At 44.6% G+C, this 57,671-nt stretch carries 39 protein-coding genes, 1 pseudogene and 2 CRISPR repeat arrays; of the genes and pseudogenes, 36 read left to right on the top strand and 4 right to left on the bottom strand.

Annotated elements, in window-relative coordinates:
• Nucleotides 1–114 precede the first annotated feature (114 nt).
• The 6 genes from B3K42_RS03820 (at nucleotide 115) to B3K42_RS03795 (ending at nucleotide 6,285) form a co-directional block, all read left to right on the top strand.
• The gene (locus B3K42_RS03820) at nucleotides 115–384 is read left to right on the top strand and encodes a hypothetical protein (protein WP_292596965.1); all 270 of its coding nucleotides are present in this window, start codon (nucleotides 115–117) and stop codon (nucleotides 382–384) included.
• A 44-nt stretch (nucleotides 385–428) separates the two neighbouring features.
• On the top strand, nucleotides 429–830 hold the full coding sequence (locus B3K42_RS03815; protein ID WP_292596963.1) for a CBS domain-containing protein: 402 nt from the start codon (nucleotides 429–431) through the stop codon (nucleotides 828–830).
• 770 nt (nucleotides 831–1,600) lie between these two features.
• Complete coding sequence (locus tag B3K42_RS03810; protein ID WP_292596961.1) at nucleotides 1,601–2,296, top strand: Crp/Fnr family transcriptional regulator; 696 nt, start codon at nucleotides 1,601–1,603, stop codon at nucleotides 2,294–2,296.
• A 7-nt stretch (nucleotides 2,297–2,303) separates the two neighbouring features.
• Nucleotides 2,304–2,744, top strand: a complete 441-nt coding sequence (locus B3K42_RS03805; protein WP_292596959.1) for a DMT family transporter — start codon at nucleotides 2,304–2,306, stop codon at nucleotides 2,742–2,744.
• A 790-nt stretch (nucleotides 2,745–3,534) separates the two neighbouring features.
• Nucleotides 3,535–4,863: an ATP-binding protein gene (locus B3K42_RS03800; protein WP_292596957.1), complete on the top strand. Its 1,329-nt coding sequence runs from the start codon at nucleotides 3,535–3,537 to the stop codon at nucleotides 4,861–4,863.
• A 330-nt stretch (nucleotides 4,864–5,193) separates the two neighbouring features.
• Nucleotides 5,194–6,285 carry a Fic family protein gene (locus tag B3K42_RS03795; RefSeq protein WP_292596955.1) on the top strand — a complete coding sequence of 364 codons (1,092 nt, stop codon included), beginning with the start codon at nucleotides 5,194–5,196 and terminating at the stop codon, nucleotides 6,283–6,285.
• Nucleotides 6,286–6,858: 573 nt separating this feature from the next.
• Here B3K42_RS03795 and B3K42_RS03790 read toward each other — a convergent pair.
• Nucleotides 6,859–7,416 carry a hypothetical protein gene (locus B3K42_RS03790; protein ID WP_292596953.1) on the bottom strand — a complete coding sequence of 186 codons (558 nt, stop codon included), beginning with the start codon at nucleotides 7,414–7,416 and terminating at the stop codon, nucleotides 6,859–6,861.
• A 978-nt stretch (nucleotides 7,417–8,394) separates the two neighbouring features.
• Between B3K42_RS03790 and B3K42_RS03785 the strand changes: the two genes are divergently transcribed.
• The 7 genes from B3K42_RS03785 to B3K42_RS13730 all read left to right on the top strand — a co-directional run bounded on the left by B3K42_RS03785 (nucleotide 8,395) and on the right by B3K42_RS13730 (nucleotide 16,711).
• Complete coding sequence (locus tag B3K42_RS03785; protein ID WP_292596951.1) at nucleotides 8,395–9,378, top strand: LacI family DNA-binding transcriptional regulator; 984 nt, start codon at nucleotides 8,395–8,397, stop codon at nucleotides 9,376–9,378.
• Nucleotides 9,375–11,186, top strand: coding sequence for an amylo-alpha-1,6-glucosidase (locus tag B3K42_RS03780; protein WP_292596949.1), 1,812 nt, complete (start codon nucleotides 9,375–9,377; stop codon nucleotides 11,184–11,186). Before B3K42_RS03785 ends, B3K42_RS03780 begins: the two co-directional genes overlap by 4 nt.
• Nucleotides 11,187–11,201: 15 nt before the next feature.
• The gene (locus tag B3K42_RS03775; RefSeq protein WP_292596947.1) at nucleotides 11,202–12,416 is read left to right on the top strand and encodes an extracellular solute-binding protein; all 1,215 of its coding nucleotides are present in this window, start codon (nucleotides 11,202–11,204) and stop codon (nucleotides 12,414–12,416) included.
• 57 nt (nucleotides 12,417–12,473) lie between these two features.
• Nucleotides 12,474–13,640: a carbohydrate ABC transporter permease gene (locus tag B3K42_RS03770; protein ID WP_292596945.1), complete on the top strand. Its 1,167-nt coding sequence runs from the start codon at nucleotides 12,474–12,476 to the stop codon at nucleotides 13,638–13,640.
• A gap of 12 nt (nucleotides 13,641–13,652) precedes the next feature.
• A complete protein-coding gene (locus B3K42_RS03765; RefSeq protein WP_292596943.1) occupies nucleotides 13,653–14,537 on the top strand; it encodes a carbohydrate ABC transporter permease in 885 nt (294 codons plus the stop codon).
• Nucleotides 14,537–16,141, top strand: a complete 1,605-nt coding sequence (locus tag B3K42_RS03760; protein ID WP_292596941.1) for a glycogen debranching protein — start codon at nucleotides 14,537–14,539, stop codon at nucleotides 16,139–16,141. Before B3K42_RS03765 ends, B3K42_RS03760 begins: the two co-directional genes overlap by 1 nt.
• 249 nt (nucleotides 16,142–16,390) lie before the next feature.
• The gene (locus tag B3K42_RS13730; RefSeq protein WP_349680952.1) at nucleotides 16,391–16,711 is read left to right on the top strand and encodes a putative immunity protein; all 321 of its coding nucleotides are present in this window, start codon (nucleotides 16,391–16,393) and stop codon (nucleotides 16,709–16,711) included.
• Between the two features lie 482 nt (nucleotides 16,712–17,193).
• Here B3K42_RS13730 and B3K42_RS03755 read toward each other — a convergent pair whose 3' ends face one another.
• Together B3K42_RS03755 and B3K42_RS03750 are read right to left on the bottom strand one after the other, a co-directional pair.
• Nucleotides 17,194–18,240 carry a nucleotidyl transferase AbiEii/AbiGii toxin family protein gene (locus B3K42_RS03755; RefSeq protein WP_292596939.1) on the bottom strand — a complete coding sequence of 349 codons (1,047 nt, stop codon included), beginning with the start codon at nucleotides 18,238–18,240 and terminating at the stop codon, nucleotides 17,194–17,196.
• Complete coding sequence (locus B3K42_RS03750) at nucleotides 18,237–18,971, bottom strand: DUF6577 family protein (protein ID WP_292596937.1); 735 nt, start codon at nucleotides 18,969–18,971, stop codon at nucleotides 18,237–18,239. Before B3K42_RS03750 ends, B3K42_RS03755 begins: the two co-directional genes overlap by 4 nt.
• Before the next feature lie 854 nt (nucleotides 18,972–19,825).
• On the opposite strand from B3K42_RS03750, the gene B3K42_RS03745 reads away from it, so the two are divergent.
• The 23 genes from B3K42_RS03745 to B3K42_RS03635 all read left to right on the top strand — a co-directional run bounded on the left by B3K42_RS03745 (nucleotide 19,826) and on the right by B3K42_RS03635 (nucleotide 57,474).
• On the top strand, nucleotides 19,826–20,092 hold the full coding sequence (locus B3K42_RS03745) for a DUF4258 domain-containing protein (RefSeq protein ID WP_292596935.1): 267 nt from the start codon (nucleotides 19,826–19,828) through the stop codon (nucleotides 20,090–20,092).
• Nucleotides 20,093–20,102: 10 nt separating this feature from the next.
• The gene (locus B3K42_RS03740) at nucleotides 20,103–22,019 is read left to right on the top strand and encodes a type I restriction-modification system subunit M/S (RefSeq protein WP_292596933.1); all 1,917 of its coding nucleotides are present in this window, start codon (nucleotides 20,103–20,105) and stop codon (nucleotides 22,017–22,019) included.
• Between the two features lie 315 nt (nucleotides 22,020–22,334).
• Complete coding sequence (locus B3K42_RS03735; RefSeq protein WP_292596931.1) at nucleotides 22,335–22,871, top strand: hypothetical protein; 537 nt, start codon at nucleotides 22,335–22,337, stop codon at nucleotides 22,869–22,871.
• 731 nt (nucleotides 22,872–23,602) lie between these two features.
• Nucleotides 23,603–23,755 carry a hypothetical protein gene (locus tag B3K42_RS03730; protein ID WP_183084243.1) on the top strand — a complete coding sequence of 51 codons (153 nt, stop codon included), beginning with the start codon at nucleotides 23,603–23,605 and terminating at the stop codon, nucleotides 23,753–23,755.
• Nucleotides 23,756–24,122: 367 nt separating this feature from the next.
• The gene (cas6, locus tag B3K42_RS03725) at nucleotides 24,123–24,857 is read left to right on the top strand and encodes a CRISPR-associated endoribonuclease Cas6 (protein ID WP_292596928.1); all 735 of its coding nucleotides are present in this window, start codon (nucleotides 24,123–24,125) and stop codon (nucleotides 24,855–24,857) included.
• Between the two features lie 6 nt (nucleotides 24,858–24,863).
• On the top strand, nucleotides 24,864–26,654 hold the full coding sequence (locus B3K42_RS03720) for a TM1802 family CRISPR-associated protein (protein WP_292596926.1): 1,791 nt from the start codon (nucleotides 24,864–24,866) through the stop codon (nucleotides 26,652–26,654).
• A gap of 2 nt (nucleotides 26,655–26,656) precedes the next feature.
• Nucleotides 26,657–27,607: a type I-B CRISPR-associated protein Cas7/Csh2 gene (gene cas7b / locus B3K42_RS03715; protein WP_110990916.1), complete on the top strand. Its 951-nt coding sequence runs from the start codon at nucleotides 26,657–26,659 to the stop codon at nucleotides 27,605–27,607.
• Between the two features lie 11 nt (nucleotides 27,608–27,618).
• On the top strand, nucleotides 27,619–28,323 hold the full coding sequence (cas5b, locus tag B3K42_RS03710; RefSeq protein ID WP_110990915.1) for a type I-B CRISPR-associated protein Cas5b: 705 nt from the start codon (nucleotides 27,619–27,621) through the stop codon (nucleotides 28,321–28,323).
• Entirely contained in the window at nucleotides 28,316–30,652 is a 2,337-nt protein-coding gene (gene cas3, locus B3K42_RS03705; protein WP_110990914.1) for a CRISPR-associated helicase Cas3', read from the top strand. The genes cas5b and cas3 overlap by 8 nt, the downstream gene beginning before the upstream one ends.
• The gene (cas4, locus tag B3K42_RS03700; RefSeq protein WP_110990913.1) at nucleotides 30,649–31,146 is read left to right on the top strand and encodes a CRISPR-associated protein Cas4; all 498 of its coding nucleotides are present in this window, start codon (nucleotides 30,649–30,651) and stop codon (nucleotides 31,144–31,146) included. The genes cas3 and cas4 overlap by 4 nt, the downstream gene beginning before the upstream one ends.
• Before the next feature lie 4 nt (nucleotides 31,147–31,150).
• Nucleotides 31,151–32,140: a type I-B CRISPR-associated endonuclease Cas1b gene (cas1b, locus tag B3K42_RS03695; RefSeq protein ID WP_110990912.1), complete on the top strand. Its 990-nt coding sequence runs from the start codon at nucleotides 31,151–31,153 to the stop codon at nucleotides 32,138–32,140.
• Between the two features lie 3 nt (nucleotides 32,141–32,143).
• Nucleotides 32,144–32,413, top strand: a complete 270-nt coding sequence (gene cas2 / locus B3K42_RS03690; protein WP_110990911.1) for a CRISPR-associated endonuclease Cas2 — start codon at nucleotides 32,144–32,146, stop codon at nucleotides 32,411–32,413.
• Nucleotides 32,414–32,580: 167 nt separating this feature from the next.
• A CRISPR array of direct repeats spans nucleotides 32,581–40,231; the repeat unit is 30 nt; unit sequence GCTTCCAGACTACCTATGAGGAATTGAAAC.
• A 254-nt stretch (nucleotides 40,232–40,485) separates the two neighbouring features.
• Nucleotides 40,486–40,746 carry a hypothetical protein gene (locus B3K42_RS03685; RefSeq protein WP_292596920.1) on the top strand — a complete coding sequence of 87 codons (261 nt, stop codon included), beginning with the start codon at nucleotides 40,486–40,488 and terminating at the stop codon, nucleotides 40,744–40,746.
• Between the two features lie 2 nt (nucleotides 40,747–40,748).
• The gene (locus B3K42_RS03680; protein WP_110990908.1) at nucleotides 40,749–41,366 is read left to right on the top strand and encodes a hypothetical protein; all 618 of its coding nucleotides are present in this window, start codon (nucleotides 40,749–40,751) and stop codon (nucleotides 41,364–41,366) included.
• Nucleotides 41,367–41,445: 79 nt separating this feature from the next.
• Nucleotides 41,446–42,219 (top strand): recombinase RecT, encoded by a 774-nt coding sequence (locus B3K42_RS03675; RefSeq protein WP_110990907.1) that lies wholly within the window; start codon nucleotides 41,446–41,448, stop codon nucleotides 42,217–42,219.
• A 402-nt stretch (nucleotides 42,220–42,621) separates the two neighbouring features.
• Nucleotides 42,622–42,939, top strand: a complete 318-nt coding sequence (cas6, locus tag B3K42_RS03670; protein WP_110990906.1) for a CRISPR-associated endoribonuclease Cas6 — start codon at nucleotides 42,622–42,624, stop codon at nucleotides 42,937–42,939.
• A 162-nt stretch (nucleotides 42,940–43,101) separates the two neighbouring features.
• Nucleotides 43,102–44,160 carry a type III-B CRISPR module RAMP protein Cmr1 gene (gene cmr1 / locus B3K42_RS03665; RefSeq protein ID WP_110990905.1) on the top strand — a complete coding sequence of 353 codons (1,059 nt, stop codon included), beginning with the start codon at nucleotides 43,102–43,104 and terminating at the stop codon, nucleotides 44,158–44,160.
• Nucleotides 44,150–45,391, top strand: a complete 1,242-nt coding sequence (locus B3K42_RS03660; RefSeq protein WP_110990904.1) for an RAMP superfamily CRISPR-associated protein — start codon at nucleotides 44,150–44,152, stop codon at nucleotides 45,389–45,391. Before cmr1 ends, B3K42_RS03660 begins: the two co-directional genes overlap by 11 nt.
• Nucleotides 45,384–48,359: a CRISPR-associated protein Csx11 gene (locus B3K42_RS03655; protein ID WP_181419106.1), complete on the top strand. Its 2,976-nt coding sequence runs from the start codon at nucleotides 45,384–45,386 to the stop codon at nucleotides 48,357–48,359. The genes B3K42_RS03660 and B3K42_RS03655 overlap by 8 nt, the downstream gene beginning before the upstream one ends.
• Nucleotides 48,356–49,285 carry a type III-B CRISPR module RAMP protein Cmr4 gene (cmr4, locus tag B3K42_RS03650; RefSeq protein WP_110990902.1) on the top strand — a complete coding sequence of 310 codons (930 nt, stop codon included), beginning with the start codon at nucleotides 48,356–48,358 and terminating at the stop codon, nucleotides 49,283–49,285. The genes B3K42_RS03655 and cmr4 overlap by 4 nt, the downstream gene beginning before the upstream one ends.
• Entirely contained in the window at nucleotides 49,285–49,677 is a 393-nt protein-coding gene (locus B3K42_RS03645) for a hypothetical protein (RefSeq protein WP_110990901.1), read from the top strand. The genes cmr4 and B3K42_RS03645 overlap by 1 nt, the downstream gene beginning before the upstream one ends.
• Nucleotides 49,677–50,501: an RAMP superfamily CRISPR-associated protein gene (locus tag B3K42_RS03640; protein ID WP_110990900.1), complete on the top strand. Its 825-nt coding sequence runs from the start codon at nucleotides 49,677–49,679 to the stop codon at nucleotides 50,499–50,501. Before B3K42_RS03645 ends, B3K42_RS03640 begins: the two co-directional genes overlap by 1 nt.
• A 174-nt stretch (nucleotides 50,502–50,675) precedes the next feature.
• Nucleotides 50,676–56,085: a CRISPR direct-repeat array (repeat unit 30 nt; unit sequence GCTTCCAGACTACCTATGAGGAATTGAAAC).
• Nucleotides 56,086–57,183: 1,098 nt separating this feature from the next.
• Complete coding sequence (locus B3K42_RS03635) at nucleotides 57,184–57,474, top strand: hypothetical protein (protein WP_258367371.1); 291 nt, start codon at nucleotides 57,184–57,186, stop codon at nucleotides 57,472–57,474.
• A gap of 68 nt (nucleotides 57,475–57,542) precedes the next feature.
• Here the strand turns inward: B3K42_RS03635 and B3K42_RS13725 are convergent.
• Nucleotides 57,543–57,671, bottom strand: a pseudogene (locus tag B3K42_RS13725) (group II intron reverse transcriptase/maturase); the annotation flags it as partial.

Below are 57,671 nucleotides of genomic sequence, written 5' to 3'. Positions count from 1 at the left end.
TGATATACTCTATTTAAGCAGAGAGTCGTCTCTCCAGTTCTTACCTGGTTTTGGTACTACTACTACTTATTCGTTCTCTGCAACTGTAAGCTAAGTTTCAGTCAGGAGGTCGATATGGATAATTCAGAGAGATTTATGCAGGCCTTCAGATCGATAGAGGGATATCTGAGGAAGATAAACGAAGATTACCGTGTTGACGGCTTCGCAAGATCCTTGAGAGATGCATCAAAGAGCGACAAAACTCTGCGCAACTACCTCGACATACTACTCGAGTACGCCGAGCTTAGAAACGCAATTGTCCACACCCTAACAAGCGATGGTAAACCCATCGCAGAACCGCATAAGGAAGTCGTGAGAATATTGAACACATTGCCGAAATGTTGAACGCTCCACCCAGGGTGTCTAAGATATCCAAATCAGAAAAAGTCGTGACAATCGACCTCAATGATACGCTAGACAAAGCCCTGAAGATCATAGGAGAGAAGTCATTCTCACAGATTCCTGTCTATGAGGGAAGGCAATTCAGAGGAATTCTCACTGCTTATGAGATCGCCAGGTGGATGGCCTTTGTTGGCGAAGAAGAGAGGGCTTACATAAAAGAAATGCCGATTCGAGACGTGATGGACTATGCGGAAGAAGATAAGGCAGTCAAATTTGTTAGCAGAAAAGCGACCCTCTTCGAAATCGCAGCTTCATTCGGCGTGTTCAGTGCCCTGGGCAAGAGGCTTGAGGCGATACTTGTAACGGAAAACGGCAGAAGAAGCGAGACTCCCCTGCAGATAATTACCATCTGGGATTTACCGACCATATCCGCTGCTCTCCAAGAGTAACAGTCAGCAAGCTTCACTTGGCGACGTCTTTACCGTAATCTGGAAACTTGTTGTTGATTCCCCCTTTCCTTCCGACACTTATCACGATGGTCTCTCTCCTGCGGGGAGCGAGAGAGTCCACTCGTAATTGCTTCCAACAGTCGTACTGGGACCACTCACAACAGAAAAAGTAAGGGGTCTCAGTCGGGATCGGCACAGTATGTCGAAAGCGAGAAACTCACAGGATCACCAAGCCTCATAATAAGATTCGGGATCGTTTCCCAGACAGGAATCTTGTTGAAGAAGGGACATCCCGTCAGCACAATAATCAAAGGCAGAAGTAAGAGCGGCGATATTTGCGTTTCATTTTCCCACCTCCATGAAAGACATGCGGGAATCATCGTGCAAAAAACGGCACACTTCTTACATCACTTATTGATTCTGGGTTAAGCAAGAGTGATTATAATGCACTGTAAAGTGTGTGGGTCGAAAAGCACACCGATACAGGCAGCAAAATCAATTCTGCGACATTTCGATGCATCTCCAGACCCAAGCATTTTCCACTGCAGAGAACATTACTCTTCGAATGTAATGCTAATCTAAGATCCCTTTGATGTCTCCTGCATCCAGTACCGAACTTGCATTTGATAGCGGAGTCTCAACAAGCAACAAGCTGACCATGCTCTCGAGATAAGCAATGTCCTTCCAGCATCCGAACATTGTCTTAATGGACATCTGTCCTATTCATTTAACTTGCACTGGTAATATACTGTTATCCGGGAGGGTTATTCATGAAAGAAATAAGAGACAGGAAGCGAATATCGGAATACTTGTCGAGATTCAAACTGGCCGGGTTTTTCGAGGAGGATGTCAGTCAACTTTTCGCCTTGCATAGCTTCGGTAGAGGCGAAGACATTTTCACCGTAGACGAGCGACCTGAGTATCTGTACTTTCTTGTGAAAGGCAAGGTTAAAATCTCAATTCTCTTGAGAAATGGCAACAGGGTATTGCTTAGGTTCTGCGTTCCCCTTTCTTTGCTCGGAGACCTGGAAATAGCCAATGACTTCGCCGTCAAGACTTCGGTTTCAGCAGTCTCGGAATCTGAACTCCTGGCTCTGAGGCTTTCTCAGGTAAGAGAGAATCTGATGAGTAATCCTGCCATCCTGAGATTGATCATTCGTGAACTGTCTTTCAAGCTTTATCACAATGACGTCGTGAAGACGTTGACTTCCTCCGCACCACTAAAGACGAGAATTGCATCTTATCTCCTGCTGATGACCTCAGATGAAAGGAATGAAAGAATGTTGGATGAACTGGAAACTGAAAGTCAAGCTGAGATCGCCGAGCTTTTGGGGGCTAGCTACCGCCATGTGAACAGGGTTTTAAACGAACTAGACAGAGAAGGAATATTGAGAGTCAGTAGATCACAGATAAGGATAATCGACTTCGACAAACTCAAGAATCTGGCTTCGGATCTGTACGGGTGAATGAAAAATGATTAAGGGTATTCTCTTTTCCGTGACTGCAGGCATAGTAATCGCCATGCAGAGCGTTTTCAGCGCGAGACTTAGCGAAAAGGTCGGCTTTTTTGGCTCGAATTTCTTCATACACGGTACCGGTTTTCTCCTTGCTTCATTTCTTTTACTGCTTTTCGGAAGAGGCGAACTGAGTATCGAATCGCTAAAGGGACTGAATCCAATCTATGCAACTTCAGGGTTCATTGGTGTTCTTATCATCTTCAGCATTGCGCAAGGCGTATCTGCACTTGGCGCCAGCAGAGGAATTGTGATAATTGTTGTAACGCAGATAGTCTTCGCATTAATCATCAACATTTCTGGGTTATTCGGTGAAACCCCTCTTCATCTGACTCCGGCGAAAATCACAGGTCTTCTTCTCATGCTTTTCGGCGTCCTGATCTATCAGCTTGCGAAGTGAGTGCGTTGAAATGCAACTATTTCCGAAAGCCCAACCCCATCATTCCGAGCTCCGACAAGCCGTCCGGGTTTTTTGGGAAACCGGGGTCGGGGGTAGAGAAAAGATTGACAGCGGGTCTGGGGTCTTGGGTCTAGAGTCTGGCGAACAAAAGCGGCTCTGAACAATTCAGGATTATCAGCGCCAGTGAAGCCGCCATCCCAAGCTTGACTTGGGATTTGCTCTTTTGAAAGACCGTGGTTGGATTTAGCGGGTTCGTTGTAGGAAGAGCAAAGGAACTGGTTCGCCGTTGAGCGGTTCGCAGTTTGCCGAGGAAACCTGTTCTTCGTTCCAGAGCAAGGATCTGTTACTCGTTCCTGAACACTCCTGGATGCAAGATGTTCTTGCCCCACTGGGCCTCGCAGGCTATAACGAAGGACTGGACTTATCTTGCATCCCCTGCCTCTCTTATTCTAACAAACAACGAAGGACTGCTCTTCACAGCGTTCAGCGGTTTTTTGGAGCATGACGGACTGTGGCATTTTCAGAATAACCATACCCTGTAGTCCCGTGGAGCCTGCACTGATGAGCCTGCCCCAATGAGCCTGCCCTGAAAATCTCCTGTTCAGGGGTTCTATTTGGGGATCTTGTTCAGGGTCATCCCGAACTTGTTTCGGGATCTAGGCTTTCGAAGGGGCCTTAAATTTCTTATTATAAGATCTCTTCAGAAATAAAGTGAAATAGTGTTCTATATACTGGTCACTTATGCTAAAATGTGTTTGTTATAAAGGTCAATTATTGATAGGAGGTTGATATGACAGACCAACAGATGTTTTCAGTCCTCGCAAGATGGAATTACTGGGAAGATCGTTCTTTGCCGGAACTTGTTTACAGAAGAGAGATCGGTGAAATTGAAGAATTTCTCGACAGTAATTTCGTGCAGATTGTAAAAGGACCTAGAAGGTCAGGCAAATCATCTCTTCTTAAGCTTGTGTACAGAAAGCTCCTAGAATCTGTTGATAAACTCTCCTTTCTGTTCTTGAACCTTGAAGATGTCTCTCTCTCTATGGAAGAGAAAACGCCGGTCCTTCTTGAAAAACTCTACAGGCTTTACAGGCAGAGAGTCAATCCCGATGGAAAGACCTACATGTTTGTCGATGAGATCCAGCATATACGAGGCTGGGAGCAATGGATAGAGACTTACAGGGAGTCCGGAGAGGTCAAATTCATTGTGACCGGCTCATCTTCAAAGCTCTCTTCCAAAGAGCTTGGAACGCTGTTGACAGGAAGGCACATAGATCTGACTCTGTTGCCCTTTTCGTTCGCAGACTTTGTGCGATCGAAGGGAATTGAAGTCTCCTCGCTTTCAATTGAACTCAAAAGTGATCTCATCAAGAATCTGCTGTTCAGTTATTTGGATTCCGGAGGCTTTCCTGAGATTCTCTTGAACTTCCCTGAAGAAAATGGGACAAAGATTCTCGAGGCATATTTCGACGACATCATATACAGGGACATCGTAGAGCGTTGGAATATCAGAGACGCTCTGCTTACAAAGAGAATCGCGCTCTATGCTCTGAAGAACAGCGGAAATCTCTTGAGCTACAGAAAAATACAGAAGGCTCTCGAACAGACCTCGGGAAAGACTTCAACCAGCACAATTTCGGAGAACATGTCGCACCTATCGGAAGCATACATATTGTTTGAAGTAGAGCTTCATACGAATTCCGTCAAGAAGGCCCTAATCAACCCAAGAAAAGTATATTCCGTCGACACTGGCCTGAGAAAAGCCGTTGTCAAGCCGCTCACTGATGACTATGGAAGAGATGGAGAGAACATTGTCTTTCTAGAGCTCTTGAGGCGGGGCTATAAGGTGACTTTCTGGAAGACTGACAAAACCGAAGTTGATTTCGTCGCCTCTGGAAGAACTGGCGATCTGGTCATTAATGTCACAATGTCAAATCTTGATGATCCCGCTTTGAGAGAACGTGAACTCCGGGGATTACTCGAATTCGAGGGCGACAGATCCCGCAGGATACTTCTCAACAGCGACATTGAAGACACGCTGAAGATTCACGACAAGACCATTGAGCTGATCCCTCTCTGGAAATGGCTTCTTATTGAGGATTTCCTCCCAAGCAGATAATCTACACTATTTCTGACAAGTTTTCGTAAACGCAAAGGGCTTCATCTGAACTCAACGATCTGCTGGGTTTTCAGACAGATTCATTTAGAAAGATGCCTTCTGTCCTCTCAAGCGCTCTCGATCATATCTATGGACTGGTTTATGCTTTGGGACGAAGGTACGAAGGAAGGCTCCTATTTCACCATAACGGTAAGTGCGGTTGTGGAATGATTTTGATCTTCACACCTCTATTCTCTCCGCTCTGGCCTCTTAAGTGATCTTTGACTTCCATTTATCGGAAGTATATCGGAAGTCTAGTATAATTGAACTGTGATGGGAGGAGAGATTCCTATGAAAACCAGATGGGTCCCCAGGTACTCAATTACCGATAAGATAGCGGCCGCTCTTATGACTATAGAAAAGATAAGGGGTCAGTTGGAGAACGCGCAGATTCCTCTCAGCTCTCTTGCGCGAATAAGAGAAAGCGCGAGAATCCGATCAACGCACTTTTCGACACAGATAGAGGGTAATCGCCTGACTCTTCAGGAAGCGCGCGAGGTGGTCAAGAATCAAAGAATTATCCAAGAAAGAGCAAGAGATTCAAGGGAAGTGAAGAATTATTGGGATGCACTTCTCAAAATCGAGGAGTGGGCTCAAGGACTGAGATCGTTCGATGAATACCTTATAAAGAAAACGCACTCAATTGTCGAGAAGGGTCTCAGAGCAAAGCCCTCTGCTTATCGAACTGAACAAAACGTAATAAGAGACTCCCTCACTAATGCGATCATCTACCTTCCTCCCGAAGCAAAGGACGTTCCAGAACTTATGCATGAACTCATTAACTGGGAACATGGTGCCCGGAATAAGACACCGGTTCCACTTATCGCGGCGCTCGTTCACTACCAGTTCGTTACTATACATCCCTTCTACGACGGAAACGGAAGAACTGCAAGGCTCTTGTCCACCTTCATTCTTCAAAGGGGAGGCTATGGACTGAACGGAATCTTTTCTCTCGAGGAGTATCATGCTCGCAACCTTCAGCTCTACTACAACTCTCTTATGACCCACCCCCATCACAATTATTATGAGGGAAGAGAGAACGCCGATCTTACCGGCTGGATTGGATACTTCGTAGAATTGCTTGCAAAGGTTTTCGAAGCAGCTGGAAAGCAAGTTCTCACTCAAGGAGTGATTCCTTCAGACCGCGTACTCTTTAGAAGACTTGACCATAGGCAGAAGAATGTACTCTCTATGTTCGCTTCAAAAGATTCCTTGACAGTAAGAGAACTGGCAAACAACCTGGGACTTTCGGACAGGATGGTTAGAAATATAGTAAATAAGTGGGTCCAAGATGGCTTTCTCGAAGTACTCGATCCCTCAAACAAGAATCGAAGATATGGATTATCGGAAATTTATCGGCACTTTCTCGGAAATAATAATTGAGGTCGATTCGCGAAAGGTGTCAGGGTTAAGAATCAATAAGAGAAGAGATCAATTTCGAAGATGAAACAGCGGTCATCAGAAGGAGAAATTGAAGAGATTGACTTCGATTAATTGTTTTTTTCCATCTCTCTTAACTTTTAATCATTTCCTAGGACGGTTCTTCGCATTGTACAGCGTTTTATACCAAAGCTGCTCTTTCCCCGCGAAGCGGAACTGGCCGCACGAAGTGCGACTGGTCTCTGCCAAGGCAGAGACTGGCCTGCGCAGCAGCCTCACTTCCCGACTCAGTCGGCCTTGCGTCCCTGTACAATCTTCGCCGGCATTCCGCGATTCGGAGGACGGTGGACTGTTGACGGTTGACCTGAGAAGGCCTCCTGGCGAAGGCAGCCTTGCGTCCGCCGAGGTCTTCCTTACAACCAAGAACAAGGCTCTTACCTCTGGAACGAACAATCACTTGGTATCTATTCCCTAAGGTTAACTGAATGTAAAAAATGGAGTCTGTCACGAAAGAAGGGATTAAGAACGACCTTTTCTTCCATACTGCCCAGCCATTGTTAGTCTTCGTCCAAACCGTCAGTTTCCCAGACCCCGTTTGATGAAGTCTTCCATTTCCTGTATATGTTCAGGCGTTTTGCAGCCCTTCTTCCAGTCATCCAAGACCCTTTCGAAAAACTCATCTGGAGCATCTTCGGCCCAGTCTTTGAACTGAGATGTTGATTCTTTGCCGAACCGGTTTATTCCTTTCAGGATACCCATGCAGTAATTCTTCGCCTCGCTGTCCAGTGAAAGGTCGAGATACTTGTTCAGTTCATTTGTGAATGGCTCTAAAGCCTCTTCAAACATTTCCCACGCTCTCTCTGACGGTTCCACGTACCCATACCTCATGCTGCCTGATTGCTCCCAAAGATCCTCAACTTCAATTCCTTCCAACGCATAGTACACTTGAGAAGCAACGTTCTCAACATCTATATCACGCAGGTATTCCAATGCAATTTCTTCAATACGTTTTGCAATGCTCCGATCTTCTTTGGCCAAGGCTTTTAGTATAAAAAGAGCATCATGCCCGCTAATATTATCAAGAACTTTCTCTTTATTCGTTTCTGCTCGATATTGCTTCTTGCTCCTATCCACAGTGGTTCCACCTCAACACCCGTGTCGTTATTCTCAGAGGATGCAGCTTAACTTGATTATACCTCTCTGACAGTTAATTCTGATGATTGTGATCTCCAATGGGATTATCATGAGTGCGGAGCGTTCAACTCAGAAAAGATCTAATGAAATAGATTTGCTAATGTCTGATCGGACAGTTTTGAAAAGGAAATCAACGGACTATAGTGAGGCCAGAATTGAGGAAGAAGGACGAGGCAGGATAAAGAAGGGTATGAAATAAAGAAGTATCGGTTTCGAAACAACCAAACGCTGTCATCCCGAACTTGTTTCGGGATCTAATTCCAAGAATGAAGAACCTGGACGCGTAGCGTCGGAACGAAGAACCGGTCTTCTCGGAGGAGGGTAGACCGTTGACGGGCGACGTTGTTTTCATCAGAGTCGGGCGGCTCTGCTCGAAGGATGGGTCTGCGGTCACGGAGGACCAGGGAAACCTCAACAACAAGAGTCTATCTCCTGGTATCCTGATCCCTAGGTTGATTGAATGCAGAAAATGGAGTCACGAGGGCAAGGGACAATATGATGAGTGAGTTTTTTGTATTATTGGTTCACAAGCTAAATATTGGACCAGAAGGTTGCATGGCACTGATGCTTTTCGATATGGAGAGTGGAAACATAAGTATATAGTCCGCCGCAAGCTTCTGAACACATCGCTTTCAGTCTCTTGTCTCTGCCCACCGCTTTCGTTCTGAAATTGGGAACCTGAAACTGCTCTCGAAAGAACCAGGAAGACTATTCTCATTTCTTACATCCAGGAATTATGAAATTCTGCCAAATTTGCCCGTATAGTGAGAAAAAACCATACAGTCGTCTTTATACAGGAATAGACAGGAAAAATGCCTGCACATTGTCGGCATTCATGTTTGTTGTTAAAAACCAACTTTCTATATAATGTAATCGATTACATTGAAATCGATTACATCTTTTACAGGAGTTGCTTATATGAATATAAACATATCCACAATAGCGAAGATGGCTAAAGTATCTACTGCGACTGTTTCCCGGGTAATAAACAATCCAGAGAAGGTATCTGCTAAGACCCGCGAGAGAGTTGAAAGTGTAATAAGTAAGCTAGGCTACGTGCCAAATCAGCAGGCGCGAAGCCTCAGAAGCCAGCAGACGAAGATGATTGCGATTATTGTTCCGCACAGCGCCGATTATCTCTTCACCTATCCCTATTTTTCGATCTTCTTGAGAGAGACCTCGCTCGAATTGAGTCACCTCGGTTACCATCTTATACTGACAACCGACGAACCACATAACTCTGTGATAGATACTTACCGTGTATTCACAGACAAAAGATTGGTGGATGGATTTGTGGTACTCGACTTGAAAAACGAAGACGAAAGAGTGGACTTTCTCAAATTGCGGAACATACCTTTTGTGGCCGTCGGTAGAAACGAAAGAGACAAAGACATTTCATTCGTAGATACCGATAACGAAGGAGGTGCGTATATTGCAGGGAAGTACCTCGCCCGAAAAGGTTGCTCGCAGGTTCTCTTCATAAACGGCCCCGCCGATCAAAGCGTTTCTCTATGGAGGGAACGCGGCTTTCAAAAAGCGGCGCAGGAAATGAATTTCACCTTCCACGTCCGCAATGGAGATTTCGTTGAAAAGAGCGGCTTCGAGATAACGAAAAAACACCTTGGCCAATTCGACGGAATCTTCGCGGCTTCAGACCTGATGGCCATCGGCGCGTTGAAGGCCTTGAAAGAGGCGGTAGTTTCTCTGCCTGTCGTTGGATTTGACGATATTCCCATTTCATCGGACGTTTCACCTTCTTTGACAACGGTTCACCAGCCAATAGACGAGGTCGGAAGAAGGGCCGCTATCAATCTTGTCAGACTCATATCCGAAGACCACACGGAAACGACGATTCTTCCGGTCGAGCTAATTGTCAGAGAATCCTCAGAGGTTAGGAGATGAAGGTTTTCAAGAACGGAAACCTTATGGTAGTTACCGATGACAGAGGTCTCATCGACTGCGAGAGTGAAAAGGCGGCCGGACTTTATCTGGAGGATACCCGTTTCATATCCAGAATGATTTTAAAGTCCTCGCTCACGCTCACAAGACTACACACAGATTTTTCATGGGACGGGATTGAAACCCATTATCTGGGGCGTTCAAAACCGGGAATCCCGCATTATGATATCGCAGTCGCCGAAAGTCTCCGGGTGGAAGGGAACACTCTTCACGCAGAGCTCACGGTGAGGAGCTATTCGCTGGAAGAAGTTCGGATATCTTTTGAATATGATATCAGTTGTGTCTTCGAAGATATCTTCTCAGTAAGGGGAGAGAACGACTCATACAATGGGCTGGAAAGCCCGAGAACTCTTTCCTCTTCTTCATCGAGGAGTTTTCAATATGAGAGCGACCTCGAAAGAGATACCGTTGAGAACTCTCTGTCCGCGCTCTCTCTGAAAATCCGGCCAGGCGAGAGTGCGAGAGTATCCGGGAAATTGAGGCTCGACAAATACGTGAAGAAGGACGTTGTTTTCGAGAAAATGTTGTCTGAAAGGCCCGTGAAGGATATTGTGCCTATCAAAAAGACTTCGCTGCTGGATGAAAGGGAACTGGGAGATCTCAAAATGCTCATGATTCCCACTATCTATGGTGACTTTCCAGGTGCAGGCCTACCCTGGTACGCCACGGTTTTTGGAAGGGATAGCCTTATCTTTGGCCTCCAGACTGTGGATCTCCTTCCCGAAATAACAAAAAACATACTTACGGTGCATACTTACCTTCAAAGCAAAGAAGAAGACAGCCAGAACGAAGGGCAGCCCGGGAAGATCGTTCATGAAACCCGTTTGAATGAACTATCGCTAGCCGGAAGGTTACCTTTCGAAAGATACTACGGATCGATCGATGCGACTCTTCTGTTCATTATGCTCTCCCACAGGTACTACTCTCAGACTAATGACTGGGACTTTATAAGATCTATCGAAAACAGCATCATGGAAGCTGCCGAATGGATTGATACTTACGCTGATCTCGATAACGACGGATACATCGAATTCGCACCTTCAGGCAGCGGTCTTTCTATTCAGAGCTGGAAAGATTCCGCCGACTCCGTGAGCTTCTCCGACGGCAGGCTGGCAGAGCCTCCACTGGCGCCAGTAGAGGTCCAGGGATATCTGTATGATACATTCAAATGTCTTGAAAAACTTATGGCTCTCTTTGAGGACGGGGAAAGGGCAACTCTGTATGCACTGAAGGCAGCCGCCCTGAAAAAAAACTTCAATCGTGATTTCTGGCTGGAGAGCGAAAACTACTTCGCTACGGCGCTGGATAAAAACAAGAAACCGGTCGATTCAATAACATCTAATCCCGGGCACTGCCTAATGACAGGCATAGTGGACGAAGAAAGAGCCGGGGCGTTGGTGAACCGTCTCTTTTCCGAAGAACTTTACACCGGATGGGGGATAAGAACGCTCTCCAGCAAAATGAAGCGTTACAATCCCTTCTCCTACCACAACGGAAGTGTCTGGCCGCACGACAACTCACTGATTATGCTTGGCCTGATCAAATACGGTTTTTACGAAAAGGCCAGACAGCTCGCCCGGGATCTGCTGAAAGTGAAGGAGAAACATCATGACAATCGCCTCCCCGAGCTCTTTAGCGGTCTGTCAGTATCTGAAACATCTGGAAAGTTGATTGAATATCCAACAAGTTGCTCACCTCAACTGTGGTCTATAGGAACTGTTCTAGTAATATCCAAGGCGCTGGACGCCTGAAAAGGAGGGTTTAGTGTGAAAAGATTTTTGTTGGTAAGCGTTGTTTTGGTAGTTGGACTAATGGCATTAGGGGTCACGAACATCAGAATCAGCGGCTGGCCTGGAAACCCTGTTGAAGAGGCCGTCATAATGAAGAACGTTGAAGAATTCAACAACATGCAAACAGATATCGTGGTCGAATGGCAGCCAATACCAGGGGACTTCAGGCAAATGCTTGTCACCCAGTACTCTGCTGGCACCGCTCCAGATATCTTCTATGTTGAAGCCTTCTGGTTCGAAGAACTGGCCAAGCAGAATGTGCTCCTTCCACTAGATCTATATATCAAAAGAGACGTCAATTTCGACATCGACTGGTTCTACCCAAATCTCATCGAAGCCTTCAAGTACGAGGATAGGATCTACGGAATCCCGAAGGACTTTTCTACCCTTGCTCTTGTTTTCAACAAGAAAATATTCGACCAGTACGGCGTCGCCTACCCTACGGACGAAGACACATGGTTCGATATGCTTGATAAGGCGCTTCAACTCAAGAGAAAAGGCTTTGAAACCCCTCTAGTTCTTGCGGCCGATCTCAACAGGGTACTGCCTTTTGTCTATGGAACAGGTGGAGACATCGTTGACGAGAATCTAAACGTAGCTCTGGGTAAACCGGATGCCAAGTTCGGCCTCAATTTCTATCTCGATCTGGTCAACAAGTATGGAGTCGCTCAGGAGCCGGCAAACCTGGGTGCAGGGTGGATTGGAGAAGCTTACGGAAAGGAAAGTGTGGCTATGGCGATGACCGGCCCCTGGACTATCGGATTCCTCGCTGGCGATTACCCCGAAGTTCTGAAGAACACCGGCATAGTCGAGATGCCGCATCTTATTGAGAAGTCGACGATGGTCTATACGGTCTCGTGGAGCATAAACAGAACTACTCCAAACAAGGATGCAGCCTGGGAAGTCTTAAAGTTCCTTGTGACGAAGGGACAGGAGCGGTTTGTCGCGGAAGCAGGAGTACTGGCCTCCAACATACAGAACGCTGAAAAGGATACCGATCCAACGAAACAGGCATTCTACAGAGGCGCGGAGTATGGTATTCCCTGGATGGTTAAGACACCAAGCGGAATTTTCTCCAGAGCTCACGACCAGCTCAACTCGCTGTTGAAGGATCTCTTCTATCAGAAAGTGAGCCTCTCAGAAGCTCTTGCGCTTATCGAAGAGAATTATCCGGGCTGGGTAGCCGAATAACCTGTCTCTTGCCGGGCGGATTGCGATCCGCCCGGATCTCTTTAGAGGGGTGACGATATGAAGCTGAATTTCAAAACGAGAGAAGCCATGGTTGGCTATCTCTTCGCAGCGCCTATAATAATCACCATCTTGATCTTCACGATCTACCCTGTATTCGCGGGCCTGTACTACAGCTTCACCAACTACCAGCCCTTGGAAGCCCAAAAATTCAATATGACCTTCGTCCCTGAAGAATCCGTTTCATTTCATCTGGGCGTCTTCCCCGATGAAGAAGGGCTTGTCAAGAATGAGCTACTCTCTCTTTTTGAACCCGAGACTTTCTTGACACTGGATGTTGGGGTGAAACTGAACGCAGAGCAAAAGGAAGCCGTAAGTAGTTTTCTTGAAGTGGACAGGATAGTAGAAGACTTTCTGGCGGGCAGGCTCAACAGTTCGGTGTCCGTCAAAGACTTCATGAGGAAATACATGGCCTCAAAGAGTGAGCTCTTCGTGAGATATGTACCTGAATTCGTGGGATTCAAGAACTTCAGGGAGATGTTCAAAGACCAGTATTTCTGGATCTCGCTAAAGAACGCCTTTGTCTATTCCATCGTAGTCGTTCCCATCCAGACGTTGCTGGCGATGCTCCTGGCAGTGGCGGCTAACATGAAAATCATGGGGCAGAGATTCTTCAAGACGGTTTTCTTCCTGCCTGCAATTTCCTCTTCCGCGGCTATTTCCATGATCTTCTGGCTTATATACTCCAAGCCCGGTGTCTTGAACAGGCTCCTTTCAACGTTCGGTTTTCAGGCCGTTGACTGGCTCAATGAACCGAATACGGCCCTGGGAGCTATTATGGTCATGAATATATGGACCACCGCCGGTTACTTCATGATAACCTTTCTGGCCGCGCTGCAGAGCATTCCATCATCCATTTACGAGGCCTCTCAGCTCGATGGGGCAAAATTCTGGAAGACCTTCTGGAAGATCACTATGCCCCTTCTCAAGCCTCAGATGCTTTTCGTATCGATAATGGGAATCATCGGTTGTCTGCAGGTTTTTGACCAGATATACTTCCTCATAAAAAACATGCGGAATATAACGATTTCCTATTACATATACAAGAACGCTTTCGAATATCAGAGGATGGGTTATGCTTCGGCGATCGCGATGGTCCTCTTTCTGATAATTTTCGCTATTACCACGCTTCAGCGCAAACTGATTAAGGAAGAATCGTACTTCTAAGGGGGCGATTGCATGAAGAAAAAACTCAAGATTGGTCTGATTATCGCCTACGCGGTGCTGATTCTCTATGCGGTCGTTTCGCTCTTTCCATTCATCTGGTCGGCCATAGTATCTCTCACTCCTATGAGATACACCGACAACGGTGTGACCAGGGGTACGGATATAATGAAATGGCCCCCCGAGATAAACTTATTCAAGTGGCCTCCAGAGTTTTTTGGAGCCCCCGCTACCGGCGAGAACTACGTACAGGTCTTCAAGATCACGCCCTACGCCAGATGGATACTTAATACGATCATCTATGCCACGCTGGTAACAGTTGGCCACCTTATCTTCGATGCACTCGGAGGTTACGCCTTCGCAAGGTTGCGTTTTCCCCTGAGGGATCTGTGGTTCGCACTCTTTCTGGCCACACTCATGATCCCCGGTCACGTCACCCTGATACCCAATTACAACCTTATGGTGAGGTTCGGATTCGTGAACACTTATTACGGCCTCTTTCTGCCCAAGCTAACCGGTGTCTTCGGGATCTTTCTGATGAGGCAGTTCTTCATGGGTATTCCCAAGGAGATGGAAGAGGCAGCGAGAATCGATGGCGCCTCGATAGTCAAGACTTATTTCAAAGTCGTGCTCCCAATCTCAAGACCGGCCCTTTCGGCACTGGCCATATACATCTTTGTCGGCACATGGAACGACTTTCTCTGGCCGTTGCTCATGACCTCGAGAAAGGAGATGTTTACCCTAACTGTGGGGCTTGATTTCTACCGGACAAGTTACTATACGTACTGGCAGTATATGATGGCAGCTTCCATAATGATGACGATACCCATGATAATCATTTTCCTGATCTTCCAGAGGCAGTTCATAGATACAGGCGTCTCATCCGGGGTGAAAGGCTGATGGATAATTTTAACTACTACGTGGCGGGCAGGAGGGCATATTTTTTTGGAGGTATCGGCGGAAACGCAGAAAACATTGGCTGGCACTTGAAGGGAAAGATGGGCGGGTTTTGGCTGGATAACTACAGGCTATTCTCTTCATATTCTCTCTCTCTCAATGGAAAGAGGGTTTCGCCGACTGGCTTTCAGAACAAAGTCTCCGAACGCGTTGTTCACTATCCCGGCGCCGATCTCAGGATTCTTGCCCACCCTGAAAGTCCACTTATTACCATTAGAATTGAGAGCAGTGCCGAGATCGAGTTCAGCCTCAGAAAAGAACTGGACCTAGTGTGGCTCGAAGACAAACCTTCTGGAAACATCTCGCTGAAAGTGGAGAATCGAGGCCGGGACACGATCGTCTGGCGCGAATGCGAGGGCATGAGTTCTTTCGTAAAAGTGAACGGAGAGGCCGCGGTAGAAGGCGACTGGCTGAAGATCAGCAAAAAGGGCGATCTTGAAACGGTTATTGCGTTGGGTAGACCCGGGAAAGAGGATTACGAACGATACCACCTCGAGCGAGAGGAATACAACCGGCGATATCTTCCACCATTCCAAGACTCGATACCATTCTGGGCAAGTGTCGGAGCGCTTGAACTCTTCTTCGAGAGAGACGCGGGATGCGGATTTGTCGCTGGACTGGGAGAGTTCCCCTGGTGGTTCGGGATCGACGGAGTCTATACCTGCCTCGGACTGCTCGAAACGCCCATGCTGGAGCTTGTGGGAAAGACGATAGACAATCTCGGGAAATTCGGCAACGGCTTGACCCCTCACGAAGTTACAACCGCGGGCAGGATATACGCTCACGGAAGAATGAACGAGATAATCGCTTTTGCCTATCTGGCCCTGAAGTACGCGATAAAGACTTCTAAAGTAGAGTACTTAGAACTTGTGGACAGCGCCCTTTCATATCTTTCCTGCCATCTTTCGCGAAAGCTGTATCCTAAGGGTGAAGGGATCGTAGAAGTACCCATGGCTGGTGAAATTGCCCTGTTGGACTGCGCCTGCTGGCTATACTCTATGCTGAAAGAGCTCCGCGACTCGAGCATGATGAAAGATCTCAAAAACCCTTGGTTCGCTGCTGGGCTTCTTGAAAGATACGATCGTGAGTTTCTAAAAGATTGGTACGGCAAAGATGGCTTTTTTTACGATGCCCTCAGCCCAAAAAGGGGGTATTTTGAGGGTCACTTTATACAGATTTACCCACTGTCCATGGGTCTCATCCAGAGAGAAGCCGGGGAGAGGTTGCTGGCAAAAATGGAGAAGATAGGCTACTTCAAAGAGCCGGGGCTGATACACTCGCTCCCTCTAAAAACCTTCGAAGCAGGCGATTATGGAGAGGGAGACAAAAACGATATTGTCTGGTCACTTCCCACTCTCCTTGCCATAGAAGCGGGAATCAGATACGGAAGGCCGGACCTTTCGGAAAAGTTCATAGCATCTCTTGAGAACTCCCTAAAAAGGGAAATGTACGGGGCGTTACCGGAAATACTTCCCGCTGGCGGTTGTACGATCCAGGCCTGGAATGCCTACGCGATACCTTTGATCGAGCACTTATCGATCTCATGAACTCCCCCTTCCCTGCTTGTTGATAGAAACTCCAGAAAGGGCCGGTATTCACACCGGGATTTGAATTTGAGAACACTGTCAAGGCCAAAAGGCAGACCGGGTATAACTGATGTGCCGCCAAGGGACAAATCCCTGGTTGGAACTTGTAGTCGAGTCCTTGAGAAGTCTAGTAACAGCCTAACGAAGGGTGAGTATGCCAAGAGTAAGGAAAATGCTTGGTGATTGGATGCGCAGTGTATCCAGTCACTCGTGAAATTGATAGAAACGCAGCGTAAATCGACACTTGCGAATTGGGCGGATGATTATTCAGTGGAAAGTCTATTGCCCTTTTGGACTAAACATTATCCGGATGACCCGCGACCCCAAAACACATTGAAAGCCGCTTGGGAGTGGTTACCGGGAAAGATAAAGCAGGCGGAGGCGAAAAAGGAAATCCTCCAGTGTCACGCGGCCGCCAGAGAAGCCCAAAACAATCCCGTTGCCCGAACCGCTGAAAGAGCGATTGGTCAGAGCGCTAGACCGTTCACTCGGCGCGGCACTGTGTCGAGCTGGCTCTATATGGAGCGTTAGTGGTTGCGTACGATATGCATGGAACGGGCGCGCCCAGGGAACAACTGGAGCGGCTCGTCGCCTAAGAATGCGAACGTATGCTTGACGCGCTGCGTGAAGTGCCGATTGAAAACGAGCCGAACCCTGCAAAATCAATTGGAAGTGCTGAATAACAGGGATACTACGCCGGATAAATCGTCACTTGAGCGGGGGCCGAACCAACGAATAACCTGGACGCGTAGCGTCACAACCAAGAACCCTTCTTTCCAAGAACTGTTCCTAACGCTCTTGCGAAACCCTAAACCCCACAATCCTAGACCCGACTCATACGCTCATCTCGAAGGACGGTGTACCGTTGACGGGCAACGTGGTTTTCATAAGCGTTCAGCGGCTCTTTCGAAGGACGGGTCCACGGTACATCTGGACATGCGGACCGATCGACCGGCTCGAAAGTAGATTCTCTACGCAAGCGCCTGATTTCACTCGCTGGTAATTAAAACCTACTACTCGATCAACTTCAATGCGTTGAATAGATAAAAGAAAGCTTCTGGATCTGTCTTCTTCAGCTTATTCAGCTTGCTCCACGATGGGTTGATGATATTGACATTACGTAAGTCGATTGTTTCTCGAAACTTCTCATGACGTCCCTTACCGGCCTTCAGCAACTGCACAAGATACGCTACCTTTGCCGAGCTTTTTATGGCGTCTTCCAGAGAGAAGCTACTGTTGAATGAGAATGTTTTGAACGCCTTGATACCCGTCATAAGATAGTTGAATTGTTCTTTCTTGTAGACTCCTCTATAGATCAGCGTGATAGCCGTGTCAAAACAGTCATTCAGGACATCGACCTCGCTCAAGTCAAGCTTCCTGTAACCGAGTTCGAACATGCAGTTCTGTACAAACGATTTCCGCACTTCATCAAGATCGGCCAGATTGTCGAAAAGGACTCCCAGATCGAAGAGCTGCTTGATTATCTCTGCTTCCTTTCCGGTGCCGTACGGAATACCCGTCGTGTTCGGCGCAAAGGCAGTCAGCTTGTCTCCGAGCAGAGCGTCGAGAGTCTGTATGGTTACCAACACGTCCGGCGGGGCTATCTCTATTACTCTATGCCTCACGGGGACTTTCAACAGCGACCTTGTGCCGACCTCCTGGTAAAGGATATCCACAAAGACTGCCCGCTCTCTTCCGTCCAACACCGATTCCCTTACGAATCCATAGTGAGCTTTGGGAACATTCGAAGGAGTCTTGCGTTCATCCTCGAACCAGCTTTTGAATACACCTTTCTTGCAGATTGTATTGAATATATCCTCGAGGCCCTCCTGCTCATCGCTGAGCAATATGTCTATGTCCAGCGAAAACCTGTTGAAATTATCCAGAAGAAGCATAAGGGACGTCCCGCCTTTGAATATGAAGTCGAGGCCTTCAACGGAAAGCTGTTCGAGCAACGTCAGCGCCATTATGCTCTTCTCGACTATTCCGGGATCGTTCTTCTTGTATGATTTCATAACCGCATCCAGCCATTGTCCGGTAGCGGAGTTCTTTGTGATCATATGCTCTCTCTCTCTTGCTCAATAAGCTCGTTGACCTCATCCAGCTTTCCGCGGCGGCTGGCGTATCTTCTGATCGTACTCAGGCTCACGTTGTAATCGGTCAAAGCCCTGAGGTATATGTTGCGCAACTCCTCTCCCTGAAACGATACGAAGAGGTCCTTCTCGCAGACAAGATCGACAAGTATCTTCTCCAGCTTCGGTATGGAGATGTCATCAGAGAACGTTACGGGGGCTTCGCTCACAATCGGCCTTACAACGAAACACTTCTCGCATCCGAGGATGTAGTTGTCTATCTCCCTTGGAGTCGGATCAATGAACACCCTGGAGTAAGATGCTTTGACGAATTCAAACACGGCCTTCTCTGTACCTCGCTCACTTTCTATGATCATTATCGAAGAGAGAGCCTGGTGAACAGTGAACTCGTTTAGCCATCTGCTGTTCCAGACGCACAGGCTCTCCAGGTACGGAAACCTCTTCCGAAGCTTCTTGAATAAATCTGAGAGTTCCTTCGATACGACAGGTTCGAACTCCCGTTTGCTTCCGGCTGCATAGAGACCTCTTCTGACGTTTCTCACGAGTCCTTCTCTCTTCAGCCTGTGCAGCTTCGCATAAAGAGTCCCGGTCTTCGCATCGGGAAAACGAAGACTCAGCCTCTTGACCAGCTCACTGGTTGTCAGGAACCGATCGTTCTTGAACCAGTCTTCTACATCTCTTTGGTCAATATAGTTCATATTAGTCACCTACAAGTTATGGCACTAAATATATTCAATTGCCGCTAATTCTTATTATAGCATCAGAGAATCAGACTCTCTTTCATCCATAGCCGTTGCTGGGGTTGCGGGTAAGGCGTGGGGAAAGAAGCTTCTTCGTTCCGACGCCCCGAGTCCGGGTCCTCGTGTTCTTGATTCAAAACTGAGGGCATAAAAAGAGCCCTTGATGCGAATTTGTGGCTAATGCAAAGGACGCAGGACAGTTGACGGGCAACGTGGTTTCATCAGCGTTAAGCGTGTAACGTTTTCTGGCCAAGCGGATCTTCTTTTTTTGCCCGACGAAGTCGGAACTGGCCTCTGCGAAGCAAAGACTGGCCAGGCGGAGCCTGACTGGCCTGCACCAGCAGACTGGCTTTTCTATCTCTCGCCTTCTTGTGAGCACAGCAACGTCTCGATATACCCTTTCTCGATTGATCTAAACAAAGAACGATTCCAAGTCCTGTCAGCAAGAATATCCTTGATTTCTCAACTTTTCCAGTTCTAGCGAAAGCCAAACTTTCGTTTCTCCTTTAGGAGAAAGAATATCTTTTGTTCTGTCTTCTCTTGTTTATATTAATGTGCACGTGCATCTTTTGCGCGGAAGTCTTGCTCAGTGCTGTTTAAATGCTGAATAAAAACTATAACCAGACCCCGGTTCGCCGGGGTTTACTTTTCACGCTTGCCCAATGCAATGTCTTAGTTTTACGCAGAAGCATGAATGGATCTGAAAGATTGTTGGGTTATGCAATACTTAATTATGTTGTAATATATATAGTAGGACTTACCGAGTACCGTTTGTGATAGTATGTATTTGAAAGACCACCGGGAGGCGATGCATGATGAGAGAATTGGCTTCAACGGGTTTCTACTTGTCTGATCATGTTTTGAGGCGGATGAATCAAAGAGGTATCAATAAAGAGGATCTGATCTATGCTCTAATGAACGGGGCAAAGAAGCATATTAGTAACGCAGTACATGTATTTGTCGGTAAGAGACATGTCGATAGAGAACATGGTTCTCTAAACGGATTAAGACTTGTGGTCGTAGGGAATGTGGTAATAACCGCTTATAAGAACAAGACTGCCAGATGGAACTGGTCGTAGGAGTGCCAACATGCTGGATATTAAAGAATTCGAGAAGAACCTTTGGAGTCTCATTTCTCTACTAAGAGACAGAACGGGCAGCGAGAGAGCAGTGAGGAGTGTATTTGGCTTCATTTGGTTGAAAATGCTGGCAAGAAAAACGCGGCTCAAAGATGACCCGATTCCAGTAACCGCCAGTCCTTCGCCAAGAAGACACTGTCTACTTCGAGAAGAAACAGAGTATCTTTCGGAAAGATACCCGCATATTCCTTTTGATGAGATTTTGATCTCCGCTGAATCGATTTGCCAGAACGAAAGCATATTCGTAGATACTGCCCTGGAATATCTTGAGGGCGTTATTAACTCGGTCGAGAAAGCGGAAATCAGAAAGACGGCTTACTCCATATACGATCTCATGACGAAGACATTTGAAGAGACTAACAGACATGGACTTGCCTTGCTGCCCCAGTTGTTCATAGACATAATGGTTGGCGTTCTTGAATATGATCCGGAAATGGTGGTATACGATCCCGCTTTTGGCTACGGCAGACCCTTCAGGTATCTTTCTGAAAGGTCGGGCAACAGGCCGGTGAGAATAGCCGGGCAGGAGATAGACAGGGAAATATGTATCCTTACTAGAGTCATTATGGAAGTACTGGATGTTTGTTCAGAAGGTCTGGTATGCGGGGACACTCTTGGAAGTCCTATACATACTAAAGGTTATTCAGTCAAACAGTTTGACAGGGTTGTTTGCGAGCCGCCAATGGGAATGAGACTGGGAAGGGAAGACCTTGAAAGCGATAGTTATATGAGATTCATCTACGGTATCCCCAGGACAGGCGAATGGGCTTTCATTGAGCACGGAATCAGCTCATTGAAGAAGAACGGAAAACTTGTCGCCTCTATACAAAACGGCGCCCTCATCAGGGAACTCGCCGACGGAATCATAAGGCAGAACCTTGTCAAGCATGACCTCGTCGAAGCAGTCATCCAACTTCCATCGTTACCGTCAAACCTTTCTGTGCCTGCAAGCAGCATTCTCATATTAAACAGGGACAAACAGGAGTCGCGAAAAGGATCCGTTCTCATGATCTCTATTTCGGGTACGGCTCTTGACAAAGAACTATCTGGATCATCTCTGGCAGAGCTCGCACTTGATACATACAGCAAGTGGGAGGACATAGACGGCTTATCGCGAATAGTGTCGTTCTCCGAGATGGAAACGCACGGGTTTTCTCTCCTGCCATCAGCCTATATTATGCAGATACCCTCATCCAAAGAAGAAGCGAAACTTGTCAAAGCTATCTCAAAGCTTCCGGGCGTAAGAATTGGGGAAATCGCCGAGGTTTCCTCGGGCACTGATAAGAGGAGATTGAAGACCACTACGGAGAAAGGCAGTGCCTTTAAGGTTCATGTGCTCAAGATTTCCGACATTGAGGGAAACGGGGAGTTGAATCTTGAAAAGGCGGAGACAATATACATCGAAGATAGGGACGAGGTCGAAAGAATTCAGCTTTATCCGGGCGATATAGTTCTATCGGCGAAGGGCACCGTAGATAAAGTGGCGATGGTTAGGGAGTATGGTGAAGGGATAATTGTAGCGATAGGGGCGAATCTAATCCGCATAAGAGTTGATCAGGGGAGATACCCGGCCCGGGCGCTTTATGAACTGCTAAGGAGCGAATATGGCAGGTCCCTGCTAACCCAGATTTCCACAGGGACGGTGCTAAGAGGTCTGAGTGTACGAAATGTTGAGAACATCAAAATCCCGATAGTGGATGAAAAGAGGTTTCTGGAGTACAGAAAGGCGGCGGAAAAACTCAGAAAGAAGATTAGCGATCTTGAGGCAGAGATAGCTAAACTTACGGAAGCCGAAAGGGAACAGTTCAGCAATTTGTTTCTGCCTGAAGAAGGAGTGTCTCAAAATCGCAAAAGAGACGGAAATTGAATTGAACGGAACAGATTCTACGCGATTTGCCGAGTGCATACTACAGGCTATCACACTGTCCGCTGACCGCTTTTCGAATTTTTCTTTTTCTTTAAACGGAAGTAGCCCGGTACAATACTGGCGAGACCCCTCAATGGTTCCCGGCAGATAATGAGCTGTCCAACTAAAATAAAACTGAGTTGAGAGAAAGACGGGAATCCGCGCTTGTAAGCAACATCGGAAAAGGAGAAGAGAATCGACACGGATAGTAACTATCCTGGACATCCTGTAAATCAGCAATCCACTTCAACGGAAGAGATTTAAGGAGATGATAACATGAGCTGGAACTGGCATGAAGAACTGAAAGAAATAGTTGGATCGGCGGTTGAGAGAAAGCTTAATCACCTCGCGCTCGAAAGACAGTGGGAGAACTCGGCCAGTATTAATGGGCTGGTCTATACAGAGTCTGTAACGCGTGGTGAGATACTTCTTTGCAGAAAGAAACTCGAAGACTGCAAGAAATCAGGAATGTCTTTCGAACAGGCTAAAGAGAAACTGGTCGCAGAATTTTCGGAAAGACTTTTGAGAGTTCTCCTGGAGATTAAGCGGATGGAAACGGAGAGATTAATCCCCTACACGATAATCTCTGTCTCGGACCTTACAGACGATCTTAGCACTGCACATTATGTCTGTCTCTCGAAAGAGACCTCCAACACCGAGCCTCTTACATCATCCACAAGGGAAGAGCTGAGAAAACTGGCAGTGAAGTTCCCTGAACTTTTCTCCATGGGAGAAGACATAGTGTTTCCCAGAGAATGCGACATGACATTCATTGTAGGGTTCATCAACCACTTCTACGGAAGGGCAAGCTAGTAGCCGTAAGGATCGTGCGATTCTGTTCCTAGCACTAACTGAAGGAGATTTCCTTTAATAAATGCGCTTCTATTTTTTTGTTCAGCCTACTTCTGTCGCCTGGTATTACGGGAATTCACCAATACTACGACGTAATAAGCTTCCCTCCTGCATTGGTATTTGGAGTTGTTCGGGAAATCGGTTGAATCTGCATTCTTCGGAAGCTTCTGTGCAAAGCATTAATGGAGGAACCAGATTCGATATTATGAAGAAATTTAGGTTAAAATGCGAATACTGTAGTGCTTGGTTTGCGTCAATGACTTTGGATTGCATTAACAATTTCTTTTGTTGGCCAGTTCATGTCAGCTATGAAACCAGGTAAGAAGCAAAGGAATGCAAGAAACAGCATAATAGCTTCGAACTTACAGGACGTCATAACCAGCTTCGATGGCTTCATGAGAATTCTTGAAACGTGATGGGTCTTATCCGGGACTTTGGAAAACGGCGATGAAGGTGCTGGTGAAGTAATTGCTATTTGCAGATAGCGATTGAGAAACGTAATGTTTATGAGCGACTAGAGCACAAGCAAACCGAGTGTTTTTCACCTTCTTTTTTGCCCGGCAATGATGCCGGGTCTTTTTTTCCAATGATCGAAAAGGATGAATTTTGTTTTCAATGTAAACTCCTTTATAATTCTGTTTGGATTCGATCGTTTTTGGGGGGATGCCTGGAACGAGAAAAGGAGGATCGAAATGCGAAGAACTATCTTCTTTCTCTTATTTGTTTTGTCTACACTGGTGTTTGGACTTGAACCAATCACTCTTCGAATGGGCGATACTTCAGCCACTTACTACAGGGAGGTGAGTTTTTCTATCCTTATGTGCCAGTGCAATTCTTACTTGTAGATCCTTTCAGAAGCTCTTGTTTTTCGACACTTTCGTGTCTTTGTAACCGCATAATTCGTTGCATCCTTTCAAAAGGCCTTAATACATTCTTGGATTTTGATTTATTTGTTACAAGCGATATAATGTACATGAATTAATTCTCATTAAGTCTTTCACACAACTAAATTACGAGTAACTTAAGCAATGCATTGTCATCTTACAAACATTTGTCATATAAATATTGCTTATTCAAGATGAATTGAGGTGATGGTTTTGCGATTGCTCGCAACGTATGAAACTCCGGACCCCGTTCCTTTGGACTATCGAAAGGGATTCATGTCGCTCATAAAGGAAACGATATGAGAGGCTGCGTTATGGGGGTTTCATTTTGAGAATAAGGATTTCACTTGAAAGCGAAAAACCCGTCTCTCTACCAATCAGCTACTCATATCCACTTCAGTCGGCAATATATAAGATACTCTCAGACGTAATCCCGGAAAGCCATGACTTTGGCCTAACCGCGAATGGAAGAACCCTAAGACCATTCACTTTCTCACGACTCCTTGGTCGCAAGCAAAGGATTAATGAAGGCTCAATATCGCTAACCCCTCCGATAAGCTTGCACTTCTCATCACCTCTTGAAGATTATGTCCAAGCCTTTGCGAACGGCCTTATGAAGAACGGAGGAATTCGGCTTCTAGGTGCGAAATTGGACCTTATATCGATAGAGGTAGAACCAACCCTTCCGGAAACGAAATGCATAGTGGCCAAAACAATATCACCAATAACTGTCTATTCGACTCTCATGACAGCAGACGGAAGAAAGAAAACTTATTTCTACAATCCGGTGGAGAAAGATTTCGCAATCCAGATTCGGGAAAACCTCAACAGAAAGGCAAGTGCATTGGGTAATTCCGTCAGAGCGGGAGAATCCTTCTCCTTCAAACTTGCCTCAAGACCAGTTCAACGGATTGTGAAGTACAAGGATTTCACTCAAATCGCCTGGGATTTCCGCTTTGAGCTTCAGGCAGATCCGGAACTTATATCGATAGCCTACGATTGGGGTCTAGGTTCAAAGAATGCACAGGGATTTGGAATGATAAAAACCATTGAAAGGAGGTGATCAGAATTGATCAAGAGTGTCTACGAAATCGGAATTTTGCATGAAGATGAGTTCGATGAAACCCAGCAATTGACGGAGGATCTCGGCAAGAAATACACCAGAGTTGTAACGATAAACCTGGAAACAAAGGACGACAAACTTCTCTATTCCGGCTGTAGGTTAGGGTACAAAACAGATGCCAATTACCTCTATAGGAAGACTCCTCCTGCAAAACCGGATCCATACTCTTTGACTCTCAAACCTTCGAAAAAAGGGCCAGCAGGTTTGATCGATAGATTCATAAAGTTCTGTGAGATGCATCCCGGTAAGCTTGCGAATGGCATTAAAGATATTCTTTCAGAGAACAAAGAGAAGATCGTCAGCGATATTGAGGAACAGGCGGAGCAGATTACCGAGAAGAATGAATTCTATTTCTTGACTGTTTTGATCGATGGACGATCTGTGGGAGCGTTCAAGGAGTTCAGGACTGCCTTCCTAAATGAAGTTCAAAAACTCCCGAACTCCCGAAGCGGCGTTTGCTTTTTGTGCGGGAAAGAAACCGAAGTTGGTGCCAGAGTTAGCAATATCTTCAAGTTTGCCACAATTGATCAGCCTGGTTTTGCATATATGATGAGCAACAAGAGTCACGATGTTACTATGCCTCTCTGCCAGGATTGTTTCTCTAAACTCGCCCTGGGTAAAAGGATTGCCGATGACAAGTTAACTCTCAACTTCTATGAGTCACAAGTTTACGTCCTTCCGAGATTCGCGGGTGACAGAATAGGCAAGAGCCAACAGCTCATCGAAAACACTCTTTCACCGTTTACGAGCCTTACAGATTCTTTCCGAGGAGAAGACCGTAGATACGAAAAATTTGAATCAAGGCTGATCAAGAGACTCAGCAGAGAGGACGCCTACTCGACTTTGAATTTCGTCTTTTTTGTCAAGGCAAGAGGGAAGGATGAGGTGAAAGTCTACCTGAACATAGAAGATGTTCCGCCTTCGAGGATGAAGGCCATCGCAAAAACTGCAGACGATATTGAGACAGAGCTAAGATCTCTGGGTTCTCCCAGAATCAGATTTGAAATACTGTGGAAGGTTTTTAAAGGTTATGCTCAGCTAAAAAAGAACTCCTCTGACAGCCCAGTGCCGCCAACTGATTTTCTGGAATTCATGAGGGCGATATTTAAAGGCACCAAGGCAGATTTAGGTCTTTATAAGAAGGCTTCGATGCGATACTTCTACTCTCTTAAGATGAACGCGAAAGAAAATGAACTAAAGGGTGTGTTCTTCGATCGCAATTCGATAGTTGCAATGGGTTATTTTTTGGACAGACTGAATAATCCTTTAGAAGGAGGGGTTTTAGGTTTGAAAAAGACAAAGGAGGAATTACTTGAAGAGTATTTTGAGCAGTATCCAGGTTTCTTTGCAAATGATGATTTGAAGCTAACTTTTGTAATCGGAATGATCCACGCACTTGTAGTGGGTATTCAGAAAGATCAGGGATACAGTGGTACAGCCGATCAGAGGATCAAAGGTTACAGGATGAAGCCAGACGATTTCAAAGAACATCTCACCTATCTCAGAGATAAGTACAAGCACTATTCGAAGAAAATGGCGAACACCTCACATATTGGATTTGTCGGGAAGCTCTTTGACCTCGCAGGAAGATACCAGCTGAATGCTGGAATGAGTTGGACCTCGTCGTTGACAGACTTGAATTATGCATTCCTGTGTGGAGAAGCTTCGAAGAATCTGTTGATGAGTTCATCTGAAAAAGAAATTGACAAAGAAGTAAATATGGAAGAGGAGGAATGAGCATGGCGGATTTAGTTAAGAACCGGCACGAGATAGTCTTTATCTATGACGTGAAGGACGGCAATCCTAACGGAGATCCTATGGACGAGAACAAACCGAGGATGGATGAGACTACCGGGCTAAACATTGTCTCGGATGTCAGACTTAAGAGAACGATCAGAGACTACATGGGGACAGTGCAGAAGGCAGAACGTCCTGAAGGCTACGAGCAGGAGGTTTTTATTAACGGAGATCCCGTAACGTCAGAGCAGCGAGCAAAAGAGCTGATTTCCGACATAACCGACAGTAAAAGGTTCGATAGACAGAGGGCATCGGAGGCTCTTCTTAAGAAATGTATAGATCTGCGTCTTTTTGGCGGAACCGTACCGATCTCAAAGCTCAATATGTCTATTACCGGGCCGGTTCAGTTCAGATTCGGCAGATCTCTTCACAGGGCTGATTCTGTCTTTGTTCAGGGCACGGCGGCTTTTGTCTCAAAGGAAGGAAACGAGCAGCGTAGTTTCAGCGAGAAGTGGCAGTTACCATACTCTTGCATCGCATTTTACGGTGTTCTCAATCAGAACACAGCGAAAGAAACACTACTCACAGACGCCGATGTCGATTTTCTGTTTGAAGCCATGTGGGACGGTACCAAAGATCTGATTACCCGATCCAAGATGGAGCAGCTCCCAAGACTCCTAATAGATGTCATCTATGATGAGGAGAAGAACTTCCATATTGGAGAGCTTGATAAGGCTATTGAGCTGAAATCGGAGATTCAGGAGGAGAGGATCCGTGGCGCAAAAGATTTTAGTCTTGAGGTTTCCGAACTTAAAGGACTTCTTTATGAATACAGAAACAACATAAAGAAAGTCCGTTGCAGAATAGACCCTAGACTGAAGCTCACCCTCAATGGCAAACCATTCGAGATAGAAGGTTTGCTGGAGGGCAAAACTGAAAAACTGGAAAAGTGAGGTGAGGACTCATGAAAGTCCTCGTCTTCGACATGGCGAGTGACTACGCCCATTTCAGAAAGCCATATACTACGACATCTGCGCTGACTTATTCTGTTCCGCCCCGTACGGTAATCTTCGGGATTGTGGGGAATATTATCGGTATTCAAAGCGGAGGCTTCGGCAGAAGCGAGCAGTCAAGCTATTTTGAGGCCAAGGGTTTGAAGACTGGCGTCAGGGTTTTGAGGCCCGTAAGAAAGACGACTTTCAATCTGAAATACCTCCACACGAAGAGCGGAGGCAGTATCCTTGTTCCCGTCGAATGTGTCGTCTCTCCCAAATATCGGATCTATGCCACAGGAAGCACTGAACTCCTATCTGTTTTGAAAGGAACACTTGAGAAACACGAGACACACTTCACTCCTTACCTGGGTATCTCCGAATTCATAGCCACAATAGACTACATTGGAGAATTTGAGGCAAATGATATGAATGGTGAGGTATTAGTCGATTCCATAGTCTATCTGTTCAATGAAGGAGAAATCAGATTCGAGAGCGGACTAAATCTCTTTCGTGAGACACATGCCATTTCCATGGACAACGAGAGAAGAGTTCAGAGTTACTCGGAAATTGCCTATGAAGAAGACGGCAAACAAATTCTTTTGTTAAAGAGCCCTTCTCAGTCTGAAATAGTGAAATTGAACGGAGCTGAAGACGAGGTGGTAATGCTTGTCTGAAGTTTATTCCCATCCGGCAAGAGAAGGTGAATCGCCCAGACTGCTGATCCATCATCTCGATGGTGTCTATCACCTCATGATCTCTGAAATTGAAATCGCAAGTCTTTATATGGACTTTGAAAACCTGCTCGGGGTCGATAAAAAGACCCTGGGCTTTCTGGTTAAGGCCATCGCATACTTCCATGATCTTGGGAAGGCTACTCCGGAATTTCAGAACAAGATAATGAAGCGCAGATTCAACAGAGACAGATCAAACCATGCCGCTCTTGGGGCTTTTGCAATAGGAAAGTACTTGACGCTGAACGCGCCGAACGAAATTCAGCATCTAATCCCTATAGTCGTAAGCCTTTTGAAGCGGCACCATGGTCAGGCTGAAAATCCGGAATTCGGTTGTGACCTCGACAGCGATTCAGAACTCATAGAATGGCAGCTCTTGAATCTGAATGAAGGGTTTCTTGACGAACTTCGTCTGAAAATTGATGTCCCACCACTCGACAAAGATGAATTAAGTGATCTCGTTTACAATTGGCAGGAGTATTACGAAGATTTCTTCCTGGACGATAGAAAAGATATCCGTCCTTATGTATTGTATATGTACCTTTCATCTCTTCTGCGTTGGGCAGATGAAACCGACGCTGCCTTCAGGAATAAGTCAATGCCTGAGAGGGACAATCTTCCCGAAACGCTCGTAGAAGACTATAGGAAAGCGAAAGGCTTTGACATGCCGGGAACAGATCCCATGAACCTTCTTAGGAGCAAATTCTACGACCTTGCGACATCAAATATCGACTTCGAAGTTGGTACACTCAAAGGACCTACCGGTATCGGGAAAACTTTGACTCTCCTCTCACTGGCCCTGAAATTACGACGAAACCAATCGAGAGAAGGTCATATTCCGAGGATAATATACTGCCTTCCTTTCCTGAGCATAATAGATCAGACTTACGATGTCGCGCGAAAACTCTTCGTTGAAACGGGTCGGCCCGAACCGACTCCAAATCAGTTATTACAGCAGCATCATCTTTCGGAGATAGATTTTGGCACGGACAACGAAGATGAGAACTACGAGAAGTATGAGGCAGACCTCCTGACAAACTCGTGGAACAGCGAGCTAACTATTACCACATTTGTGAGCTTCTTCCATTCGATTTTCACAAGAAAGAGGACCCCGAAATTCTTCAGGATTCCGGGTTCCATAGTTCTGTTGGATGAGATTCAGGCAATTCCCACAAGATACTGGGACCTTACCGGGAAAGTGATGCAGCTACTCGCCAAATACGGTGGTACAAGATTCATATTCTCTACCGCAACCATGCCATCATGTTTCGGCCTTAGCGGCGAATCTCTTTTCAATGAAGATATTCCGCTCAACAGATTTGAACTGGAACGTATCGATGAGATGTCCTTTGAAGAATTCACAAGTAACCTGCTGCCGGATACTGTGGAAGAAGCGTTGACATCTGAGAAGTCCTTGATGATTGTTATGAACACAATAGCTTCGGCTGAAGCTACTTTCAAGAAAATCGTTGAGTTGCCTAATGCAGAAGCTGAAAAACTCTACTATCTGTCTACGAAAGTTCCGCCGGAAGTTCGAAGGCAGAGAATACAAAGCATAAAAGGCGAAGGCGGCTCTTGCATACTGGTTACAACCCAGCTTGTCGAAGCCGGCGTTGATCTGGATTTCGACTACTGCATCCGTGACATGGGACCCCTTGACAGCATCGTTCAGGTCGCCGGAAGAGTCAACAGATCCGGTAAAAAAGAAGCGGGCAAAATAAGACTGATCGAACTGACGGATTTCAACAATCACCGTGCACCGAGCAAGATCTATGACTCAGTTTTGTTATCGGCTACCAAAAGAACTATGATTAATACCCTGTACAATGAATCGGAGCTCTATTCACTCGTTGAAGACTACTTCGAAGCCATTGAAGAATCAGGCTTCGAAGTGAAATCAAAGGAGATTCTAGAAAGTATATACAAGTTAGAATTTGCCAAAATCGCTGATTTCAAGCTGATCGATGAGAGCGGTAGGACTTTCCCCGTCTTTCTTGAAATTGATGAGAATGCAGAGGCCGCGTGGCGAGATTACACAGACGTCCTTCAAAGGCCCACCACGGCGGAAGATAAATTCAAGCTTCTGGCGGAAAAGAAAAGCATCGTAAGAAAACTCGCACCGTACATAATCAACTATCGCGTAAAACATGATGAGAGTGAAGCAGATCTTCCACCAGTAGTAGGCGGGTTTTGCTACGTTCAGAAAGACGAGCTAGAACGCTATTACGACGAATCGACGGGATTTCATTTGGCCGGGTGTGACATCTATTGATAGATATTACCGGTTACCTTGTGCTTTCATATTCCTACTGTGCCAGGGAAGCATGGTTAGTAGCCCACAGAATATTTCCCGAAAGCGAAGATATGAACCTTGCACTTGGTAGGCTCATCCATGAAACATCTTACGAAAACAGAGGAGAAAAGGACATCGCCATAGAGAACATAAAACTCGACATGGTCGAAGAGAAAAAGGGAAAAACCATTGTAAGCGAGATAAAGAAGTCCAAGTATTCACTAGAAGGAGCGAGAGATCAGCTGCTCTTCTATCTTCTGAGGCTAAAGGAAATGGGAGTTCAGGCCGAGGGACAGCTGCTGGTGCCGAAAGAGAAGAAGAAAATAACAATTACTTTGACTGAAGAAGAAGAAGACAGAATAAAGAAATTATGCGAAGAAATACAGAAACTCGTTGAAGGCCCGATTCCAGAGATCGAAAGGGCACAGAACAAGTGTAAGAACTGCGCTTACTACACTTATTGTTGGGTGTGATGATATGAAGCGAATGCTGTACCTTTTCACTTCGGGAAAGCTTTTGAGAATGAACAATACCCTAGTCTTCGAAAAAGAAGACGGAAAGAAGGTTCATCTTCCCGTCGAACAGACGGATTCAATCTGCGCTTTCGGAGAAATCGATCTTAACAAGAGAGTTCTAGAATTTCTTACTCAAAAGCAGATTCCTCTTCATTTCTTCAATCGGTATGACTACTATTCGGGAACCTACTATCCGAGAGAGCATCTGAATTCAGGCTTTCTGATACTGCAACAGGCCAATTTCTACAATGATGGAAAGAAACGCATGGATCTTGCAAAGAGGTTTGTGAAAGGCTCAATGCAAAACATGCTGAGTGTATTGTCATACTACAACAGACGCGGAAAGGATCTCGAAAGAGAAATAGCAGGGCTAAACGCACTGAAAGAACGCCTTGAAGACACTGGGACCATAGATGAAGCAATGGCAATAGAGGGGAACTTCAGAGACCTTTATTACAAATGTTTCGATACCATAATAGATGACTCTAGCTTTGAGTTCGTTTCAAGAACCAGACAACCTCCCTTGAATAGACTCAATGCTCTTATAAGTTTCGGGAACACAATGCTTTATACAACCGTTCTGGGAGAGATTTATCGTACTCACCTCGATCCGAGAATCGGATACCTTCACACAACGAATTTTCGCAGCTTTTCCTTGAATCTCGATGTCGCCGAGGTGTTTAAGCCAGTCCTTGTAGATCGCCTGATATTCGCCATGATAAACAAGAAACAAATCCAGGCGAAACATTTCGCTAAGCATTTGGAAGGGATATACATGAACGACTCAGGAAAAGAGATCTTTGTGAGAGCATACGATGAAAAACTGAAAACAACGATAAAGCATTCGCGACTGAAAAGAAATGTATCGTACCGGTATCTGATTCGCTTGGAGCTTTACAAAATAGAAAAACAGATAACAGGCGAGCGTGAATACATACCCTGGAAGGAATAGAATGTGTTCATTCTTCTCGTCTACGATATTGGGGAAAAGCGGGTGATCAAAGCCCTTAAAATCTGTAGGCAATACCTAGACTGGGTTCAGAATTCAGTATTTGAAGGTGAACTAACAAAGGCAGGCCTCGAAACACTCAAGAAACGACTGGGGAAAATCATGAACAAAGAAGAGGATTCGGTGAGAATCTACAAACTAAGGTCAGAAGATTATTTAACCATCGAGATACTCGGAATAGATAAGAAACAAGTGGCTGACGACGGAATCCTTTAGCTCCGTCGACCCCTGATAAATTGAAAACACCGGGGGATCGACAGAAGCGCCATGATTTAGATCTTTGGTTTTCTATGCAACTGATGAAAAAACGGTCTTTGAAAAATAGGCAAGAACTCTTGTTGCCTCAAAATGCTGAAAATCCTATATAATCTATATAGTAATGGGCTTCCAGACTACCTATGAGGAATTGAAACAAGAGCCTTTCATGTTGAAAAGAGATGATATTATAGCTTCCAGACTACCTATGAGGAATTGAAACTGATTTTTCTGCTTCTGCAAATTCCAGCAATTTTGCTTCCAGACTACCTATGAGGAATTGAAACGCGCCGTGTGTGAGAAAGTTAGGTGCGCATTACGTGGGCTTCCAGACTACCTATGAGGAATTGAAACTGATGTGCTGGCTAGATCCTGCTTGAAAAGTCTGACGCTTCCAGACTACCTATGAGGAATTGAAACCCCGATTTTCGGCCGTCATATCCTTCAAGTCGGTGGCTTCCAGACTACCTATGAGGAATTGAAACAAGAACGGTTGGAGAACGAGGAGACCCGCACCGAAGGCTTCCAGACTACCTATGAGGAATTGAAACAGCTATACGACGTCAATGTTATTACGTCTAGATATGCTTCCAGACTACCTATGAGGAATTGAAACACTCTAGATACATGTACTCTAATTTTCTTCGAGTATACGCTTCCAGACTACCTATGAGGAATTGAAACTATGTAACCGAGTACGATTGACCAGTGCTTCTCGCGCTTCCAGACTACCTATGAGGAATTGAAACAAGGGTTTTAATTACAAAAGTAAGTCTAATTATGAAAAGCTTCCAGACTACCTATGAGGAATTGAAACGAGAGAGATATAATATATCTCTTTCTGGTGCGACTATGCTTCCAGACTACCTATGAGGAATTGAAACTTTGATGCTAGATGCTAGAATGAATTTTTCTCTTCGACGCTTCCAGACTACCTATGAGGAATTGAAACACGTTGGGACTTATTCCGTCTCTCAGCTCAGGGCTCAGCTTCCAGACTACCTATGAGGAATTGAAACGGTGACATCATTTGGAGAGAGATATAATATATCTCTGCTTCCAGACTACCTATGAGGAATTGAAACTATATTTTTGTAAAATTATTTTATTCAAGTATCATAGCTTCCAGACTACCTATGAGGAATTGAAACCACAGTGTAATGCGCACCTAGCTTGCGCACACACGGGCTTCCAGACTACCTATGAGGAATTGAAACTAATATACGGTTTCCGTACTTTTTGTATGATACTTGCTTCCAGACTACCTATGAGGAATTGAAACATCAAAGAAGCAATGCTAGGTGTCAGGGACAGCGAGAGCTTCCAGACTACCTATGAGGAATTGAAACCTGGTAATTCGTGTTATTCGTCAGTCTCAGACTCGCTTCCAGACTACCTATGAGGAATTGAAACCAGAATGTCGTCCATCTCGTCAATGAGATCTTGTCGCTTCCAGACTACCTATGAGGAATTGAAACTACTAAAATTCTATAAGTGAGAGGCTGGTGGTAGCGCTTCCAGACTACCTATGAGGAATTGAAACTTTGATGCTAGATGCTAGAATGAATTTTTCTCTTCGGCTTCCAGACTACCTATGAGGAATTGAAACCTAATGCTGATGATATACCCGAAGGTTATTCTGAAGCTTCCAGACTACCTATGAGGAATTGAAACACGGAAATACTGAAAGTAATATCAAATGCTTTCAACGTGCTTCCAGACTACCTATGAGGAATTGAAACTACTAAAATTCTATAAGTGAGAGGCTGGTGGTAGCGCTTCCAGACTACCTATGAGGAATTGAAACAGACAATGGAGAAGGAGGCCCGAAAGGAACTTTTGGCTTCCAGACTACCTATGAGGAATTGAAACAGACCTTTTTCGGCCAGGCCGGAACGTTCACAGATCGCTTCCAGACTACCTATGAGGAATTGAAACCCATCAGAGAAAAATGTTGAAAGGCCAAGCCCTGTCGGGCTTCCAGACTACCTATGAGGAATTGAAACTATCTCTTCACTGTGCCATCGCAGTAGTGATACGCCGGCTTCCAGACTACCTATGAGGAATTGAAACTTTCCTAAAACCGCTTTCCATTCGTCTATGGTGAAGGCTTCCAGACTACCTATGAGGAATTGAAACTTGCGACGTTCTTTCCGTTCTTAAACTCCATTTTTATCGCTTCCAGACTACCTATGAGGAATTGAAACGTGTTTAGAGCCTCACGGATGGTAAACTTTCCTGTAGCTTCCAGACTACCTATGAGGAATTGAAACAGTGATATAAATCCACAAGTTTTTCAAAAGGAATTCGCGCTTCCAGACTACCTATGAGGAATTGAAACAGTTCGCCGCTTGTCAACAATGTCAACAGGTCCTCAGCTTCCAGACTACCTATGAGGAATTGAAACAAGTTTGTCTCTCTCGTCTTCCAGTTCCTTTAGCGCTTCCAGACTACCTATGAGGAATTGAAACTTTCTTTCTGCTTCGGATAAATCCTTACCAATTTCCTTCGCTTCCAGACTACCTATGAGGAATTGAAACAGCAGGCGCTCAAAGATCTAGGGTTTACAGCAAATCAACGCTTCCAGACTACCTATGAGGAATTGAAACTTATATCTTATCAAGTATGCTGATTTTAACGCACAAGGCTTCCAGACTACCTATGAGGAATTGAAACGTGAGTTCTTCCCATGAAGCCTTGACGTCACCGAACGCTTCCAGACTACCTATGAGGAATTGAAACCTGGTTCCGGCATTGTTGAATAGAACTTTCATGCCGCTTCCAGACTACCTATGAGGAATTGAAACCTTCTTTGATCAACGAAAAATCTTTCAAACTTCTTCCCGCTTCCAGACTACCTATGAGGAATTGAAACAAAGACTTTAGTCTGATTAAGGAAGCCATGCTCAGGCTTCCAGACTACCTATGAGGAATTGAAACAAAGACTTTAGTCTGATTAAGGAAGCCATGCTCAGTGGCTTCCAGACTACCTATGAGGAATTGAAACAATGCTATAACTGACGGTGTATTACGCCAGTCAATCGCTTCCAGACTACCTATGAGGAATTGAAACTATTCTGTACCTCATCCCATATGGTACAGTTCACGTGCTTCCAGACTACCTATGAGGAATTGAAACGCCCTCCCCATCGATGTTTGAAGTTCGATGAAGCTGGCTTCCAGACTACCTATGAGGAATTGAAACAAGCCTGGATCGAGAAAAAGAGGAGGGAGGCACAATGACGCTTCCAGACTACCTATGAGGAATTGAAACTAAGTTTTCTGAGCGTCCCGGCTAAATCTTTGAGCCGGCTTCCAGACTACCTATGAGGAATTGAAACTTCTCAATGTTGCAAAGGTCACAGGCACGGCAATCTGCTTCCAGACTACCTATGAGGAATTGAAACAGCAATTGGAGTCATAAGCCACTTTGCAGTGAAAAACGCTTCCAGACTACCTATGAGGAATTGAAACCGAGCAACACTGCAACACTTTCATATGCTGGCAAGGGCTTCCAGACTACCTATGAGGAATTGAAACACGGCGGTTACAATTCCAATGCAGGCTGGATAGCTGCGCTTCCAGACTACCTATGAGGAATTGAAACCAGCAACAAGAAATGGAGTAAGTGTAGCAATTGGAGGCTTCCAGACTACCTATGAGGAATTGAAACCGAGCTTCTCTGGGTAGTCTCCCCATGCCAGCTCATGCTTCCAGACTACCTATGAGGAATTGAAACACACGCCCACGATCAGGCCACCCCCGGTAACAACTAGCTTCCAGACTACCTATGAGGAATTGAAACAACTTTTCATTATGGCAGCAACAGAGACGGCCCCGAAGCTTCCAGACTACCTATGAGGAATTGAAACGCTTTTCTGCGTAGCCTGTAAACTGCTTCGTTGAAGCTTCCAGACTACCTATGAGGAATTGAAACATACATAGAAGTCTTGGGTATTGTACACTTCTCATCGCTTCCAGACTACCTATGAGGAATTGAAACACGCAAGGCGCAAGTGTTTTCACGACGTGCACGTCGGGCTTCCAGACTACCTATGAGGAATTGAAACCAGTTCCATGTGAATATACTACCACGAATACATCGCTTCCAGACTACCTATGAGGAATTGAAACCAGTAAATCTTAAAGTAAGGTTAAGATAGGGGTTTGCTTCCAGACTACCTATGAGGAATTGAAACCAAACTCCCTTGACGGGGAGGATGCATTGCGGGTAATGCTTCCAGACTACCTATGAGGAATTGAAACGAGTATGATGATGTTAAGATTATTACGTCCAAGTATGGCTTCCAGACTACCTATGAGGAATTGAAACTTTATCAGGATTATTATAACCATATTGATGATGACGCTTCCAGACTACCTATGAGGAATTGAAACACACACAATGATGATGATATTTCATCATTGATGATTGCGCTTCCAGACTACCTATGAGGAATTGAAACTATGAAATGTTAAGATATAAGATTAAAATACATTCGCTTCCAGACTACCTATGAGGAATTGAAACTTGCCAGTGTACTTATTCTGCCTCTGCCTCTTCTTCGCTTCCAGACTACCTATGAGGAATTGAAACCTGGCTTCTTCTGGGGTAAGTTCTTGAAGATGTTCAGCTTCCAGACTACCTATGAGGAATTGAAACAAGTATTCCCAATCGGTACAAAATTTGTGAATTCCGGCTTCCAGACTACCTATGAGGAATTGAAACCAATGGTATTAAAAAGGTTTCTGGCTTCTTCCTGTGGCTTCCAGACTACCTATGAGGAATTGAAACTTTCTGCTGATTTAGTTCAACCAGCACTCCCTCTGCTTCCAGACTACCTATGAGGAATTGAAACTTTGACCCAGTCAATGAGCCATGTTGTACCGGCAAGCTTCCAGACTACCTATGAGGAATTGAAACTTTGGTGGAGGAGGGGGATGAAGTTTTTTCGTTGTGCTTCCAGACTACCTATGAGGAATTGAAACTTTTTGCTGGTTCAATTCAACCAGCACTCCCTCTCGCTTCCAGACTACCTATGAGGAATTGAAACTCGATGAACTCCTTGCTCTGCACGACAGCGATTTCTACCCGCTTCCAGACTACCTATGAGGAATTGAAACTCAAGACCAAGCTCTGAATAGACCCACTTCTTGAGAGGCTTCCAGACTACCTATGAGGAATTGAAACGTGCAGGGACTGACCCAAACTATCTCGCGTGGAATGGGCTTCCAGACTACCTATGAGGAATTGAAACAACGCCTGGGTGACTCCGAGAAGGTTCTCAGTCTCGCTTCCAGACTACCTATGAGGAATTGAAACCGACATGGTGGATCATCAGCTCCTGGAGAACTCGGGCTTCCAGACTACCTATGAGGAATTGAAACAATGGTTTACTGATCAACTGAAAGCGTCTCATCCTGGCTTCCAGACTACCTATGAGGAATTGAAACATAATCAACATTCAGTAATGAGTAATTCTATATACTGCTTCCAGACTACCTATGAGGAATTGAAACTCTTCATAGTAATAGATCGAAAAGTAGTTAGTATTGAAGCTTCCAGACTACCTATGAGGAATTGAAACAATAGCTTTTCCATCTTGCTCAATGCTATAACATCGCTTCCAGACTACCTATGAGGAATTGAAACCTGATTCAGGAGCTAAGAATCATTACTACGGTCAAACTGGCTTCCAGACTACCTATGAGGAATTGAAACACCGAACCGCGAACAGTCCCATCAAACAAACTCAAGCTTCCAGACTACCTATGAGGAATTGAAACAGTAGTAAATTTTCATCAACTCAGACTCAATAATCGCTTCCAGACTACCTATGAGGAATTGAAACTCTTCATAGTAATAGATCGAAAAGTAGTTAGTATTGAAGCTTCCAGACTACCTATGAGGAATTGAAACAAAAATCCTGATAATGCCAGCTGTGAATATCCTCGGCTTCCAGACTACCTATGAGGAATTGAAACCGTTGACAAATTGCTGCCCTGTTGAAAGCAGGCTCGCTTCCAGACTACCTATGAGGAATTGAAACATACATAGAAGTCTTGGGTAGTGTGCACTTCTCATCGCTTCCAGACTACCTATGAGGAATTGAAACTGGGTAGTGTGCACTTCTCATCAAACCAATTGCACACGCTTCCAGACTACCTATGAGGAATTGAAACATGTTTGATGTGCCGCTTGGTGTTTCTGAGAGAGGAAGCTTCCAGACTACCTATGAGGAATTGAAACTACAATGCAAAAAAAAATATACAACGTCGTACAATGCAGCTTCCAGACTACCTATGAGGAATTGAAACAGCACTACATTTCTGGAGCTTTCCGGAGCGTCGTACGCTTCCAGACTACCTATGAGGAATTGAAACGATACTCAGTCAGGCATTTCCGCTTGGACTGGATGGAAGCTTCCAGACTACCTATGAGGAATTGAAACTACAATGCTATACAAAACATACAACGTCGTACTAGGCTTCCAGACTACCTATGAGGAATTGAAACTTCAAATGCTAAAAATGTTGTCCAGTAGGACATCTGCTTCCAGACTACCTATGAGGAATTGAAACTTGGTTGCTACATCGGCGTCGTTGATGTCAACTGTGATGCTTCCAGACTACCTATGAGGAATTGAAACATGACTCTGAGAACTTTCTCAATAGTTGCAACAGGGCTTCCAGACTACCTATGAGGAATTGAAACTAGGACCCCCAACTCATCGAACCACATGGTACCGCCCAGCTTCCAGACTACCTATGAGGAATTGAAACTCAAGACCAAGCTCTGAATAGACCCACTTCTTGAGAGGCTTCCAGACTACCTATGAGGAATTGAAACTTCAAATGCTAAAAATGTTGTCCAGTAGGACATCTGCTTCCAGACTACCTATGAGGAATTGAAACACTACCGAGAGTTCGTCTTTCTCGGTGTCCCATACCGCTTCCAGACTACCTATGAGGAATTGAAACTGTACTCCGTCCTGAATATCTATGTCTGCCCAGAACCGCTTCCAGACTACCTATGAGGAATTGAAACTGGGCAAAACATTGTCCTTAGCCCACAAAGCAACATCGCTTCCAGACTACCTATGAGGAATTGAAACAAGGAGCCTGCTTTCAACAGGGCAGCAATTGGAATGCTTCCAGACTACCTATGAGGAATTGAAACCAAGGTCGCAGGAGACAAACGTCACACAGATCTTCCGCTTCCAGACTACCTATGAGGAATTGAAACAACTGACCGTTGCGGGCCTGAACTCGGGCGCCGCGAGCTTCCAGACTACCTATGAGGAATTGAAACCGTCAGTTCTCGAAGGAATGGGAGAGCCTCACCAAGGCTTCCAGACTACCTATGAGGAATTGAAACATGTTTGATGTGCCGCTTGGCGTTTCTGAGAGAGGAGCTTCCAGACTACCTATGAGGAATTGAAACCCAGTTTCGGTTACATGAACAGTTCAAACAGAAAAGGCTTCCAGACTACCTATGAGGAATTGAAACTTTGTTGCGGCGGTTTTTGTGCCGTACCATGTAGGAAGCTTCCAGACTACCTATGAGGAATTGAAACAAGCCTGGATCGAGAAAAAGAGGAGGGAGGCACAATGACGCTTCCAGACTACCTATGAGGAATTGAAACCCAGTTTCGGTTACATGAACAGTTCAAACAGAAAAGGCTTCCAGACTACCTATGAGGAATTGAAACTCTTGTAGTGTCTATTGTACCTTATGAAGGACAGTATGCTTCCAGACTACCTATGAGGAATTGAAACTTGTTACCGGCAGGACCTGGGGCTACATTGCTGGTCTGATCGGAGGGAAGAGGTTCGAGTACAAGAGGTTCGAACTGGATGAGGAGCTCGCGGAGGAGATCGTCCGACGCGAAGAGAAATTCTGGAAAGAGAATGTTCTTGGAGATAAGCCCCCATCGGCTGATGCAACCGAAGATTGTAAGGATACCCTTGAAATTCTTTTCCCTTATTCGATGAGAAAGTCATTTGATCTTCCTCATGATGATGATCTTCTGGTGCAGGAACTTGAGGCCCTTGAAGATCAGGCAAAAGAACTCGAAAAGGAAATCGAACTTCGCAAGAACAAACTCAAAGAACATCTCGGAGATGCAGAAGTGGGAGCAACCGAGAACTATTGGGTGTTCTGGAAGAACTTCGACTCAAAGCGATTCTCACAGAAGAAGTTCAAGGAAGAAAGACCCGATGACTATGCGAAGTATTCCGAAGAAGCACATACCAGAAGATTCAGATACAAGAGAATGAATAAGGAGGTTTGAGAATGAAAAAGAGCACGATTCTTCTTCTTGCTGTAATTGCCACCTTGGTTGTTGCCTTATTTCTAGTTATGACAGGGGTACTAGATTTTAGTAATAAAGAGCTTAGTCAAGGAGAGCCGGAATCATTAAGTAATGATGAGCCTTCTGTTTTTGAAGGCACTCAAGGTGTATCTGTTGAAGGAGCGGAACTTAGTATAGACATCTTCTTCGCAAAGAAAGCATTGTTTGTCACAGATTCAGAACTTAGAAATATCGCATACTGGCGAAGTATATCGAAAGAAATGGCGTACCTTGAGGAATTGGATTGTGAGTACATTCGCTTTGGAGTAAGCATCAAAAGCAAGCTAAATGAAACGCTGAACTTTTCTTACAAAGACTTCAAGTTGCAGACATTGTTAGGGGAGGTTGTTTATCCAGATCCCCTATATGGGAAGAAATACTCTGAAGAAATGAGGCGCGAAGGAGAGCTGGCTCCTGCCGGGCAATACGCGTCCAGTTACGCTTCTTTGTTCATCGCTTTTAAGACTCAAGATACTCCGAGATATTTGATCTGGGAACCACAAACAGAAAGGGAAATAGTCTTCAAGTTAGAGATAACGGAAGTTGAGGAAAGAGAATAGAAAAGTCAATGGGAGTGATTCAATTGTGGCGTGGCGATCTGATGAGAAAATACAGAGCTGAGAATTCAGATACAAGAGAATGAAAGCAAGTGAAATCGCTTCTATGGTGAAGAAGGAAGATGAAAGAAGGAACCACAAGCCCGATCCTCTAGCAGGAATAGTCAAGAACCTCACTTCAATCAAAGGGGAAATTGCCAACGCCCTTCCGGATGCGGGAATAACTCCCGAAAGAATGATAAGAATAGTAGTCACTCTTCTCAGACAGAACAAGAGCCTCGCTGAAGCGGCCATGCAGAACCCCGCTTCACTTCTCGGAGCCGTCATGATGGCGGCCCAGCTTGGTCTCGATCCCACAAACGGACTAGATCAATGCGCCCTGGTCCCAAGGAAGGGGAAAGTTTGTTTTGACATCATGTACGAGGGCTTAGTAGAGCTTGGTTACAGGTCAGACAGGATGGAATCCATTGTAGCGCGAACCGTCTATGAGAAAGACACCTTCAGTCTGAAGTACGGACTCAACGAAGAGCTTGTCCACATACCATACCTAGATGGAGATCCCGGCGAGTCGAAAGGCTACTACATGGTCGGCAAACTCAAGGGCGGCGGAAACATCATAGTCTACATGACTAAGGAACAGGTTCACAAGATAAGGGATAGGTATTCCGTGGCCTACAAAGCTGGCCTCAGTGGCAGCAGGAAAGACAGCCCTTGGTTCACGAGTGAAGACAGAATGGGAGAGAAGACGGTCGTTAAGGCTGGTTTCAGGTGGATTCCGAAGTCTCCGATTATCAGGACGGCTCTGGCACTGGATGAAACCGCTAGAGAGGCTTCCAGACTACCTATGAGGAATTGAAACCAAAACATGACTGGATGACTGCAAACCTTGACAGGGCTTCACGGGTTCTTAGAAAGCCGAATCCATTCAACAATAAACTGGTTTGATCGTTTCAAAAAACCAATATATGCTGGATTTTGATTTATTTGTTACAAGAGATATAATGAACATAAATTACGCCTTGTGAAGTCTTTGCAGGAACAATTATGGATAACTTGAATGGGGTATTACGTTGTCACTTTCACATTAATTGTCAAATGGTGTTATACAAAGATGAAATGAGGTAATGGTTTTGCAGTTGCTTGCGATATGTAAGACTCCGTACTGCGTTCCTCGAAAAATCATCTGGATTCATTTGTCGCCGAATAGAATGACGAATAAGCGAGAACAATATCGCTCACTAAGGGTTATTCGACTCTCATGACAGCAGACGGGAGAAAGAAAACGTACTTTTACAATCCGGCAGAGAAAGATTTCGCAATTCAGATTCGGGAAAACCTCAACAGAAAGGCAAGTGCATTGGGTAATTCCGTCAGAGCGGGAGAATCCTTCTCCTTCAAACTTGCCTCAAGACCTGTTCAACGAATTGTCAAGTACAAGGTTTTCACTCAAATTGCCTGGGACTTCCGCTTTGAGCTTAACGCAGATCCGGAGCTTATATCGATAGCCTACTACTGGGGATTAGGTTCGAAGAATGCACAGGGATTTGGAATGATAGAAATCAGCGAAAGGAGATAGTTGAAACTAACGGGAGAGCGTTCATTTATAAGGATGAGTTTGATAAAAATCCAGCGCGAACCTAAAACTTAAGTCAGAACATTACTTAGCCATCGAAACACTTGGAATACGCAAGAATCAGCGGCTGACTTTGGAGCTGTACAGAAAAGAGGTGTGGGAAAAATGGAGAGTGGACCGATTACATTCAGAGTTAAGACCCTTACCCCGCTATGGACCGGTGGGTCAGATGGAAAGATGGACCGGGTACACGAAACGGGAATCATAGGAAGCATCAGATGGTGGTATGAAGTCATTGCTAGAGGTCTCGGCTATTACGTATGCGATCCGACTTCAGATAATCGCTGTAAACTATCTGGCAAAGAAAAAGACGGTGAAGAAAGGATTTCGAAGCTTTGTCCTGCCTGTTATCTGTTTGGAACTACAGGCTGGAAGAGAATGTTCAATTTGTCTGTAACGGTCGATGGCAAGCAGCCGGTTAGAGGGAATGAACCCTTTTCACAGGCTACAACCAAGAGCATCAATAAGAACTGGTTAAGCAAGGTCTTTGAGAAGAACCGTCATGATAGGGACTTCTTCGGTTCGCTTGAGCTTAGAGTTCTCCCAAGGTGCGATAGAAATCAAATTGAAGAGCAGCTTAAGGCTGTCCTTTCAATCATGAGCAACTTTGGTTCTCTTGGGGCTAAGCCTCAATTTGGTTACGGCCTCTTTGAACTCGCTGATCATGCGGAGGAAACAAGAGAATCACTTCGGATAATCAACAGATTCCTTAAGGAAAATTGCTTTGTCAAAAGAAGTGATGATAAGAAAGGCTTTTCGCTGAAGAACTACTGGAAAGTCGAAACAGAAGTTGGAAAATCTCTTCCGCCAGCGAACTTGAAATATCTGGGTGGTGAAGTCAAGAATTTGTATATTCCGATGTCTTTTGATGTGAGATATGTGTTGCGAAAAGAATACTTTGGAAAATGTGGATCCAAAAAAGCTACAGCAGAGATCTTTGGAGGAACGAAAGGTGATAAATGGGCAAGCAAAGTGTTTGTTAGCAGTTTCTACAAAGAGAACCAGAAAAATGAGAAATACAAGTTGCGCATTTGGGGATTCACAGCAAGAGCTGTTTCGGAAATTGTTCGCGAAGCAATTGAAAGAGATTATGACACTAATAACGATAGAGAGATTTTCTCTTTTGGTGAAATACTAAGTGAGGTGACAGAAATTGATTCTTGACTGTAATTCCAGCACCCTCTTCGAAATCAAGGAAAAACGCATCATGAACGAACTCACAGATGAACTCAAGAAAAAAGACCCGAATGAGAATGTAATTGCGAAAATTCTTAAGAAACTTGGCGACTCAGAACTCTTGATTACTTTCAAATACCTCGAAGCTTTAGGATATTCTGATGGAGAAAACTACGTAAAACAAGTCTATGTAAAAAAAGGGAAAAATGCGGACTGTGGGAGCAGTTTTGCTAAAGAGATATTCAATAAAACCGATTCGACGGCCCTGGATATTCTCCCTCCCTACTCATTTATTATCGAATTTGATTTTACTCTTGAGAAGCCCTACATTTCAAAGGATGATGAGAATTTCACGATTATTGAAAACTCCATAAAGCGAGAAAAGATTCTCGGCTGCCCTTTCATTCCCGGATCCACATGGAAAGGCTGCCTCCGTTCAGCATTCTGGCATGAAGGTATGAAGGAAGATAACGAGCAAATCACTCGAATCTTCGGAAATGAGAGACTGACGAATGAAAGCTTTCGACAGGGCCGTCTTCACTTTTTCCCGTCGTTCTTCGATAAAGTAGACTACGAAATCATAAATCCTCACGATAGAAAAACCCGTGCCGGAACCGTTCCGATACTTATAGAGAGTATTCCTTCAGGCTCGAACAGCAAATTTTCACTGCTCTATGTTCCGTTCGACCTTACTGGAAAAGAAAAGGAGGAATCCGCCAAACAAATGCTTGAAGATCTGAAAGTAATCGCCAAAGGAATCGAAGCTATGTTCACTGTTTATGGGTTCGGAGCAAAGACCTCAAGCGGATATGGAATAGCCAGCAACATTGTAAAAAGTGGAAAAGTCTACACTGACATGTCTATAAAGATAGAACAGGAAAACAAGGCAATGAAGCTACCTGAGAATTTCCGGCAATTTCTCAACGAAAACGGAACTGTGAAAGGCGAACTGGTTGACAATGCAACAGGAACCCTGCTCAGCAATAAAAAGTTTCAGAAGCAGAAGACAGAGCACGGTTTTCTGAGTGGTGATGAATTCTCAAAATTTAAACGCTGGTATGAGAAAAATGGTGAATCTTACATGAAATCATTGAGTGTCAAACACTCTCAACAAAACGCGGGAGAATTTGCGAGCTTTACTGAGCTTATAGACTTAACAAAGGCAATAGCCGATATGAATGCTCAACCAGATACAGCGGGAGGTAATCCTGATGAATAAAGATTTGACTGTTCTTGCAGAAAACAGAGACGTTTTGCTTACTGCTGAAATTGCATGCTGGTTGCACATGATAGGGAAATATACTAAAGAATTCATGGAAGGCGATCATACGAAGTCAAGGCAGTTACCAAATGGCCTATTGCAGAACCTTCTGACACTTCTAGAAGAAGATTTGCTACAAAAGGCTAAAAGGAAATTGCCAATAAAGGATTTCCAAATTCCTCTAGTAGTAGAAGAGTTTGTCTCGAAACATGAACTGGGGAATAACATAATAAAAGATGACGCAAACGCATTCAATAAACTGCTAAATGATTCTCATGGTCGGGGCTCTGGTACAGAAAAAGGTATTCTGAAGAATGATGTCTACTCAACTCAAGACAATTCGAGTATGCACATATCAACTGCTTTCGGCTATGAAGCAAATCCCACAGACGCTGATTTGATAGAACAGGATTCCAAGGATCTTTATACTCTTATTGAAAATGTCCTTATCGATTTGCTGCAGATTCTGGAAATTAGCGAAGTAGACAACCTTGGAAGATTAAGTAAGCTCAGAACAAAATTGATAAATGCCTTGAATCAACATTTTGCCAAGGCGATAGGAGATACTAGAAGACCTATAAATGACGTTACTCTTTGGGACCAGACAATATCTTCGGTAGCTTTTTTCAAGGCAGAGCTTGCAGAATCCCTAATCAATGGATATAAAGATCCCTTCGATAAAGACAACAGATACACTTTCAGATATCTTCACGTGACTTTCGACGGTGAAAGCTATGTAGCAAAAGGAACTGGTATTGGAGACATGATAAGTCGAAGGGATCTAATTGATGAAGCACTCGATAGAGCAAAATCATTAATTGAGGTGGAGTATCCTCTTGGTTTAGAAATATTCAGAGACACAAACGGGATAACGTTTCTAATTCCAGAGCTAAGCGAAAAACTAGCGATTGATGATTTGGTCACGGAGAAAAAGTTCAGTCTGAAGCAGACAATCTTCGAAGAAATCGCTAATTCAACTAACTGGGAAGTTACTCCGTTCTTTCATATAACCGAAAGTCCTTCAAGAAACCTCTATAATTTGGGTTCTGTTGTATCAAAGAAGCCTGATGGCAATATTCCTTGTCTGAAACTCAAAGAACTCTGGACCGAAAAAGCAGAGTTATGCCCTTCTTGCAATATAAGATCTATTGATGCTAACTTTCGAAAACTAGGGATTAAGTTTTGTGAAGAATGTTTTAGCAGAATTACTGGTCGTGGAAAGCAGTGGGCAGGAAACAGAAAAAATCAAACCGTATGGATCGATGAAATCGCAGACTCAACGGGAAAAATCGCACTGCTTAGCTCTAGTTTCAATTTGAATAATTGGATAGGTAATACAAACAATCTTTCAACATTCAGAAACCTTAAGAAGACAGTTGGTTTCTCCTTCACGGACCTCACGAGAGAGCTTTCAACATCAGATGAACTAAATAGTATCCCAAGTCTGAAAAGTGTTGGGAAAAAATACGTCTTAACTGATCTCAAAACAGTTGATGGCCTTTATAACTTCATGGTGGGTTCTGAAGATCTCGGAGAAAACAAAGCACTCGAAAAACATGAAAAGCTGGCACTCGCAGTTTGGCGGAAACCTCCTTCTTTTGCAAGGGTTCGTAGAGTTTGGGAGACGACAAGTAAGTTCTGGGACGAGGCTCTCGCAGAAATCAAAGAAGTTATAGATCCAATAACTGAAAGGTTTGTTTTGAAAGTCCGGCTAAATAGTTTAAACCTCCCCCCAAATAATGCCTACGAAGCCAAAGTGAATGAAACCAAATTCACTGTATTCTACGAGAATGAGAATCCTAAAGGTGCCGACGGATTCGTAAAACTTGTGATAATTGAGAATCTTGAATTGCTTGCCAAGAAGCTCCCTGTTGAAATAAAGACAGACAGTCGGAAAGATTTAGTTGATGAATTAATCAAAGACCTGAACGGTAAGAACATAGAGTTATACGACTCCAGTGAACCTTCAAAAGTACTCGCCAGTTCAAGAATCGATGGCATCGAAATCGAATCGTGTAATTACTCCCCGTTAATCGAAATAACAAAAGACCCGGAAAGATTCATGGTTCTTGTACCGGCAGATAAGGCTCTTGAAGCTGCCAAAAAGATAAAAGAGAAATACGAAAAGGAAATGGGAAAAGTCAGAAACCGCCTGCCCATGAATCTTGGAATTGTGTATGCGGGATATCACACAGCACTTCCTGCAATCATGGATGCCGGGCGCAGAATGATGCAAATCGACAATGAAGAAAAACTATGGGCACTGATGAAACAACCCGAAGAGCTCTCAGATTACTTCGAATTGACTTTCCAGGAAAATCAGGTTTGGAAAATCCCCTCAAAGATGGGAGACTGCTCTGAAGATATATGGTATCCGTATTTTTATGTTGTTAACAAAGATAAAGACGAAACTGAATTCAAAAACAGATCCCTTTCTTTCAAAGGTCCTTCCGGAAACTGGCTAGTTCATGTTTCAGAACTCAAAGAGGGCGACATAGTTCAAGTCACTCCTTCTTATTTTGACTTTGAGTATCTTTCCTCAGCATCCCAGAGATTCGAAATCAGCTACAGCAGCGGAGGTAGAAGGCGTTCAAATTATAGAAAGCGGCGTCCATATTATCTTGATGATCTGGATGAGATTGAAAGAGTATGGGCAATTATCTCAACAAGACTTTCGAACAGCCAGATAAAGAAGCTAAACACTCTTGTTGAAGAGAAACGAAGAGACTGGGCCCTTTCTTCAGAAAAAGAGGACAATACCTTCAAGAGTTATGTTGAGAACGTCGTTGAAAATCTCAAATGGAAACTGCTTCTCTCAAACCATGAGAAACAGAAACTCGTTGATTTTTGTCTGAATGGGAAATTTGTGGATGTACTGGAAATTCACATGAGCATCATGAAGGATAAATCGGAGGTGGCGGAATGAGCAACGAACTCTATAGCGAGAGGAAATTCATTTTCATGACCCTTGACCCGATCCACATAGGTACGGGGGGAACTAATCTGGGGATAGTAGACAATACGATAATGAGAGAAGCCGGCTCAAACATACCGATAATTCCAGGGACAAGCCTTTCAGGCGCGGCGAAGATGTACGCTGCGATGTTTATGGGAGATCTGGATGCAGCTGGTAGCAAAAAGCCCAAGAGTACTGAGAATCCAGTATCATATACTTTTGGGTATATAAACGGCTCTGGTTCTAAGCAAACCAGCAAGGCCGGCGTTGTTAGCTTTTCCGATGCAAGGATAGTTCTTTTCCCGGTCTGTTCATCCGAAGGAACGATATGGGTTACTACAAGAGCTATGCTGAACGAAATTGGCTTCGATGTGAAAGGCCTCGGTCCGGATGAAGAAAAAGCTTATCACCTGGGCGGAACAGATGAAAACAGCAAGATCAAAATCGGCTGGCTATTCATTGATGTAGAAAATATAGCAATTGAAAAACCCAAACTTGATGGCTTAGCAGAAAAAGACGAATGGAAGGTTGTCGAACAGAAGATCTACATAGTATCAGATAAGCTGTTTACGCAAATAGTCAATGACAACCTTGAAACAAGGACTTCCGTAGCGATTAATCCTGAAACCGGCGCTGCCGAAGATGCCGCGCTATTCACATATGAAGCAATTCCAAGAGCCACATGGTTCATATCTAAAGTCATTCAAGATGACTTCAGATCGACCGGATTTAAAACCGCAATGGAGAGTTACAAAGGCAATGAAAGAACAAGAGACTGGAACTCCCCAATGGATGTTGTAAGAACTGGGTTCAAAGTCATCGAATTCATGGGCATCGGCGGAATGACCACGAGGGGCTTCGGAAGAATGACGATTATCTCTGGTGGTGAAAACTAATGAATAACCTTGATTATATTGCAGCGAAATCAGGGCAAAATATCCTGGTTTCTCTAAAGAGCATGGATAAAAAAGAACTCGAGAAACTTATTAATGATGTTCTTTTGGTTCTCCACGGAAACGGCATTTATGCATGCATACTCTATCTCTATGCGAGAGAAAAGAAGAAGACCGAAACAGCAGAAAAATTAGCAAAAGAATTGCTTGGTTCTGTAAGGGAATCGCTGGGAATAGACTTTGAAGATTTGGATGAGAAAAATCCAGAAGACGTACTCCGCGTGGTCAACGAGAAGATCTGCAACAACACAGGTTCTCTCTTCCTTGTGAAGGACCTATGGGAAAGGACTCTCGTTTACGCTAGATATGGTGCCAAAGCGAAGGTGAAGAATTAATGAGCTGGGAATTACATAGGGTTTCCCTCAAACTGCTTTCTCCGATGCACATAGGCTGGAGAAAAATTGGAAACCTTCAGCAAACAAGATACTATGTTCCTGGTAGAACCCTTTGGGGAGCCTTGACTGCTAGGCTTGCCAGAGACTACGGAGGCTTTGATTACAGCACAACTGGAATAGACGTCGATAAATTTCTCAGATTCAGCTACTTCTACCCCTCTGATAATGAAGAGAAAATCGATCTTCTCCCATGGGAAAGAAAAGATGAGTTCGAATGGAAATACATAGGAAGTACGGTAAACACTGCGCTAGATCTGGGTGCAAAAATGGCTGACGAGGGCAGTCTGCATGAAACAGAGTATATAGCTCCAAAAACAAGAGACGGGAAACAAGTCTATCTCATTGGAAATATCTTTGAACACAAAGATTGCGCCTTGAATTGGGAAGATGCACTTTCGAAGCTACAAATAGGCGGTGAAAGAACTTATGGATGGGGTCGAGTGGAAACTGATGGATCAAAAGGCTGCGTTCAAGTTGCTCAAATTGATCTAGATGGATATGATATTGAACTAAACGAGGAATTTCCAGTAATAAAACTCTCAAGATCTCATTTGGCAATCTCCCACGTGCTCGCCGACAATCAAATAGATAGCTCTGCGTCAAGTGGCAACATAGAACCTCTTATTGGACTTGAAACAACTAGAGAAGAGAGATTCGGAGCAGAAATCTCAGCAGCTCAAATATGCTGGACACCTGGTACTAGATTCAGTAAAGATCATACTTTTTTGATAGGCGAAAAAGGAATCTGGAAATCCAAATCCTGATTTACTTCTCCGTCGACCCCTGATAAATTGAAAACACCTGGGGATCGACAGAAGCATCTTAATTTAGCTCTTCAGTTTTGTGTGCAATTCATGAGAAAATGGTCCTTGAAAAACAGGCAAGAACTAATGTTGCCTCAAAACGCTGAAAATCCTTTATAATCTATATAGTAATGGGCTTCCAGACTACCTATGAGGAATTGAAACTAGAAGTTTTCAAGTGCTTCATCCACAGTGATGAGGCTTCCAGACTACCTATGAGGAATTGAAACTGTGTTTTCGCTACCCGAAACCTCCGGAAACGTCAGCTTCCAGACTACCTATGAGGAATTGAAACATGATTCGTGTTAGTTACTCATCAGCTTCAACGTCGCTTCCAGACTACCTATGAGGAATTGAAACAAGAATCAAGAACAGTTCAAAACGATCAACAGCCCGAGCTTCCAGACTACCTATGAGGAATTGAAACGAAAGTCACTCAAATGCTCAGAGAGCAGAATGGAAAAGGCTTCCAGACTACCTATGAGGAATTGAAACTCAGCAAGTTCTGTTGGAAACTTGTACTCCTCTGACTTGCTTCCAGACTACCTATGAGGAATTGAAACCCGCTAGGGCCAGCTCAATATCAACCTTTAACTCGCTTCCAGACTACCTATGAGGAATTGAAACAAGAAGTTGAACCAGACCTTCATGTTTCCATCTGATGCTTCCAGACTACCTATGAGGAATTGAAACTAGTAGAAAGTCTAACCGATCAAAGGCTGCCTTGGCTTCCAGACTACCTATGAGGAATTGAAACTGGCACAGTATTGCATTAAGTATATCATTACACAATACGCTTCCAGACTACCTATGAGGAATTGAAACTGTTTCTCTTCCCCGTATTAGAGGATTAAGCGAAGCCAGCTTCCAGACTACCTATGAGGAATTGAAACTGATCGTCTCCCCAGAGACAATAAAGAAAGTACGGCTTCCAGACTACCTATGAGGAATTGAAACTGGCAAGTCTAGAGTGGGTAATGAAACAAGAAAATGCTTCCAGACTACCTATGAGGAATTGAAACTGTTTTCTTGGTTTTACTAGGCCCAAAACCAAGTCTCGCTTCCAGACTACCTATGAGGAATTGAAACAAGCCATTCGGTTGCGGCCCCTATCCCTTGTTTGACCGCTTCCAGACTACCTATGAGGAATTGAAACCTTGATTAGCTTCATCAGCAGTGTTTCTATTTTTCGCTTCCAGACTACCTATGAGGAATTGAAACTGTAATAATTCTACTCCGTGCACTTCATGATACTATGCTTCCAGACTACCTATGAGGAATTGAAACCCAAAATTCACGGTCTATTGCCTCAAGGTCAACAAGAGCTTCCAGACTACCTATGAGGAATTGAAACGAAAGTCACTCAAATGCTCAGAGAGCAGAACGGAAAGCTTCCAGACTACCTATGAGGAATTGAAACTGTTGACAGGTGCTATTCGTCAGTGTCAGTGTCAGGCTTCCAGACTACCTATGAGGAATTGAAACAGTCTAGACTCATGCAAATTTGGGACTCAAAGCATAGCTTCCAGACTACCTATGAGGAATTGAAACAAGGCACTCTCTGCTTCGTTGAAGGGCGTTACTCTGCTTCCAGACTACCTATGAGGAATTGAAACTAGTAGAAAGTCTAACCGATCAAAGGCTGCCTTGCAGCTTCCAGACTACCTATGAGGAATTGAAACAAGGGTTTTAATTACAAAAGTAAGTCTAATTATGAAGCTTCCAGACTACCTATGAGGAATTGAAACTGATTTCGTTGTAAGTTTTCTGAGCGTCTCGGCTAAGCTTCCAGACTACCTATGAGGAATTGAAACATGTAGGTCTCAATGCGAGACCATTCACGGATGGAATCAAGCTTCCAGACTACCTATGAGGAATTGAAACTCGATGTCTTTCTGCACATCATCCATCTTTGTCAGCGCTTCCAGACTACCTATGAGGAATTGAAACAAAGATATAGACTCACTGCAATGGCTGCCTAGCGAGGGCTTCCAGACTACCTATGAGGAATTGAAACCAAATATGGTTATATCTCCAACGTCAAAACCAGAGCTTCCAGACTACCTATGAGGAATTGAAACTGATGTGCTGGCTAGATCCTGCTTGAAAAGTCTGACCGCTTCCAGACTACCTATGAGGAATTGAAACTCTACGAAGTCGGTACCTTTCACGGCTGCTAGAAACGCTTCCAGACTACCTATGAGGAATTGAAACGCACGACTCAGGCAATCGTGGGCTACGCTCTCTACTGCTTCCAGACTACCTATGAGGAATTGAAACGCACGACTCAGGCAATCGTGGGCTACGCTCTCTACTCGCTTCCAGACTACCTATGAGGAATTGAAACTCAAACGCCTGCACATGAACAGTCCTGCCGTTTCTCGTGCTTCCAGACTACCTATGAGGAATTGAAACAAGTAGCAGAGCCTATTGCTATGACCTCATTCTTGAGCTTCCAGACTACCTATGAGGAATTGAAACAATTTCTCAGTCAAGCCAAGCGTCAAGATAGATGCGCTTCCAGACTACCTATGAGGAATTGAAACTTGGGTCTCTCAACTTAGAATGGTGTTGGAAATATCGGCTTCCAGACTACCTATGAGGAATTGAAACAATGCAGTGCAATCGAAGAAATCGGCCTGGTCCTTGTTCGCTTCCAGACTACCTATGAGGAATTGAAACTGATGTGCTGGCTAGATCCTGCTTGAAAAGTCTGACGCTTCCAGACTACCTATGAGGAATTGAAACTGGTTTTTTGATAAGTATGATCGCAACATTCTGGACAGCTTCCAGACTACCTATGAGGAATTGAAACTGGCCAAATGAACGGGATCCTAGTTTATGACGAAGGCTTCCAGACTACCTATGAGGAATTGAAACGAGTTGATGACACTATGGCTTTCGAAGGACTGAATTTTGCTTCCAGACTACCTATGAGGAATTGAAACTACGCAATCACAGGAATCTCGACGCTTGAAAGACGCGAGCTTCCAGACTACCTATGAGGAATTGAAACAAGTATTCATCATAGAATCCCAGACCAAAGCCTAGGCTTCCAGACTACCTATGAGGAATTGAAACTGGGCAATGGTAAGGTGCCCGTCTCTGCCTACAAATATCGCTTCCAGACTACCTATGAGGAATTGAAACTGCATCATCAATTCTCGGGCTCGAAGCCATGAAAAGGCTTCCAGACTACCTATGAGGAATTGAAACTGCAAGAACTTAAAGACATTCAAGACGGAGCAATACGCTTCCAGACTACCTATGAGGAATTGAAACACCACAGGGGCGGCCTTTCTGGTCTACCATAGGATAGCTTCCAGACTACCTATGAGGAATTGAAACTGTTGACGGTTCAAAGAGTGTTATTCCCCAGTGTCAGCGCTTCCAGACTACCTATGAGGAATTGAAACTCGGGTATTATAGTAAAATAAAGCCGGGTATTATCCCGCTTCCAGACTACCTATGAGGAATTGAAACTCGGGTATTATAGCAATAAATAAGCCGGGTATTAACCCGCTTCCAGACTACCTATGAGGAATTGAAACTAGTAGTAGAAAGCCTGAACGATCAAAGGCTTCCATGCGCTTCCAGACTACCTATGAGGAATTGAAACCATGGAATACAGAGAAGAAATAGTGAAAGCCCTAGACGCTTCCAGACTACCTATGAGGAATTGAAACAACACGCCCACGATCAGGCCACCCCCGGTAACAACGCTTCCAGACTACCTATGAGGAATTGAAACATGAGAAGTGTACGAAGCCAAAGACTTCAATGTACCGCTTCCAGACTACCTATGAGGAATTGAAACGAGTTACCCTACCCGCGAGAAAGTCAGAAGTCTCAACTCTAGCTTCCAGACTACCTATGAGGAATTGAAACCCGTACTTTCCAGACAGGATCGTGCAATGGGCAATATGCTTCCAGACTACCTATGAGGAATTGAAACAAGGTTCGGGCGCTATCTCTGTCATGGACTATGTAGGCGCTTCCAGACTACCTATGAGGAATTGAAACTACCTCCAAAGAGAAGGGTCGCCACGGCGGGCGACCTCTTGCTTCCAGACTACCTATGAGGAATTGAAACTTTCGCTGTCAGAAGCCGACCAGCTAGAACGAAGATGCTTCCAGACTACCTATGAGGAATTGAAACTCTTGTTTATGTCTTTGCATGAGAGCCTGCGAGATGCTTCCAGACTACCTATGAGGAATTGAAACTAAAACTCGGTGAGTGGTCATATGATGTTGCTTTGTGCTTCCAGACTACCTATGAGGAATTGAAACTAGGCACAGCCGTTTGGGACGGCCTCAAGTGGGTAGGGCTTCCAGACTACCTATGAGGAATTGAAACTTGCCAATGCTGCAAAAGTTTTTGGTGGTGTAATTTGGCTTCCAGACTACCTATGAGGAATTGAAACCCGACTGGGTACGAAAGCAAATTGGCATGAGCGAAGCTTCCAGACTACCTATGAGGAATTGAAACTATAAAATGTAAAAATATAAATTAAAAATAGATTCGCTTCCAGACTACCTATGAGGAATTGAAACAGGACATTATCCTGGACATCATCGAAGAGGGAAACAGCTTCCAGACTACCTATGAGGAATTGAAACGAAGAAAAAGAAAACCAATCCAATAAACAGTAGATGGCTTCCAGACTACCTATGAGGAATTGAAACGGAGCTTTATCGTCAGAAGATGGGCAATTATAACTACGCTTCCAGACTACCTATGAGGAATTGAAACTGGTTTGCCCTTTATGATCTTTGCAATGGTATTAGCTTCCAGACTACCTATGAGGAATTGAAACAGTCTGACTTCTATAACGGTGACGTACTCGAAGGGAGCTTCCAGACTACCTATGAGGAATTGAAACAAAGAAGCAGGAGCAAACCTTACGTTGTTGAGATCAGCTTCCAGACTACCTATGAGGAATTGAAACCAATGGTATTAAAAAGGTTTCTGGCTTCTTCCTGTGGCTTCCAGACTACCTATGAGGAATTGAAACGCCCCCCGGATATAACCTTCCCCGCCGTCGTCGAACGCTTCCAGACTACCTATGAGGAATTGAAACATCTCTGACCCAGTCTTCAAACATTTTCAGGCCAAGAGCTTCCAGACTACCTATGAGGAATTGAAACCAGTCGGAATGGGAATAGGAACTTTCCTCGGTAGTCCGGCTTCCAGACTACCTATGAGGAATTGAAACACGTTACGTATTGCGTGGCAGATGAGGCATATGAGGGCTTCCAGACTACCTATGAGGAATTGAAACCTGAAACCCTCACTGTCTTAATAAGGTCTAATCTCTCGCTTCCAGACTACCTATGAGGAATTGAAACGATCTCTTCGTCTCTCATCTCTTCCTTGAGTTCCTGCTTCCAGACTACCTATGAGGAATTGAAACTCGTTGTCTATTTCAACTTCGGCTGCGGCGTTCTGCGCTTCCAGACTACCTATGAGGAATTGAAACTAGCAATAAATAAGCCGGGATAATACCCGACCTATGCTTCCAGACTACCTATGAGGAATTGAAACTCACAAACTGGTTGTTGGTGGTTCGTGGTAGGTGGTTGGTCAAGAGCAAAGGAATCAGTTCAAAGAGGGTGTAAGCAAGAGGGAGGACCGGGGTTGGGGGGTAGGGTAGGAAGTCCGAAGAGCCAAAGAACCGTGTTGGCCGTCCAAGAGAAAGAATCTGTTCTTCGTTCCAGAGCGCGGATCTCTTCTTCGTTCTTGGTCAAGATCAAAAACCAAGAGCGAGATCCTGAAACAATTTCAGATGCCTGATTGTAGCGCTTTCGGAATAACCTATAGCCGTCATCGGAATGATTTTGATCTTCAAACCTCTATCCTCACGCTTCCGATCTCTTGAGCGCTAGAGATCGTATTCAGCCCCCCAGGGGAATTGGACAAGCAAGTGCCTGATAGTAGACTAACGGGAAGGCATGTATCACCTGCTTATTATACTTTACAGTATTATCCTTTAGAGTATACTAACGATCGATAATCTTCATGTCTCCCTTCTTCTCTAGGTTTCCGATCAGTTTCTTTTCGAAAGGGACAGACCCGTTTTGGGGGTCAAGTCGTTCGCGTACTCCCCACGACTGGCGAGAGGTTTGTCGGTTTAGGTTCTGAAATGAGCCAATATGGCGAAAAATAAAAGCGAAAATCAGAAAGTTGCCACTACGGTGCTGGTAGAAGCCTGATTCATGAGGTTTGTAGCCTCTTCATTAGGTCGTATTCATTGTGTAGAGCATAAGGTTGTTAAGAAAGTCGCTCGGAGGATGGGCGAGAAAGCGCAAGGCAGAAACTGCAAGTCCTGACTGTCGCAGGTTAGCTGGATTACTGATTGGATGCTGAGGGTTCGAAATACATATCGTTGGGGACAGTGCGTAAGTCAACCTCTTTGCTTCTGGCAACAGCAAATACAGCATTTGGCCAAATAAAAATCCAGAAACAAGATTAACTGTTTTGCCTCTAATTTTAGATTGCTCCAATCTGTAATTTACTCCTCTCTGAGATCGCAAGGCGAAAATATTCATCATAAGACTACATTCAGTGTTTAAATTCTGGAAGTCAATCATTATATACTTGCTTTGTTGTGTCAAATCAGGGAACAGAAAAGGGGGATAAAGTATGAAATTGAAACTGGTTCTTGTGATCGTTCTTGTTTCTACGGTTGCTTTCGGTAATTTCTTTCAGCGGTCCGACGAGTATTTGAGAAGACAGAACGAACTGAAAAGCACCTTGGAATTCTCGCTGACATTCGAAGAGGCTAAAGAGATAATCATGAAACATTATCCGCAGCTCAAGAATGATGAACAAGTGAGGGAATTCATCGTTGAAAGAGACATACAGAGAGCCCTTGTAGATGGTGTAGAGATGTACTACTGCGACTTGGAGCACAACCTCTTCACCGGTGAGTAGCCCAGGGGGGTTTCACCCCCAGGCTCTCTCAGAACCGGACTTGAACCTCTCGATTCATCCGGCTCCCATTATCCAGCCATATAGAATATCCCCATTGTCCAGTGTACAAATAGATGAGGCTCCCTGCGAGCAATAGCTTCTAGCCATTTACCCGCTTTTGTGAGACCTCTCCTTTTCTTGTACTTGTTTCTTACCCA

The organism is Mesotoga sp. UBA6090, assembly GCF_002435945.1.
Taxonomy (GTDB): Bacteria; Thermotogota; Thermotogae; order Petrotogales; family Kosmotogaceae; genus Mesotoga.
This window is presented reverse-complemented; position numbering and strand designations above follow the sequence as displayed.

Coding starts and splice junctions, on each gene's coding strand:
- B3K42_RS03820 (WP_292596965.1), top strand. CDS start 115: ATGGATAATTCAGAGAGATTTATGCAGGCCTTCAGATCGATAGAGGGA.
- B3K42_RS03810 (WP_292596961.1), top strand. CDS start 1,601: ATGAAAGAAATAAGAGACAGGAAGCGAATATCGGAATACTTGTCGAGA.
- B3K42_RS03805 (WP_292596959.1), top strand. CDS start 2,304: ATGATTAAGGGTATTCTCTTTTCCGTGACTGCAGGCATAGTAATCGCC.
- B3K42_RS03800 (WP_292596957.1), top strand. CDS start 3,535: ATGACAGACCAACAGATGTTTTCAGTCCTCGCAAGATGGAATTACTGG.
- B3K42_RS03795 (WP_292596955.1), top strand. CDS start 5,194: ATGAAAACCAGATGGGTCCCCAGGTACTCAATTACCGATAAGATAGCG.
- B3K42_RS03785 (WP_292596951.1), top strand. CDS start 8,395: ATGAATATAAACATATCCACAATAGCGAAGATGGCTAAAGTATCTACT.
- B3K42_RS03780 (WP_292596949.1), top strand. CDS start 9,375: ATGAAGGTTTTCAAGAACGGAAACCTTATGGTAGTTACCGATGACAGA.
- B3K42_RS03770 (WP_292596945.1), top strand. CDS start 12,474: ATGAAGCTGAATTTCAAAACGAGAGAAGCCATGGTTGGCTATCTCTTC.
- B3K42_RS03765 (WP_292596943.1), top strand. CDS start 13,653: ATGAAGAAAAAACTCAAGATTGGTCTGATTATCGCCTACGCGGTGCTG.
- B3K42_RS03760 (WP_292596941.1), top strand. CDS start 14,537: ATGGATAATTTTAACTACTACGTGGCGGGCAGGAGGGCATATTTTTTT.
- B3K42_RS03755 (WP_292596939.1), bottom strand. CDS start 18,240: ATGATCACAAAGAACTCCGCTACCGGACAATGGCTGGATGCGGTTATG.
- B3K42_RS03750 (WP_292596937.1), bottom strand. CDS start 18,971: ATGAACTATATTGACCAAAGAGATGTAGAAGACTGGTTCAAGAACGAT.
- B3K42_RS03745 (WP_292596935.1), top strand. CDS start 19,826: ATGATGAGAGAATTGGCTTCAACGGGTTTCTACTTGTCTGATCATGTT.
- B3K42_RS03740 (WP_292596933.1), top strand. CDS start 20,103: ATGCTGGATATTAAAGAATTCGAGAAGAACCTTTGGAGTCTCATTTCT.
- B3K42_RS03735 (WP_292596931.1), top strand. CDS start 22,335: ATGAGCTGGAACTGGCATGAAGAACTGAAAGAAATAGTTGGATCGGCG.
- B3K42_RS03730 (WP_183084243.1), top strand. CDS start 23,603: ATGCGAAGAACTATCTTCTTTCTCTTATTTGTTTTGTCTACACTGGTG.
- cas7b (WP_110990916.1), top strand. CDS start 26,657: ATGGCGGATTTAGTTAAGAACCGGCACGAGATAGTCTTTATCTATGAC.
- cas5b (WP_110990915.1), top strand. CDS start 27,619: ATGAAAGTCCTCGTCTTCGACATGGCGAGTGACTACGCCCATTTCAGA.
- cas1b (WP_110990912.1), top strand. CDS start 31,151: ATGAAGCGAATGCTGTACCTTTTCACTTCGGGAAAGCTTTTGAGAATG.
- B3K42_RS03680 (WP_110990908.1), top strand. CDS start 40,749: ATGAAAAAGAGCACGATTCTTCTTCTTGCTGTAATTGCCACCTTGGTT.
- B3K42_RS03675 (WP_110990907.1), top strand. CDS start 41,446: ATGAAAGCAAGTGAAATCGCTTCTATGGTGAAGAAGGAAGATGAAAGA.
- cas6 (WP_110990906.1), top strand. CDS start 42,622: ATGACAGCAGACGGGAGAAAGAAAACGTACTTTTACAATCCGGCAGAG.
- cmr1 (WP_110990905.1), top strand. CDS start 43,102: ATGGAGAGTGGACCGATTACATTCAGAGTTAAGACCCTTACCCCGCTA.
- B3K42_RS03655 (WP_181419106.1), top strand. CDS start 45,384: ATGAATAAAGATTTGACTGTTCTTGCAGAAAACAGAGACGTTTTGCTT.
- cmr4 (WP_110990902.1), top strand. CDS start 48,356: ATGAGCAACGAACTCTATAGCGAGAGGAAATTCATTTTCATGACCCTT.
- B3K42_RS03645 (WP_110990901.1), top strand. CDS start 49,285: ATGAATAACCTTGATTATATTGCAGCGAAATCAGGGCAAAATATCCTG.
- B3K42_RS03640 (WP_110990900.1), top strand. CDS start 49,677: ATGAGCTGGGAATTACATAGGGTTTCCCTCAAACTGCTTTCTCCGATG.
- B3K42_RS03635 (WP_258367371.1), top strand. CDS start 57,184: ATGAAATTGAAACTGGTTCTTGTGATCGTTCTTGTTTCTACGGTTGCT.